The organism is Nocardia sp. NPDC020380, from assembly GCF_044386975.1.
Classification (GTDB): domain Bacteria; phylum Actinomycetota; class Actinomycetes; order Mycobacteriales; family Mycobacteriaceae; genus Nocardia.
On the sequence record NZ_JBIRVQ010000017.1, the window covers coordinates 1 to 56,225 of the forward strand.

The 56,225-nt window shown below is 67.7% G+C and carries 57 protein-coding genes and 4 pseudogenes (1 of these 61 running past the window's edge); 31 read left to right on the forward strand and 30 right to left on the reverse strand.

Annotation, left to right across the window (positions count from 1 at the left end):
• Window positions 1–167 precede the first annotated feature (167 nt).
• Window positions 168–842: a rhomboid-like protein gene (locus ACH438_RS37400; RefSeq protein ID WP_397014292.1), complete on the forward strand. Its 675-nt coding sequence runs from the start codon at window positions 168–170 to the stop codon at window positions 840–842.
• Here the strand turns inward: ACH438_RS37400 and ACH438_RS37405 are convergent.
• Window positions 828–1,529, reverse strand: coding sequence for a hypothetical protein (locus ACH438_RS37405; RefSeq protein WP_397014294.1), 702 nt, complete (start codon window positions 1,527–1,529; stop codon window positions 828–830). The genes ACH438_RS37400 and ACH438_RS37405 overlap by 15 nt on opposite strands.
• Before the next feature lie 200 nt (window positions 1,530–1,729).
• On the opposite strand from ACH438_RS37405, the gene ACH438_RS37410 reads away from it, so the two are divergent.
• From ACH438_RS37410 to ACH438_RS37430, 5 genes are all read left to right on the forward strand, one after another.
• The gene (locus tag ACH438_RS37410) at window positions 1,730–2,068 is read left to right on the forward strand and encodes a DUF2568 domain-containing protein (RefSeq protein ID WP_397014296.1); all 339 of its coding nucleotides are present in this window, start codon (window positions 1,730–1,732) and stop codon (window positions 2,066–2,068) included.
• 13 nt (window positions 2,069–2,081) lie between these two features.
• Window positions 2,082–3,044 (forward strand): NAD(P)H-dependent flavin oxidoreductase, encoded by a 963-nt coding sequence (locus tag ACH438_RS37415; RefSeq protein WP_397014298.1) that lies wholly within the window; start codon window positions 2,082–2,084, stop codon window positions 3,042–3,044.
• A gap of 280 nt (window positions 3,045–3,324) precedes the next feature.
• Entirely contained in the window at window positions 3,325–5,343 is a 2,019-nt protein-coding gene (gene fusA, locus ACH438_RS37420; protein ID WP_397014300.1) for an elongation factor G, read from the forward strand.
• Window positions 5,344–5,498: 155 nt separating this feature from the next.
• Window positions 5,499–5,924 (forward strand): SRPBCC family protein, encoded by a 426-nt coding sequence (locus ACH438_RS37425; RefSeq protein ID WP_397014302.1) that lies wholly within the window; start codon window positions 5,499–5,501, stop codon window positions 5,922–5,924.
• A complete protein-coding gene (locus ACH438_RS37430; RefSeq protein ID WP_397014304.1) occupies window positions 5,917–6,369 on the forward strand; it encodes a MarR family winged helix-turn-helix transcriptional regulator in 453 nt (150 codons plus the stop codon). The genes ACH438_RS37425 and ACH438_RS37430 overlap by 8 nt, the downstream gene beginning before the upstream one ends.
• A 5-nt stretch (window positions 6,370–6,374) precedes the next feature.
• Here the strand turns inward: ACH438_RS37430 and ACH438_RS37435 are convergent.
• Window positions 6,375–6,668, reverse strand: a pseudogene (locus ACH438_RS37435) (GNAT family N-acetyltransferase); the annotation flags it as partial.
• Between the two features lie 56 nt (window positions 6,669–6,724).
• Entirely contained in the window at window positions 6,725–7,363 is a 639-nt protein-coding gene (locus tag ACH438_RS37440) for an HAD family hydrolase (RefSeq protein WP_397014306.1), read from the reverse strand.
• A 176-nt stretch (window positions 7,364–7,539) separates the two neighbouring features.
• Between ACH438_RS37440 and ACH438_RS37445 the strand changes: the two genes are divergently transcribed.
• The 6 genes and pseudogenes from ACH438_RS37445 to ACH438_RS37470 all read left to right on the forward strand — a co-directional run bounded on the left by ACH438_RS37445 (window position 7,540) and on the right by ACH438_RS37470 (window position 12,013).
• Window positions 7,540–9,501 (forward strand): ABC transporter substrate-binding protein, encoded by a 1,962-nt coding sequence (locus tag ACH438_RS37445; protein WP_397014308.1) that lies wholly within the window; start codon window positions 7,540–7,542, stop codon window positions 9,499–9,501.
• Entirely contained in the window at window positions 9,495–9,635 is a 141-nt protein-coding gene (locus ACH438_RS37450) for a hypothetical protein (RefSeq protein WP_397014310.1), read from the forward strand. The genes ACH438_RS37445 and ACH438_RS37450 overlap by 7 nt, the downstream gene beginning before the upstream one ends.
• Window positions 9,616–10,485 carry an ABC transporter ATP-binding protein gene (locus ACH438_RS37455; RefSeq protein ID WP_397014312.1) on the forward strand — a complete coding sequence of 290 codons (870 nt, stop codon included), beginning with the start codon at window positions 9,616–9,618 and terminating at the stop codon, window positions 10,483–10,485. Before ACH438_RS37450 ends, ACH438_RS37455 begins: the two co-directional genes overlap by 20 nt.
• A complete protein-coding gene (locus tag ACH438_RS37460) occupies window positions 10,478–11,236 on the forward strand; it encodes an ABC transporter ATP-binding protein (RefSeq protein ID WP_397014314.1) in 759 nt (252 codons plus the stop codon). Before ACH438_RS37455 ends, ACH438_RS37460 begins: the two co-directional genes overlap by 8 nt.
• Before the next feature lie 175 nt (window positions 11,237–11,411).
• Window positions 11,412–11,711: pseudogene (locus ACH438_RS37465) on the forward strand (LLM class flavin-dependent oxidoreductase); the annotation flags it as partial.
• A gap of 32 nt (window positions 11,712–11,743) precedes the next feature.
• Complete coding sequence (locus ACH438_RS37470; RefSeq protein ID WP_397014709.1) at window positions 11,744–12,013, forward strand: hypothetical protein; 270 nt, start codon at window positions 11,744–11,746, stop codon at window positions 12,011–12,013.
• 7 nt (window positions 12,014–12,020) lie between these two features.
• Here the strand turns inward: ACH438_RS37470 and ACH438_RS37475 are convergent.
• Window positions 12,021–12,989 (reverse strand): annotated as a pseudogene (locus ACH438_RS37475) (sigma-70 family RNA polymerase sigma factor); the annotation flags it as partial.
• A gap of 105 nt (window positions 12,990–13,094) precedes the next feature.
• Between ACH438_RS37475 and ACH438_RS37480 the strand changes: the two are divergent.
• The 3 genes from ACH438_RS37480 to ACH438_RS37490 all read left to right on the forward strand — a co-directional run bounded on the left by ACH438_RS37480 (window position 13,095) and on the right by ACH438_RS37490 (window position 16,840).
• Window positions 13,095–14,495 (forward strand): DHA2 family efflux MFS transporter permease subunit, encoded by a 1,401-nt coding sequence (locus tag ACH438_RS37480; RefSeq protein WP_397014316.1) that lies wholly within the window; start codon window positions 13,095–13,097, stop codon window positions 14,493–14,495.
• Window positions 14,496–15,234: 739 nt separating this feature from the next.
• Entirely contained in the window at window positions 15,235–15,867 is a 633-nt protein-coding gene (locus ACH438_RS37485; protein WP_397014318.1) for a TetR/AcrR family transcriptional regulator, read from the forward strand.
• 112 nt (window positions 15,868–15,979) lie between these two features.
• Window positions 15,980–16,840, forward strand: coding sequence for an alpha/beta fold hydrolase (locus ACH438_RS37490; RefSeq protein WP_397014320.1), 861 nt, complete (start codon window positions 15,980–15,982; stop codon window positions 16,838–16,840).
• 24 nt (window positions 16,841–16,864) lie between these two features.
• Here the strand turns inward: ACH438_RS37490 and aspA are convergent, their stop codons facing one another.
• From aspA to ACH438_RS37505, 3 genes and pseudogenes are all read right to left on the reverse strand, one after another.
• Window positions 16,865–18,271, reverse strand: coding sequence for an aspartate ammonia-lyase (gene aspA, locus ACH438_RS37495; RefSeq protein ID WP_397014676.1), 1,407 nt, complete (start codon window positions 18,269–18,271; stop codon window positions 16,865–16,867).
• A gap of 120 nt (window positions 18,272–18,391) precedes the next feature.
• Window positions 18,392–18,733 (reverse strand): annotated as a pseudogene (locus tag ACH438_RS37500) (cyclic nucleotide-binding domain-containing protein); the annotation flags it as partial.
• Window positions 18,734–18,743: 10 nt separating this feature from the next.
• Window positions 18,744–20,789, reverse strand: a complete 2,046-nt coding sequence (locus ACH438_RS37505) for a prolyl oligopeptidase family protein (protein WP_397014322.1) — start codon at window positions 20,787–20,789, stop codon at window positions 18,744–18,746.
• A gap of 94 nt (window positions 20,790–20,883) precedes the next feature.
• On the opposite strand from ACH438_RS37505, the gene ACH438_RS37510 reads away from it, so the two are divergent.
• The 3 genes from ACH438_RS37510 (at window position 20,884) to lpdA (ending at window position 23,828) form a co-directional block, all read left to right on the forward strand.
• Window positions 20,884–21,888, forward strand: a complete 1,005-nt coding sequence (locus ACH438_RS37510; protein ID WP_397014324.1) for a dipeptidase — start codon at window positions 20,884–20,886, stop codon at window positions 21,886–21,888.
• A 25-nt stretch (window positions 21,889–21,913) separates the two neighbouring features.
• Window positions 21,914–22,219 (forward strand): nuclear transport factor 2 family protein, encoded by a 306-nt coding sequence (locus ACH438_RS37515; protein ID WP_397014326.1) that lies wholly within the window; start codon window positions 21,914–21,916, stop codon window positions 22,217–22,219.
• A 205-nt stretch (window positions 22,220–22,424) separates the two neighbouring features.
• A complete protein-coding gene (gene lpdA, locus ACH438_RS37520) occupies window positions 22,425–23,828 on the forward strand; it encodes a dihydrolipoyl dehydrogenase (protein WP_397014328.1) in 1,404 nt (467 codons plus the stop codon).
• 111 nt (window positions 23,829–23,939) lie between these two features.
• On the opposite strand, the gene ACH438_RS37525 is transcribed toward lpdA, so the two are convergent.
• From ACH438_RS37525 to ACH438_RS37540, 4 genes are all read right to left on the reverse strand, one after another.
• Window positions 23,940–24,110 carry a sigma factor-like helix-turn-helix DNA-binding protein gene (locus tag ACH438_RS37525; RefSeq protein ID WP_397014330.1) on the reverse strand — a complete coding sequence of 57 codons (171 nt, stop codon included), beginning with the start codon at window positions 24,108–24,110 and terminating at the stop codon, window positions 23,940–23,942.
• Window positions 24,111–24,175: 65 nt separating this feature from the next.
• Entirely contained in the window at window positions 24,176–25,405 is a 1,230-nt protein-coding gene (locus ACH438_RS37530; RefSeq protein WP_397014332.1) for an ATP-binding protein, read from the reverse strand.
• A complete protein-coding gene (locus ACH438_RS37535) occupies window positions 25,402–26,094 on the reverse strand; it encodes a response regulator transcription factor (RefSeq protein ID WP_397014334.1) in 693 nt (230 codons plus the stop codon). Before ACH438_RS37535 ends, ACH438_RS37530 begins: the two co-directional genes overlap by 4 nt.
• Window positions 26,095–26,137: 43 nt before the next feature.
• Window positions 26,138–26,452 carry a hypothetical protein gene (locus ACH438_RS37540; RefSeq protein WP_397014336.1) on the reverse strand — a complete coding sequence of 105 codons (315 nt, stop codon included), beginning with the start codon at window positions 26,450–26,452 and terminating at the stop codon, window positions 26,138–26,140.
• Here ACH438_RS37540 and ACH438_RS37545 point away from each other — a divergent pair.
• On the forward strand, window positions 26,442–26,690 hold the full coding sequence (locus ACH438_RS37545; protein ID WP_397014338.1) for a hypothetical protein: 249 nt from the start codon (window positions 26,442–26,444) through the stop codon (window positions 26,688–26,690). The genes ACH438_RS37540 and ACH438_RS37545 overlap by 11 nt on opposite strands.
• 141 nt (window positions 26,691–26,831) lie before the next feature.
• On the opposite strand, the gene ACH438_RS37550 is transcribed toward ACH438_RS37545, so the two are convergent.
• Complete coding sequence (locus ACH438_RS37550; protein WP_397014340.1) at window positions 26,832–27,230, reverse strand: winged helix-turn-helix transcriptional regulator; 399 nt, start codon at window positions 27,228–27,230, stop codon at window positions 26,832–26,834.
• Window positions 27,231–27,339: 109 nt separating this feature from the next.
• Between ACH438_RS37550 and ACH438_RS37555 the strand changes: the two genes are divergently transcribed.
• Window positions 27,340–28,188, forward strand: coding sequence for an SDR family oxidoreductase (locus ACH438_RS37555; RefSeq protein ID WP_397014342.1), 849 nt, complete (start codon window positions 27,340–27,342; stop codon window positions 28,186–28,188).
• Window positions 28,189–28,215: 27 nt separating this feature from the next.
• Here the strand turns inward: ACH438_RS37555 and ACH438_RS37560 are convergent, their stop codons facing one another.
• The 4 genes from ACH438_RS37560 to ACH438_RS37575 all read right to left on the reverse strand — a co-directional run bounded on the left by ACH438_RS37560 (window position 28,216) and on the right by ACH438_RS37575 (window position 31,077).
• Window positions 28,216–28,698: a transglycosylase SLT domain-containing protein gene (locus tag ACH438_RS37560; RefSeq protein WP_397014343.1), complete on the reverse strand. Its 483-nt coding sequence runs from the start codon at window positions 28,696–28,698 to the stop codon at window positions 28,216–28,218.
• Window positions 28,699–28,841: 143 nt separating this feature from the next.
• Window positions 28,842–30,137: an RNA polymerase sigma factor gene (locus ACH438_RS37565; protein ID WP_397014345.1), complete on the reverse strand. Its 1,296-nt coding sequence runs from the start codon at window positions 30,135–30,137 to the stop codon at window positions 28,842–28,844.
• Between the two features lie 4 nt (window positions 30,138–30,141).
• On the reverse strand, window positions 30,142–30,486 hold the full coding sequence (locus ACH438_RS37570) for a YciI family protein (protein ID WP_397014347.1): 345 nt from the start codon (window positions 30,484–30,486) through the stop codon (window positions 30,142–30,144).
• 15 nt (window positions 30,487–30,501) lie between these two features.
• Window positions 30,502–31,077, reverse strand: coding sequence for a dihydrofolate reductase family protein (locus ACH438_RS37575; RefSeq protein ID WP_397014349.1), 576 nt, complete (start codon window positions 31,075–31,077; stop codon window positions 30,502–30,504).
• A 280-nt stretch (window positions 31,078–31,357) separates the two neighbouring features.
• Between ACH438_RS37575 and ACH438_RS37580 the strand changes: the two genes are divergently transcribed.
• Complete coding sequence (locus ACH438_RS37580; RefSeq protein WP_397014351.1) at window positions 31,358–31,996, forward strand: GNAT family N-acetyltransferase; 639 nt, start codon at window positions 31,358–31,360, stop codon at window positions 31,994–31,996.
• Between the two features lie 19 nt (window positions 31,997–32,015).
• Here the strand turns inward: ACH438_RS37580 and ACH438_RS37585 are convergent, their stop codons facing one another.
• The 9 genes from ACH438_RS37585 to ramB form a co-directional block, all read right to left on the reverse strand.
• Complete coding sequence (locus tag ACH438_RS37585) at window positions 32,016–32,558, reverse strand: carboxymuconolactone decarboxylase family protein (RefSeq protein WP_397014353.1); 543 nt, start codon at window positions 32,556–32,558, stop codon at window positions 32,016–32,018.
• 39 nt (window positions 32,559–32,597) lie between these two features.
• Complete coding sequence (locus ACH438_RS37590) at window positions 32,598–33,395, reverse strand: GntR family transcriptional regulator (protein WP_397014355.1); 798 nt, start codon at window positions 33,393–33,395, stop codon at window positions 32,598–32,600.
• A 10-nt stretch (window positions 33,396–33,405) separates the two neighbouring features.
• Window positions 33,406–34,098: an urea ABC transporter ATP-binding subunit UrtE gene (urtE, locus tag ACH438_RS37595; protein ID WP_397014357.1), complete on the reverse strand. Its 693-nt coding sequence runs from the start codon at window positions 34,096–34,098 to the stop codon at window positions 33,406–33,408.
• The gene (gene urtD, locus ACH438_RS37600; RefSeq protein WP_397014359.1) at window positions 34,082–34,870 is read right to left on the reverse strand and encodes an urea ABC transporter ATP-binding protein UrtD; all 789 of its coding nucleotides are present in this window, start codon (window positions 34,868–34,870) and stop codon (window positions 34,082–34,084) included. The genes urtE and urtD overlap by 17 nt, the downstream gene beginning before the upstream one ends.
• Window positions 34,867–35,976 (reverse strand): urea ABC transporter permease subunit UrtC, encoded by a 1,110-nt coding sequence (urtC, locus tag ACH438_RS37605; protein WP_397014361.1) that lies wholly within the window; start codon window positions 35,974–35,976, stop codon window positions 34,867–34,869. Before urtC ends, urtD begins: the two co-directional genes overlap by 4 nt.
• Window positions 35,973–36,857 (reverse strand): urea ABC transporter permease subunit UrtB, encoded by an 885-nt coding sequence (gene urtB, locus ACH438_RS37610; RefSeq protein ID WP_397014363.1) that lies wholly within the window; start codon window positions 36,855–36,857, stop codon window positions 35,973–35,975. The genes urtC and urtB overlap by 4 nt, the downstream gene beginning before the upstream one ends.
• A 126-nt stretch (window positions 36,858–36,983) precedes the next feature.
• Window positions 36,984–38,255, reverse strand: coding sequence for an urea ABC transporter substrate-binding protein (gene urtA / locus ACH438_RS37615; protein WP_397014365.1), 1,272 nt, complete (start codon window positions 38,253–38,255; stop codon window positions 36,984–36,986).
• A gap of 253 nt (window positions 38,256–38,508) precedes the next feature.
• Entirely contained in the window at window positions 38,509–39,132 is a 624-nt protein-coding gene (locus tag ACH438_RS37620) for a hypothetical protein (protein ID WP_397014367.1), read from the reverse strand.
• Window positions 39,133–39,506: 374 nt separating this feature from the next.
• Window positions 39,507–40,916, reverse strand: coding sequence for an acetate metabolism transcriptional regulator RamB (ramB, locus tag ACH438_RS37625; protein WP_397014369.1), 1,410 nt, complete (start codon window positions 40,914–40,916; stop codon window positions 39,507–39,509).
• 106 nt (window positions 40,917–41,022) lie between these two features.
• Here ramB and ACH438_RS37630 point away from each other — a divergent pair, with 106 nt between their 5' ends.
• A complete protein-coding gene (locus ACH438_RS37630; protein ID WP_397014678.1) occupies window positions 41,023–42,561 on the forward strand; it encodes an ATP-dependent DNA ligase in 1,539 nt (512 codons plus the stop codon).
• A gap of 266 nt (window positions 42,562–42,827) precedes the next feature.
• Here ACH438_RS37630 and ACH438_RS37635 read toward each other — a convergent pair whose 3' ends face one another.
• Window positions 42,828–43,280, reverse strand: a complete 453-nt coding sequence (locus ACH438_RS37635) for a DUF4254 domain-containing protein (RefSeq protein ID WP_397014371.1) — start codon at window positions 43,278–43,280, stop codon at window positions 42,828–42,830.
• Between the two features lie 129 nt (window positions 43,281–43,409).
• Here ACH438_RS37635 and ACH438_RS37640 point away from each other — a divergent pair, with 129 nt between their 5' ends.
• From ACH438_RS37640 to ACH438_RS37665, 6 genes are all read left to right on the forward strand, one after another.
• The gene (locus ACH438_RS37640; RefSeq protein WP_397014373.1) at window positions 43,410–44,354 is read left to right on the forward strand and encodes a hexose kinase; all 945 of its coding nucleotides are present in this window, start codon (window positions 43,410–43,412) and stop codon (window positions 44,352–44,354) included.
• Window positions 44,355–44,441: 87 nt separating this feature from the next.
• Window positions 44,442–44,849 (forward strand): hypothetical protein, encoded by a 408-nt coding sequence (locus tag ACH438_RS37645; protein ID WP_397014375.1) that lies wholly within the window; start codon window positions 44,442–44,444, stop codon window positions 44,847–44,849.
• 87 nt (window positions 44,850–44,936) lie between these two features.
• A complete protein-coding gene (locus tag ACH438_RS37650) occupies window positions 44,937–45,740 on the forward strand; it encodes an ABC transporter ATP-binding protein (protein WP_397014377.1) in 804 nt (267 codons plus the stop codon).
• 62 nt (window positions 45,741–45,802) lie between these two features.
• Window positions 45,803–46,549: an ABC transporter permease gene (locus tag ACH438_RS37655; protein WP_397014680.1), complete on the forward strand. Its 747-nt coding sequence runs from the start codon at window positions 45,803–45,805 to the stop codon at window positions 46,547–46,549.
• Between the two features lie 8 nt (window positions 46,550–46,557).
• Window positions 46,558–47,352 (forward strand): ABC transporter permease, encoded by a 795-nt coding sequence (locus ACH438_RS37660; protein WP_397014682.1) that lies wholly within the window; start codon window positions 46,558–46,560, stop codon window positions 47,350–47,352.
• A gap of 78 nt (window positions 47,353–47,430) precedes the next feature.
• Entirely contained in the window at window positions 47,431–48,543 is a 1,113-nt protein-coding gene (locus ACH438_RS37665; RefSeq protein ID WP_397014379.1) for an ABC transporter substrate-binding protein, read from the forward strand.
• 9 nt (window positions 48,544–48,552) lie between these two features.
• Here ACH438_RS37665 and ACH438_RS37670 read toward each other — a convergent pair whose 3' ends face one another.
• From ACH438_RS37670 to ACH438_RS37680, 3 genes are all read right to left on the reverse strand, one after another.
• Complete coding sequence (locus ACH438_RS37670) at window positions 48,553–49,581, reverse strand: XdhC family protein (RefSeq protein ID WP_397014381.1); 1,029 nt, start codon at window positions 49,579–49,581, stop codon at window positions 48,553–48,555.
• A 13-nt stretch (window positions 49,582–49,594) separates the two neighbouring features.
• Window positions 49,595–50,404, reverse strand: a complete 810-nt coding sequence (locus ACH438_RS37675) for an NTP transferase domain-containing protein (RefSeq protein ID WP_397014383.1) — start codon at window positions 50,402–50,404, stop codon at window positions 49,595–49,597.
• A gap of 259 nt (window positions 50,405–50,663) precedes the next feature.
• Window positions 50,664–53,270, reverse strand: coding sequence for a tetratricopeptide repeat protein (locus ACH438_RS37680; protein ID WP_397014385.1), 2,607 nt, complete (start codon window positions 53,268–53,270; stop codon window positions 50,664–50,666).
• Window positions 53,271–53,482: 212 nt separating this feature from the next.
• On the opposite strand from ACH438_RS37680, the gene ACH438_RS37685 reads away from it, so the two are divergent.
• Entirely contained in the window at window positions 53,483–53,842 is a 360-nt protein-coding gene (locus ACH438_RS37685) for a hypothetical protein (protein WP_397014387.1), read from the forward strand.
• Window positions 53,842–54,081, forward strand: a complete 240-nt coding sequence (locus ACH438_RS37690) for a hypothetical protein (RefSeq protein WP_397014389.1) — start codon at window positions 53,842–53,844, stop codon at window positions 54,079–54,081. Before ACH438_RS37685 ends, ACH438_RS37690 begins: the two co-directional genes overlap by 1 nt.
• A gap of 69 nt (window positions 54,082–54,150) precedes the next feature.
• Here the strand turns inward: ACH438_RS37690 and ACH438_RS37695 are convergent, their stop codons facing one another.
• Window positions 54,151–54,627 carry a DUF1772 domain-containing protein gene (locus ACH438_RS37695; RefSeq protein ID WP_397014391.1) on the reverse strand — a complete coding sequence of 159 codons (477 nt, stop codon included), beginning with the start codon at window positions 54,625–54,627 and terminating at the stop codon, window positions 54,151–54,153.
• Between the two features lie 545 nt (window positions 54,628–55,172).
• Here ACH438_RS37695 and aceA point away from each other — a divergent pair.
• A protein-coding gene (gene aceA, locus ACH438_RS37700) for an isocitrate lyase (protein WP_397014392.1) crosses the window boundary here: on the forward strand, window positions 55,173–56,225 show its 5' portion. It continues 234 nt past the right edge of the window; only the first 1,053 of its 1,287 coding nucleotides appear in the window; it begins with the start codon at window positions 55,173–55,175; its stop codon lies off the right edge, out of view.

Consider the following 56,225-nt stretch of genomic DNA (forward strand, 5'->3'; position numbering starts at 1 on the left):
CGGAAGCTAAGGCCACCTGCGCCGATGGTACTGCACTCGACAGGGTGTGGGAGAGTAGGACACCGCCGGAACATCCTTCCCGAAGGCCCCCAGCTGATGCTGGGGGCCTTCGCGGTTTCTCGGGAACATTCCCTTCGGTTCGGACAGTTGATCAATTTGTGGATTCCGTGACCGACTCCGTAGGTCTACGCCGGCTCCGGATAACGCTCGGCTACACGTTTCTGCTGCTCGTCTCCACGACCGTGCTGGCCTTCCTGAGTGATCCGACCGTGGATCAGGTGATGCTGCGGGCGAGCACTAATCTGCACAATCTGCTGCACGGTCACATCGGCACACTGTTGTCGAGCGCCTTCTTCATCGGGACCGGGCTGGAAGCCTGGTTGATACTTGCTGCCCTCGGTGCCCTGCTCGCACTGACCGAGATGCGGTTCGGCGGGCGGCGGCTGGTGGGGATCTTTCTGGCCGGCCACGTCGGCGCGACTCTGATTGTGGCCGTGGGCCTCTGGGTGGGTGTCCGTGCGGGATGGTTGCCGGACAGCATCTTCGATGCCGAGGATGTCGGCATCAGCTACGGCGCCATGGCTCTGATCGGTGCGCTGGTGGCGGTGTTGCCGCCGCGGTTGCGCTGGTTCTGGTACGTCTTCTGGCCGCTGGTGGCGGTGGACGGTGTGCTCGTCGGCCAGACCTTCACGAATGTCGGCCACCTGCTGTCCGTCCTCATCGGATTGTCCCTCGGCTTCTTCATGATTCGCCGTCGGTCGGCCCCGCGTCCCCTGTCGATAGTGGAGTGCGGTTGGCTCGCCGTCTCGGTGATTCTGGGCGGTTCGCTACTGCTGGGATGACAGCCGGCGGTGCCGGAGCAGGGCCGCGGCGGTGCCGGCGAACCAGGCGAAGCCCATGTAGCGGCCGAGCGGGATGCAATAGGTTGCCGGTTCGGAGAGCAGGGAGAGCATCGAGGCCAGCGATACTGCCGCGATGGCGAGGCCGAACCAGTTGAGCCACTTCGGAAGTGAACGTGCGCGCAGGCCGGCGGCGGCGACCGCGCCGACGAGGAGGCCGGTGGTGGCGACCTGAGGGCCGGCGCCGGTGACGAAGACCAGGTCCGATATTGCGCGGTAGACGCGCAGGTCGGTCAGGGTGCTCGGGCGGAGCAGTACCCATTGTGCGGAGGCCGATATCAGGAGTAGCGCTGCGGCTGTCGTGCCGCTCGCTCGGGCCAGTCCTGCGAGTGCGGTTCCGGGGACGCAGCGGCGGATGTAATCGGCCGCGTAGGGGGCGAAGGCGAGTAGGGCCAGGGCGCTCAGGGCTTGGCAGAAGGCGCCGATCGGGAGCAGGTGGTGGTTCACCGCCGACAGGTAGCGGGTTACGTCCGCGTCCGAGGAGTACGGGGTGATGATGTGGGTGTTCTTGTTTTGGCCGAGGGCGCTGGGGAGGGTTTGGGAGAGCAGAAAGAGGACTACGTAGCCGACTGCGGCTGTTGCCGCGATGCGCCGGGAGCGGATGTCGATCGTGGTGCCGGTCAATGTCATGAATGGTCCTCGATTCCGAGCCGAATTGTCTTGTCGCCCTGACTGAATCAGTCTTGCCACGGGTACGGATCGCGGCGTCGGCCGCGGGGCGGTAGTCGGAGTACGTCTGGATACGTATGAATTAGGAGAGCAGTGCTCTTGACTTGGTGCGGTTGTCTGGTGAACACTGAACACAAGAAAGAGCACCGATCTCGGAGTGGATGATGATCTCGACGATCTGGCACGATGCCAACCTCACGCTTGCCTTCCTGCTGGAACTGGTCGCCTACGGCGCTCTCGCCTGGTGGGGGATGCGCAGCGGCCGGAGCCGGATGGGGAAAGTGCTGCGCGCAGCGGGAGCCGTAGCGGCCGCGGCCGTGTTGTGGGCACTGTTCGCGGCGCCGGCGGCGACCTTCCAGGTGGTGGCGCTCGCGGTGATCGCCGAGATCGCGGTGTACGGCGCGGCGGCCATGGCGTTCCTCCGGGTCGGGTATCCCCGTGTGGCGGTGGCGTTTCCGGTGGTCGTCGTCGTGAACATGTTGCTGGTTCATTTCACGTAGCAAGATGGCCGGTATGGCTCTGGTGACTGCGTTCACGGAATTGATGGACCTGCGGCATCCGATTGCGCTGGCGCCCATGGGCGGTTCCGCCGGTGGGGCGCTGGCCGCGGCCGTCTGCGAGGGCGGCGGGCTGGGGCTGCTGGGTTCGGCGCGCGGGGATCAGGAGTGGCTGGAGCGGGAGGCAGGGATCGTGCGGGCCGGCACCGCGCGGCCGTGGGGTATCGGGTTGTGGAGCTGGGCGGTGGACAAGGCGGTGGTACAGCGGGTGCTGGAGTTCCGGCCCGCGGCGGTGTTGCTGTCGTTCGGTGATCCGCTGCCGTTCGCGGAGCTGGTGCGGGCGGCGGGCGCGATTTTGATTCTGCAGGTGGGGGATTCGGAGGAGGCGCGGCGGGCGGTCGACGCGGGGGCGGATGTGATCGTCGCGCAGGGGAACGATGCGGGCGGGCACGGAGTGCAGCGGGGTATCGGCACACTGTCTTTCGTGCCGGCGGTGGTGGATCTCGCCGGTGGTACGCCGGTGCTGGCGGCGGGTGGGATCGCCGATGGGCGGGGACTGGCGGCCGCGCTGGCCTTGGGCGCGGCGGGGGCCTTGGTGGGGACGCGATTCCAGGTGACGCCGGAGGCGCTGGTCTCGGTGGAGATCGGGAAGGCGCTGCTGGAGGCCGGTGGCGCGGATACCGAGCGCAATCGGGTGCTCGATATCGGGCGCGGATCGGATTGGCCGGCCCGGTATCCCGCGCGGACGCTACGGAATTCGTTCCTCGAGACGTGGCGCGGGCGGGAGGACGAATTGCGGTCCGATGCCGCGGCGCTGGCGGCCCATCGTGCGGAACTGGCGAGCGGGGCGCCGATGGCCGGGCCGATCTGGGCGGGGCAGGGCCTCGACCTGATCTCCGGGGTGGAGTCGGCGGAGACGCTGGTGGGGTCGATAGCCGCGGAAGCCGAACGGGCAGTGCGGAATATTCGGATGACCTGAGGCGCTACGGCTGTTACGTTCACTCACGGCGAGGCCGTTGGGGGTGCTCGCCACCATTCGTACCAGGGGAAGGGAGCCGGTCATGCGTGAGATGCGCGCTGTGGTTGCCCGTTCGCGTTATGACGTGATCCTGGTGTCCTCGCCGGCCCGGTGCCGGCTGCGCGGCCGGTACTGAGACCGGACTTTCCTGTGCCATAACGGGTTCGGGGCTGCCTCGATGCGGCTCCGGTCCGGTGATTCGCGCTGTCTTGTCTCGTTTCGGATCGAAGGACCGAAGACTGTGCGTACCACTGTTTCCCAAGCTCTCGCCGCCGTGCGCAATATCGGCATCCTCGCGCACGTGGATGCCGGGAAGACGACCGTCACCGAGCGAATACTGTTCCTGGCTGGCGAGATTCACAAACACGGCGAGGTGCACGACGGCACCACCGTCACCGATTTCGACGCGCAGGAGCGCGAGCGCGGGATCACCATTTTCGCGGCCGCGGTGGCCTGCGAGTGGAACGGGCACCGGCTCACGGTGATCGACACTCCGGGGCACGTGGATTTCTCCGATGAGGTGGAGCGCTCACTGCGCGTGCTCGACGGCGCCGTGGCTGTTTTCGACGCTGTCGCGGGTGTCGAGCCGCAGAGCGAATCGGTGTGGCGGCGGGCCGATCGGTACGGCGTGCCGCGCATCGCGTTCGTGAACAAGATGGACCGCGCCGGAGCCGATTTCGACAAGGCTGTTGACTCCATCAAGAGACGGCTGCATCCGGCGCCGGTAGCGGTACAGCTGCCCATCGGCAGCGAGGGCGGCTTCACCGGCGTGGTGGATCTGGTCCGCATGCGGGCACTGACCTGGACCGCGGGTGGCGTTGCCGTACAACCGATTCCGGATGAATTGCTGGCGACGTCCCGGCAGCGCCGGCGCGCGCTGGAAGAGGAGGTGGCGGAACGACATTCGACCGTGCTGGAGGAGTTCTGCCTCGGACCGGTCTCCGACGAGACCCTCATCGCGGCGCTGCGCGAGCTTACCCTGACCGGTGAGATCGTGCCGGTGCTGTGTGGCGCGGCCTACCGCGATATCGGCGTCGAGCCGTTGCTCGATGCGGTGGTCGGCTACCTGCCCTCGCCGCTGGATCGCCCGCCGATCGAGGCCGGGCGGACGCTGCGGCCGGATCCGGCGGAATCGCTTGTGGCCCTGGTGTTCAAGGTGCAGGCCACCGGAACCGGCAGGTTGACCTTCGTGCGCATGTATTCAGGCACCCTGGCCAAGGGTGATCAGGTACTGGACGCGGGGGCCGGCCGGGTCGAGCGGGTCGGGCGGATCCTGCGGGTGCAGGCGGACCGGCATCGTGAGGTGGAGTCCGCGGTGGCGGGCGATATCGTCGCGCTGGTCGGGCCGAAGGCGGCGCGGGTGGGTGCGACCCTGTGCGCGCCCGGTACGCCGATCCAGCTGGAACCGCCCGTCGCGGCGGAGCCGGTGCTGTCGGTGGCGGTCGAGGCGCGCAACAGCGCTGAGGCGGAACGGCTTTCGGCGGCGCTGGTGCGGCTGGCGGAGGAGGATCCGTCGCTGGTCGTGCGCACCGATCCGGATTCCGGGCAGACGCTGCTCGGCGGCCTGGGCGAGCTGCATCTCGAGGTGGCGGTGGAGAAGATCCGCCGGGATCGCGGGATCGCGGTGACGGTCGGGCGGCCGCAGGTGGCGTACCGGGAGATGCCGGTGCGGGGCGTGCGCGGGCTGCGGTACCGGCACGCCAAGCAGTCCGGTGGGCCGGGGCAGTTCGCGGAGGTCGTGATCGATGTGGAACCCACCGATGCCGCAAGGGATTTCGAGTTCCATTCGACGGTGGGCGGTGGCCGGGTGCCGCCCGAGTATGTGCGGGCGGTCGAGGCCGGCTGCCGGGATGCGCTGGCGGACGGTCCGCTGGCCGGGCATCCGGTGCTCGGGGTGCGGGTGACGCTCACCGATGGCGCGACGCATCCGGTGGACTCGTCCGAGCGGGCGTTCCGCACGGCCGGGCGGCTGGCGCTGCGGGCGGCGCTGCGCCCGGAGGCGATGACCCTGCTGGAACCGCTGGTCGAACTGACGGTCACGGTGCCGGAGGATGCGGTCGGCGTGGTGCTCGGTGATCTCGCCGCGCGCCGCGGCCGGGTGCTCGATTCGGCGGTCCGCGGTGGGTCGTCGGTGGTGACGGCGACCGCCCCGCTCGCCGAGGTGTTCGGCTACGCGACGCGGCTGCGCGGTCGTACGCAGGGGCGGGGCACGTTCACCACCCGCCCGGCCGGTTACGCGCCGGCCCCGGTCCGGTGGTGATGCGGTAGCGCGATGGCCGGTTCGCTTATGCGAACCGGCCATTGTCATTCGCTTTTCGCTATCCCGGTTTCTCTGGGTTGTTTGTTGTCGCGACTACGGTTACTGTTGTCGCAACAACAGAGTTCCGATGAGGGGCGCGGAGAAGGCAGGCAGTCATGATGTACTCGTTCACCGAAGAAGCCGTGATCACGGGCAATGTGGCGAAGATCTGGGCGGTGGCGACCGATGTGGCCCGCTGGTCCGAATGGGACCCGCACGAGGAGGAGTCCCGCTTTGAGGGCGAGTTCGCGGCCGGGGCCGAGGGCTGGGTGAAGCCGAAGGGCGCACCGGCCGGGCCGTTCACCATCGTCGCCGTCGAGCCCGGGCAGTCGTGGACCAGTGAGGCGGGCATCCCGTTCGGGAAACTGCGCGGGCATCGGACCTATGAGCCGCTGGGCGACGGGACGGTTCGGGTGGCCGAGTGGGTGGAGGTGCACGGGCCCATGGGACCGTTGTTCAAACTGATCTGGGAGAAGGGGATGCGACGCGATATGCCGCGCACCTTCGCGGCATTGGAGAAGGAGGCGCGGAGCCGTGACTGACGAACCGCGAGCGGTCCCGCGGGGGCCGCTCATGAGCCCGGGGTTCTGGCTGCATCACGCCGCCCTGGAATGGCGGGCGACGCTGGAACGGAATCTGCGCCCGCTCGGGCTGACGCCCACCCAGTTCAACCTGCTCGCCTCGGCCGGATGGCTGTCGCGGCAGGGGGAACTGCCGACACAACAGCAGGTCGCCGACATGTCCGGCTCCGATCGGATGATGGCGTCGAAGGTGCTGCGCGTGCTCGAGGAACGCGGACTGCTGGCCCGCCGCGCCGATGCCGGCGACGCCCGGGTGCTGCGCATCGAACTCAGTGCCGCCGGACGGGAATTGGTGAGCAAGGGCGTGCAGACCGCCGTGGACACCGATCAGCAGATGTTCGGGGCGGACGCCGAGCTGTTGCGCGAACATCTGAAACCGATTGCTGCCCACCGGATCCCCGGCTGAGCAGGCTATGCGGGGAAGTTCTTGACGAGAACGGCTCGCGTGTAGAGGAAGTCGAAGCCGCTGCGCTGGGCGTTCTGCATGGATTTCGAGCCCGGCTGCGTGGTGATGACGGCGATATCGCAGCCGGCGTCCGCGGCCTCGGTGAGGCGGGCCGCGAGCAGGGCGGACTGAATGCCGTTGCGGCGGTGCGCCGGTAGTGTCGCCGCGCCGGTGAGCTGGGCGATACCGTCCGCTACCCGCACACTGGCGCCGCCCGCGACCTGACCTTCGTGGATCGCGACATAGCGCTGGATGCCGGCGGCGGCGCTGAGCCTAACTTCGGGCAAACCCGCCGTGCGACAGAATTTCCCGCGCGTCAGCCGGCGAGGTGAGTTGTGAGCCAGGCGGGGAAGGCCGTGAGGTCGGGGAGGACGACGTCCGCGCCGGCCGCCGAGAGTTCCGCGGCGGAGTAGGGGCCGGTGGTCACGCCCACCGCGATCGCGTCCGCGAACTTGGCGCCGCGCACATCGCCGAGATGATCGCCGACGTAGATGGACGCGCCGTGCGCGCGCAGCACCTCGCCCTTCTCCTCGGCCCACACGCCGCCGACCAGGTCATCGACCTCGAGGCCGAGGAAATCCAGGTGCAGCTGCGCCTGCGGCTGGTTCTTGGCCGTGATGACCAGGACCTTGCCGCCGGCCGCGTGCACGGCCGCGACCGCGTCGGCCGCGCCCGGCAGGTGCAGGCTCGGTTCGATCGCGAGGCCGGGGTACAGCGACCGGTAGAGCGCCACGATGTCCGGGACCTGATCTTCCGGGAACCACTCCGCGGCCTCGGTGGCCAGCGGCGGGCCCAGCCGGGACACCGCCAGTTCGGAGTCGATCGGCACTCCGGTCTGCGCGGCCACCGCGTCCCAGACCGCGGCGATGCCGGGCCGGGAGTCGATGAGCGTCATATCCAGGTCGAACCCCACCACGAACCCGGCCGGTCGCGCGGGCGAAAGATCGTTGGCCACCCCCTGACCCTACGGTCCGCCGGGACTTCGGACGCCGCTGCCCTCGTCGCGGTCCTCGCCATTGCGGCGCCGCCTTGGGGTCAGGGTGATTTCAAGGGTGTCGGCCGGATTTTCGCGCGGCTACCGTGACGCCACTCGCGTCCGGTGGTGGCAGCCGGCCAGAGCAGAGGAATCGGATGAGTATGCGGTGGGCGGGGTCGCGTGGGCTCCGGACGGTGGTGGGCGCCGCATCGGTGGCCTTGGTGGCCGGGCTGGTGGCGGCGTGTGGCGACGGTTCCTCCGGAAGTGATTCGGACACCGTGTATTTCGGGGTCTCGGGCCCGAAGACGGGCCCGTCGGCCGAGTACGGGCGGCTCTGGCAGCAGGGTTTCGACCTGGCGCTGGAGCAGATCAATGCGGCCGGCGGCATCAATGGCAAGAAGGTCGCGCTGAAATGGGAGGATTCGCAATCGGATCCGAAGCAGACGGTGCCGATCGCCACCAAGTTCGTGGGCGAGGCGGGTGAGGAGAAGTCGCCGATCTTCGGCGTCAGCAATGTCATCAACTTCGCGCACGGCTCGATCTTCGCGTTCGGTTCCGTGCTGGGCTGGTGGCTGATCGCGCAGCACGGTTTTCCGTGGTGGCTGGCGCTGGTGGTGGTGATCGCGGTGACGGCGCTGGTCGGGGTGGCCATCGACGTGTTCGCGGTGCGGCCTTTGCGGAGTGCCCCGGCCATTGCCGCGCTGCTGGCCACGGTCGCCGTCGGATTGATCATCGAGAATGTGGTGGCGCTGGTGTTCGGCCCGGACACCCGGCCGTTCCCGCAGGTGCTGTCCACCAACGACTTCCGGCTGGGCGGGGTGCGGTTCGGCACCTCGGACGTGGTCATGTTCGCGATCACGCTGGTGGTGATGGCCGGACTGTGGGGGTTCCTGCGGTACAGCCGTTACGGGCTGGCGATTCGCGCGACCGCGCAGGATCCGGATGCCGCGGCGCAGATGGGCATCCGGGTGGGCCGCATTCAGTCGCTGGCCTTCGCCATCGCGTCCGGGCTGGGCGGGCTGGCCGGCATCTTCGTGGGGCTCTACAACTCCAATATCTCGCCCACCAGCGGCAGCATCGTGGGCATGACCGGGTTCGTGGCGGCGACCATCGGCGGACTGGGGTCGATTCCCGGTGCGGTGCTGGGCGGTTTCGTGCTCGGGCTGGTGGAGGCGTTCGGGATCTACTGGTTCGGGGACGGTTACCGGGACCTGCTCACCTTCGGGCTGCTGGTGGTGTTCCTGGTGCTGCGGCCGGGCGGGCTGCTGGCGCGGCCGCCGGCCATCGAATCCGAGCCCATGACCGGGACCTTCCTGGGCGCGGGGCGGGACCTGCCGATCCGCTGGTGGCATGCGCTGCTCGCGCTGGTGCTCGCCGGGGTGGCGGTGCCGCTGATCTCCGACGATTACGGGATCTCGGTGGGTACGCAGATTCTGGCGTACGCGATCATCGCGGTCTCCATGACGCTGGTGGCCGGATCGGCCGGGCAGCTGGCCATCGGGCAGGCGGGGCCGATCGCCATCGGCGCGTACACCTCGGCGGTGCTGACGGTGGATCACGGCTGGGCGTTCCTGCCCGCCATCGTGGCGGCGGGAATCGTTGCGGCCGTGGTGTCTTCGATACTGGCGGCGCCATTGTGGCGGCTGGGCGGGCACTATGTCGCCATTGCCACGCTGGGCATCGGCATCGTGACGGTGGCGCTGATCCGCAATTGGGAACCGGTGACGCACGGTAGTTACGGCATCTTCGGGATTCCCGCGCCGAGCCTGTTCGGCTTCGAATTCGATACGCATACCAGGGTTTTCCGGTTGGAGCTGGTGGTGCTGGCCATTGTGCTGGCGGTGATCGTGGGCGTGCAGCGGTCGCGGCTGGGCATCGCCATCCGGGCCATCGGCGCGGACGAGGTGGCGGCGCGATCCGCGGGCGTGCCGGTGCGCGATTACAAGGCGCTGGCCTTCGCATTGGCGGCGTTCTTCTCCGGGATCGGTGGCGCGCTGCTGGCGCACCAGTACTCGTACATCGATCCGAGCGTGTTCAATCTGCCGATGTCGCTGCTGGTGGTGACGATCCTGGTGCTGGGCGGCACCTCCTCGCCGTACGGGGCGCGGTGGTGCTGATCGGGGCGCCCGAGGTGCTGCGGCTGGCGCCCTCGTGGCGAATCGTGTTGTACGGCTTGGTGCTACTGCTGGTCGTGCGGTTCCGGCCGCAGGGCATTCTGGTGAGGAGGGAACGTGTCCGGGTCGACGCATGACGCGGTGCTGACGGTCACCGGACTGCGGCGCTCCTTCGGCGGCGTGCGGGCGGTCGACGGTGTCGATCTGTCCATCGCCCCTGGGGAATTCGTCTCGATCATCGGGCCGAACGGGTCCGGGAAGTCCACCACCGTGAATCTCATATCGGGTGTGCGGAAACCCGATGCCGGAGAAATTCTGGTGCGGGGCAAGCGACTTCGGCCGGGCAGGCCGGAGGCCGCGGCGGCCGCGGGACTCGCCCGGACCTTCCAGAACGGGCGGGTGTTCGGGGGCATGACCGTTCGCGAGAACGTGGATGTGGGGCTGCAGACCACGTTGCACGCCTCGCGGCCGCTGCGCGGGCTCGCGGATATCCCGGTGCTGCGGTGGATTTCGCTGCTGGCCGAGGTCGTCGTCGCGCTGGCGCCGACACCGGCGGCCCGGGCCGAACGCCGGTCCGCCGCGGCGCGGATCGACGCCCAGCTGGCGCGGTTCGAGGAGCGACTCGCACCGCGCGCGGACCAGCCGACCTACACGCTGTCCTATGCGAATCGGAGGCGCACCGAGATCGCCCGTGCGCTGGCGTCGGAGCCGCAACTGCTGCTCCTCGACGAACCCGCGGCCGGGATGAATCAGGCCGAGACCGCCGAAATCGGCAGGCAGCTGGCCGATCTGAAGGCGCAGGGGCAGACGATCCTGCTGGTCGAGCACAAGATGGAACTGATCCACGAGCTCTCCGATCGGGTACTGGTGCTCGACGAGGGTCGGGTCATCGCCGAGGGCACGGCGGACGAGGTGCTCTCGGACCCGCGCGTGATCGAGGCGTACCTGGGGCGCAGCCGGGCCGGCAAGGCGGTCATCGATGCCTGAGCACACCGGGTTCGACGAAAACGCCGAGCCCATACTCGAATTCGACCGTGTCGTGGTGCATTACGGCGCCTCGCGGGCGCTGAACGAAGTGTCGCTGCGGGTCCGGCCGGGCGAGATCGTCTCGCTGCTGGGCGGCAATGCCTCCGGCAAATCGACCACCATGAAGACGGCGCTGGGGTTGATCACACCCACCTCGGGCACGGTGCGGATCGACGGGCGGGACGTGACCCGCACGCCGCCCGCCGCGCGCATCGCGGCCGGGCTCGCCTCGGTGCCGGAGGCCCGGCGGGTGTTCCCGGCCATGACCGTGGCGGAGAATCTCCTCGTGGGCGGCTATATCCGCAAGGAACGCCGGGCGGTGCTGACCGCACGGGCCGCGGAGCTGTTCGAGCACTTCCCGCGGCTCGCCGAGCGGCGCGCGCAGCACGCGGGCACCTTGTCCGGCGGCGAGCAGCAGATGCTGGCCTTCGCCCGGGCGCTGATGAGCAAACCGCGCCTGATCTGCATGGACGAGCCCACCATGGGATTGTCACCGCTGTTCGTGGACCGCGTGCTCGAGGAGATCGCCCGGCTCAACCGCGAACTGGGACTGGCCATCCTGATCGTGGAACAACAGGCCGAGCTGGCCTTGAGCATCGCGCACACCGCGAACGTGCCGCGCACCGGGGAGATCGTGCTGCGCGGCGCCGCCGCGGAACTGGCCGGCAATCCGGCCGTGCGCGACGCTTACCTGGGAAAGGCGGTCGCGTGAGCGGGCCGGATGCGAGGACGGCGGGCCGGGCGACCGCGCGGCGACCGCGCCCCGGCACTGCCTCGCGGCGACCGGGTTCGCACGGGCCCGAGGGCCGCTCGCGGTCGTTCGGCGCCGCACTGCGACCACGCTCGAATGGCGCACCGCGACCACGCTCGAATGGGAAGGAGACGGTATGAGTCCGCAACGTCTGGGGTTCTTCACCCGGCTGGTGCGCACCGATGCGTCGGAGGACGCGGCGACGGTGTACCGGCAGGCGCTCGAGCAGATCGCGCTGGCCGAACGGCTCGGGTACGACACCGCGTGGGTGGCGCAGCATCATCTCGACGCGCAGGAGGGCGGGCTGCCGTCGCCGTTCGTGTTTCTCGCGCACGCGGCGGCGCTGAGTTCGCGGATTCGGCTGGGGACGGCGATCGTGACGCTGGCGCTGGAGGATCCGATCCGGGTCGCCGAGGACGCGGCCGTGCTGGATGTGCTCAGCGGTGGCCTTCACGGTTCACCACCGCCTTGTCCAAACGCGGCGACGATGTGCAGCGGCTGCTGGACGAGGGCAATAGCGTGCGGCTCGACGAAAGATGGGATGCCATCATCGATTTCGTGGATGCCCTCGCCGCCAATCCGCCGCGCGCGAACGACACCCATGTGCGGCGTTTGCGGGAACTCGGTTTCAGTGACGCCGAATTGCACGATCTGGTGTTGTCGACGGCCTCGTTCTCCTGGGCCAACCGGCTCATGCTGACCCTCGGCGAGCCGGAGATCCCCGCCGCCGCGGAGTAATTCGTTCTCACTCCGATTCGAGGGCGGGCGGCAGTCCGAAGGACGGGAACAGCTCCGCCCGGTGGAACAGATCCATCCGGGCGATTCCGTTCTCGCTCAACGTCAGGACGTGCAGATTGTTCGCCCGCCAATCCGGGGTGTCGCGGCGCAGGTAGGAGCCGAGCGCATCGCGGCCATTGGCCTCGGTCGGCAGCATGCGGAATTGGCCGCCGCGCGCGAAGATCGAGGCCAGGAAGGTCGCGATGGCATCGGGCCCGCGGAACCAGGCGGCGAACGGCGGCATCTGCAGCAGCGCGTCCTCGCGCAGTAATTGCCGCAGCGCCTCGATATCGAGGCGCTCGAACGCGGACACATAGCGTTTCAGCAGGTCCTGTTTATCGGCATCGGAGGGTTCCGGCAGGCCGTCGGACGGCCCGGCCGCGGCGAGCTGGGCGCGGGCGCGTTGCAGCGCGCTGTTGACCCCCGCGGTGGAGGTGCCGAGCAGCGCGGCGACCTCGGCGGCGCGCAGGGCGAGCACATCCCGCAGGATGAGCACCGCCCGCTGCATCGGTGAAAGATGTTGCAGCGCGGCGATGAAGGCGAGCCGGACGCTCTCCCGCGCGGTGATCACCGCGGCCGGATCGCCGCCGCCGAGCAGACTGTCCGGGAACGGTTCCAGCCACGGCAGCTCCGGGCTGCTCGGGAGACCGTCGACGACGGTGTGCAGGTTCGGCTGCGACAGATCGGCGGGCAGCGCGCGGCGTTCGGCGCTCTTCAAGGCGGTCAGGCACACATTGGTGGCGATCCGGTAGAGCCAGGTGCGGATCGAAGCCCGCTGCGGGTCATAGGAATCGGCGGCCCGCCAGGCGCGCAGCAGCGTCTCCTGCACCAGGTCCTCGGCATCGTGCAGGGAACCGGTCATGCGGTAGCAGTACGCGAGCAGTTCGCTGCGATGGGTTTCGGCGACGGCCGAAACATCGGCCGTGACAGTCATGTCTTCCTTGGTAGCACGCGGCGGGTACGGCGTCGAGCGATGAGTTCCGGGCGTCTGGTGAGTACGTACCTGAGTAATGAACCGCTCGACCGGAAGGTTCGGCTCGCAATGAATACCGAACAGCGCTGGACACTGGCGCTGACCTCCGTGGCATCACTCATGGTCGGTCTCGACGCACTGGTGGTCACCACGGCGCTCAATACGATTCGCCTGCATCTGGGCGCGTCCATGGCCGATCTGGAATGGACCGTCAACGCTTACACACTCACCTTCGCCATGCTGATGCTGACCGCCGCAGCCGTCGGCGACCGCATCGGCCGCCGCACCCTGCTGCTGGCCGGACTGGGCTTGTTCACCGCGGCCTCGGCCGGCTGTGCGCTGGCCCCGGACATCGCGGTGCTCATTGCCGCGCGGGCCGTGCAGGGGGTGGGCTCGGCCATGGTCATGCCCGCCGCGTTATCGCTGATCGGCGGCGTCTTCGGGCCCGAACAACGGGGCCGGGCCATGGGCATCTTCGCCGGCGTGACCGGGCTGGCCATCCTCGGCGGGCCCGTGCTCGGCGGCGTGGTGGTGCAGGGCATGGCCTGGGAATGGATCTTCTGGCTGAACGTGCCCATCGGCGCGGTGCTGATTCCGCTGGTGTACCGGCGGATCGCCGAAACCCGCGGTCCGGCACAGCCGCTGGACCCGATCGGGCTGGTGCTGTCCGGACTGGGCGTCCTGGGGCTGATCTGGGGCCTGGTGCGCGGCAACGGTTCCGGCTGGGGATCGGCCGAGGTGGTCGGCGCGCTCGCGGGCGGCGCGGTGCTGCTGGCCGTGTTCGCCGGCTGGGAGTTGCGCGCGCCGGCGCCCATGCTGCCCATGCGGCTGTTCGCCGACCGGGTCTTCGGCGCGGCGAATCTGGCCGGATTCGCCATGACGGCCGGGATATTCGGCGCGGCGTTCTTCTTCGCGCAATATCTGCAGGCCGGGCTGCATGAGAGCCCGCTCGCCGCGGGCGTGCGCATGTTGCCATGGACCGCAACGCTTTTCGTGGTCGCGCCGCTGGCGGGCGCGCGGATGAACCGGATCGGCGAGCGGCGGCTGGTGGTCGCCGGGCTGGCCGGTGAGGCGATCGGGTTCGCGTGGATCGCAGCGGTTTCCGGGTCCGGTTATGCGGTCATGGTGGCGCCCATGATGGTGGCGGGGATCGGCATCTCGGCGGCCATGCCCGCGGTGCAGAACGCGGTGCTGAACTCCGTGGAGCCGCGGTCGATCGGGACGGCGTCCGGGGTGTACTCCACCATGCGGCAGCTCGGCGGGGCGTTCGGAATCGCGGTGGCGTCAGCGGTTTTCGTGGCGCACGGCGGCTATTCGTCCGCGGCGGCGGTGGCGTCCGGGTTCCGGGCGGCCATGCTGGTCACGGCGGCGCTCGCGGCGCTGGGTGGTGTTGCGGGGCTGGCGGTTACGCGGCGCCGGGCGGCGGTTTCCCGGCAATCGGATCGGGTGCCGAGCGTGGTGGCCGAGTAGCGCGCCCGGCTCGGGCGGCGATCGGGCCCGGGATGCGACGTATGCCCTGGTCGTGGCCTGTCTAGTGCGCTATCGAAATTTCTCTAGATTTTTCCTGGAAAATCGCCCACGCGGGCCGGGCGGCTGGGTAACGTCCGGGTGGCAAACGGCCAGTGAAGATACCGGCCAACTCTCGGATCGGAGTACCGCCATGACCAATCTCCTCTCGGATGTGCTCGTGCAGACCATCCTGAAGCTCATCTCGACGGGCTCCTCGAGCATTTCCGCGAAGTAGCTACGCGAGTGCCACCTTTCGGCTATTGCGCGGAAGCCGAGAGGGAAGTCGAAGGGCCCGATCCGAGACGAGGGGATCGGGCCCTTCGCATGTCTGCCGACTCCGGTGTGCCTATGGGTGGTCCCGCCGGGTGTGCGAGTGGTGTGCCGGACGCCCCGGAGACGGGTTCAATTAATTCTAAAAATATCCTTGAAAACTATTCCGTCCAGTTCGTCCGCTCTGTATCGTGTTGAACGGCAAACGATCAGTGACTTTCGGGTCAATGCGACATCGGTGCGCGAATCTTCCCCCGGATTCACGTGCCGAACCCGGGGCGGTTCCCCTGCCTACTACCGCCGCCCCGGGTGCGCCGCGTTGGCCCGAGTCACTGAGCCAACTTTCGGCTATCGCGCGGTATGTCGAAGGTGCAAACGAAGGGCCCGATCCATGACGAGGGGATCGGGCCCTTCGGTATTGTCTGGCGCAATGTCACAGGAAACGAACGCGGGAAGAATGTACGCCGGGCAGCCCGTAGAAGACCGGCAACGGCAGCGTCGTGCGCGTTTTCTGGAGTCCGGGCTGACGGTGTTCGCGCGAGACGGCTACGCCAACAGCTCTGTCGGGGCGATCTGCAAGGACGCCGGGCTCTCCTCGCGACAGTTCTACGAGGAGTTCACCGGCCGCGAATCGCTACTGCTGGAGCTGTACGAGACGATCGATCGCGAATCACGGGAAGCCGTGGCGGCCACCATCGCCGAGCACTCCGACGCCAGCGCCATCGATATCATCGACGCCGCGGTACGCGCCTACATCGAGTCGATCGGACGGGATCCCCGCAAGGCGAGAGTCGCACTCGTCGAAGTCGTCGGTGCGGGGCCCAAGGTGGAGAAGTTCCGCCTGGAGCTGCGCCGCGCCTGGGGCGCCCTACTCGCCAGTGCCGCAGAGGATGCCGCCATGCACGGCGAAATCCCGCCCGGCGACTACGAGATGCGCGTGCTCGCCATCATCGGCGCGGTCAACTACGTGGTCGACGCCTGGAGCGGCTCCGAACCGCGCCAGCCGCTCGACGACGTCATCCGTGTCCTGCGCCGCGTCATCATGGGCGCCGTCAGCGCCTGACGGCACGGTCATCACCTGAAAAACCCCTTCCTGTCGGCCAACTCACGCCCGGGTGCGGATCGCACCCGGGCGTGCTCTATGAAAGGGGTTCCGGGCAGGTAGCGTTCGGCAAATGGAGACTGTGCCCATTCAGATGCCAGACGGGACGACGGTGCCGGTGCGGTTGATTCCGGCGAAAGGCGCACATCGGCATCCGATCACCGCCGACACGCCGAGACCGGTAATCGTTATAGTCCCGGGACTCGGCGTCCCGGGCGAGTACTACTCCCTGTTCGGGAATCCCTTGGCGGCGCGCGGCTTCGATGTCGCGCTGCTCGAATTGCGAGGCAACGGCGCCAGTAAGCCCGAACCGAGCTCCCGCAGCACTTACGGATACCAGGAATTGGTGTCGGTGGATTTCCCCGCCATGTTCGAAGTGGTGCGGGAACGGTTTCCGGACAGCACGCCATATCTGCTCGGGCACAGCATGGGCGGGCAATTGGGCGTCATGTACGCCGCGCGGATCCGCGGGCGGCTGGGCGGGTTGATACTCATCGCCTCCGGGACGCCGAATCACCGCGGATATCGCGGACTCGCCGCGCCCGGATTCCTGCTCGGCAGCGCGGCAATCTCGTTGACCGCCAACCTCGCCGGATTCTGGCCGGGCGACACCATTACCGCCGGCGGATTCGGACGACAGTCCAAAGTACTCATCACCGACTGGGCGCGGCTGGCGCGCAGCGGGAAATTCCAGCCGGCCGGCGCGGATATCGATTACGAGGAGCGGATCTCGCGGCTCAAACTGCCGGTGCTGTCGATCACCCTGCGGGGAGACGAACTCGCGCCGCAGAGTTCGGCGAAGCAGTTGCTCGCCAAGCTGCCCAATGCCGACATCACCACCTGGCACAATCCGGCGTCCCTCGGGCACAACGGCTGGATCAGCGAGCCCGAATCCACCCTCGACTATGTCGAAAAGTGGCTGCGAGACCGCTGAACTGCAGAGCCTTTCGGCAACGATTCACAGCGTGCGTGAGCGCGGCGCGGTCATCTTCTCCGGGCTGAGCAGATCGTCCAGTTCCGCGCGGGTCAGCGAACCACGCTGCAGCACAAGGTCGTACACGCTGCCGCCGGTGTGCAGCGCCTCCTTGGCGATGGCCGCCGCCTCCTCGTAGCCCAGCTTCGGCACCAGCGCGGTGACCAGGCCGATGCTGTTGTTGACCAGATCCCGGCAGTGCTCGCGATTGGCGGTGATGCCGGTGACGCAGCGGCTGGTCAGCGTGACCGCCGCATTGCGCAGCATCATCAGGCCCTGCAGCAGGTCGTAGGCCATGATCGGCTCGGCCATATTGAGTTCCAGCTGACTGGCCTCGGCCGCCATGGTCACCGTCATGTCGTAGCCGATGAGCTGGAAGCAGACCTGGCTCACCACCTCCGGGATCACCGGATTCACCTTGCCCGGCATGATAGACGAACCCGGTTGCATGGCAGGCAGATTGATCTCGCCCAGCCCGGCCCGCGGACCCGAGGACAGCAGCCGCAGATCATTGCAGATCTTCGACAACTGGACGGCCGCCCGCTTCATGGTCGCCGAAATGGCCACGAACGCACCGGAATCCTGGGTCGCCTCCACCAGATTCTCGGCCTCGTAGAAGGCCAGCCCCGTCACCTCGCCGAGTTTGCGGGTGACCAGCTCCGCATAACCGGGCGGACTGGTGATACCGGTGCCGATGGCGGTGCCGCCCATATTGATCGCCAGCAGATCCGCCGCCGCGCCACGCAGATGCCGGACCGCCTCCGCGACCATGACCGCGTACGCGCCGAACTCCTGACCCAGCGTCATGGGCACGGCGTCCTGCAACTGGGTGCGGCCCATCTTGATCACGTCCGCGAATTCGGCCGCCTTGTCGCGCAAAGCCGTCCGCAGTTCGTCCAGGGCGTCGGCGGCATCCTGCAAGGAGAGATGGACACCGAGTTTCACCGAGGTGGGATAGACGTCATTGGTCGACTGCGAGCAGTTCACATCGTCATTGGGGTGCAGGAAATGGTATTCGCCCTTGCGGTGGCCCATGAGTTCCAGACCGCGGTTGGCGATCACCTCGTTCGCGTTCATATTGGTCGAGGTGCCCGCACCGCCCTGCACCATGTCCACCACGAAATCCGAGCGCAGCGCACCGGCCAGGATCTCGTCGCAGGCCGCCGTGATGGCATCGGCCTTGGGCTGCGCGATCGAGCCGAGCTCCGCATTGGCCAGCGCCGCCGCCTTTTTCACATAGGCCAGCGCGCACACCAGATGATCGAACCGGTGCAGCTCGATGCCGGAGATCCGGAAGTTCTCCACGGCCCGCAGCGTCTGCACGCCGTAATAGACGACATCGGGCAGTTCCCGCTCACCCAGTGAATCGTGTTCGCGCCGAATGCCGCCCATCACCCGCTGCGCCGCCACCTGCTGGGCCAGCTGCCCGGAGACGAAACGCAGCCGCTGACTGATCAGATCGGCGACCCGGGCCACGATGCGGTAATACCGCTCCGGCTGCCGCTTCGCCATCTCGTCGAGGGTGGCGAGCGGCACCGTCAGCACCACCGCGCCCTGCGGCGTGCGCGCGGTGTAGGTGTGCGGGCCCGCGTCCAGCAGCGAGATCTCCGAGAGCAGGCCGCCCGGGCCGATCCGGCCCAGCATCGTCTGCTGCCCGGCCAGGCCGGCCACCAGCTCGACCTCACCGGACACCACGATGCCGACCCACTGATGCGGCGTCGACTCGTGGAACAGCGTGGCGCCGGCCGGATATTCGCGGCGCTCGGCATCGGCCGTGAGGACCCGCAGGTCCCCCGGATCGATACCGGTCGCGGTCGCGGCGGTCGCGAGCAGGCTCTCGAAAGGCGCGGTCACGACCGCAAACCTACATGAGCATGTCGGTGAAGAACTCGTAGATCAGGGCCGCCTGGAACGCCGACTGCTTGTTGTCCGCGGCGCCGCCGTGCCCACCCTCGATGTTCTCGTAGTACCAGTAGCGGTGACCCTCGGACTCCAGTAGCGCGGCCATCTTCCGGGCATGCCCCGGATGCACCCGATCGTCCTTGGTGGACGTGGTGAGCAGCAGCGGCGGGTACTTCACGTCGGTGCGGGTGTTCTGGTACGGCGAATACTTCGAGAGGAACTCCCACTCCTCCGGCTTCTCCGGATCGCCGTACTCGGCCACCCACGACGCGCCCGCCAGCAGCAGGTGATAGCGCTTCATGTCCAGCAGCGGCACCTGACACACGATGGCGCCGAACAACTCCGGATAGCGGGTCAGCATGACGCCCATGAGCAGACCGCCATTGCTGCCGCCCACCGCGCCCAGCCGATCATGGGTGGTGATGCCGCGCGCCACCAGATCCTTCGCGATCGAGGAGAAATCCTCGTACACCTTGTGCCGGTTGGCCTTCAGCACCGACGTGTGCCACTGCGGGCCGTACTCGCCGCCGCCGCGCAGATTCGTCATCACCCAGGTGCCGCCGCGCTCCAGCCAGCCCATACCGAACGCGCCGCTGTAGGCGGGCGTGCGGGACACCTCGAAACCGCCGTAACCGGACATGATGGCCGGGCCCGGCTTGCCCACCTGATCGCGGTGCCGGATGACGAAATACGGGATCATGGTGCCGTCATCGGACTCGGCGAAGAACTGCTCGGTCACCACGCCGTCCGCGTCGAAGAACTCCGGCTCCGTCTTCAGCACCTCGGTGGGACCGCCCACCGAGCCGGTCAGGAGCGTGGCCGGACGGGTGAAACCGCTTGTGGAGAGCATGAATTCGTCGCCGCCCTCCAGCGGATCCAGATTCATGACACTGGTGGTCGCCATGGGCGGGGCATCGGCGAGCGGCTCGCGGGTCCAGCCGTCCGGGCCGGGCGTCAGCACGTACAGCTTGGTCTGCACGTCTTCCAGGGTCACCAGCAGCAGGTGGTTCTCGGTCCAGCCGCGGCCGTGCAGCGCGGTGTGCGCGTCGGGGGTGAAGAGCAGATCGAAATCCCTTGCGCCCGACATGAATTCGCCGAAATTCGCGCCGAGCAGCGCACCCGCCGGATAGGTGGTGCCGTTCACCTCCCACGGCGACTTGAGGCGCACCGTCATCCAGTCCTTGTAGATCGACACCGAGGCGTCGGTGGGCGTCTCGATGCGGCGCAGGGCGCCGTCGTCCGCGAGCAGATACTCCTCCGAATTGAAGAAGTCGGTGGAGCGGCCCACGAAATGCCGTTCGTAGCCGGGGGTGTGGTCGTAGGCGGCCGACACCGCCACATCGGTGGTCTCGCCCTCGAACACCGTCTCCGCCTCGGTCAGCGGGGTGCCGCGGCGCCAGCGCTTGGTGATGCGCGGATAACCGGAATCGGTGAGCGAACCCGGGCCGAAATCCGTTCCCACGTACAGGGTGTCGATATCGATCCAGTGCATATCGGATTTGGCTTCCGGCAGGAAGAAACCGCCGTCCTCCGGGGCGACGAAGGTCTTCGACTCGATATCGAATTCGCGCACCACCTTCGCGTCCGAACCGCCGCGCGAGAGGCTCAGCAGCGCCCGCGACTGCTCCGGGCGCAGCACGCTCGCACCGCCCCACACCCAGTTCTCGTCCTCGCTGGCGGCCAGCTCGTCCAGATCGATCAGTACTTCCCAGGCCGGGTCGTCCTTGGCGTACTCGGCGAAGGAGGTGCGCCGCCACAGGCCCTTCGGGTGGGCGCCGTCGCGCCAGAAGTTGTACAGCCGGCTGCCGCGCCGGCCCGGGTAGGCGATGCGGGTGTCGGTGTCCAGCATGGCGAGAATGCGGGATTCCAGGTCGCGGAAGCGATCGGAGGCGGCGAAACGCCCTATCGCCACCTCATTGTGTTCCCGCGCCCAGTCCAGGGCCGCGTCACTGGTGACTTCTTCGAGCCACAGGTAGGGATCCGTCACGCTCTCTCCGACACCGGTCATGTCCCCATTCTTACCGGGCCGGGGAAACGGTGTCAGCGCTCCCGGTCGGTAGGATTGCTGCTTCGATGCCCATCCGCACCAGGAGGTCCGGGGAGTGCCGCACCAGCCCGAGGGGAACACCCGGCCGCGACTATGGGAACAGCACTGCTGCCTGCCGCTGCTGCCGACCGCGGACATCGGTGAACTCGGCCGGTATCCGCTCGGCTCGTATCTGTCGGTGAATGTGGGCTTCACGCCGCAGTCCGCCCGCGACGTGCTCGAGCTGCTGGACGTCTTCCGCCGGGATGCCCTGGCGGACGGTCGATTCCGGCTGGTGAAGAGCATCGCCGACGCCTGGCCCGAACCCGGCACGGAAGCGGCCGACGAGGAACTCATCGCACTCGCCTTCGACCTGGAGGACTCCGGTCCGCTCGAAGGGGATCTCGACAATGTCGAGGTCTTCCACGACCTCGGGCTGCGTTCGCTGCTGCCTGCCTACAACCGCGCCAATGCCGCCGGCTGCGGCTGCCTCGACACCGAGGACACCGGGCTGACCGGGTACGGGCGCGATCTGATCCGCAAACTCAACGAGACCGGCGTATTCGCCGACGGCTCACACTGTTCCGTGCGCACCGGGCTCGACATCGCCGAGATCACCGCCGTACCCATGATCTACAGCCACTCGAATTTCCGTGCGCTGTGGGAACACCCGCGCAATATCACCGACGATCAAGCGCGCGCCTGCGCCGCCACGGGCGGCGTGATCGGGATCAACGGCGTCGGAATCTTCCTGGGCCACAACGGGATCGACGAGAATCCGCAGCGCGTCGAGGCCATTGCCGACCATATCGCCTACGGTGCGGAACTCGTCGGCATCGACCACATCGGCATCGGCTCCGACTACTCCTTCGACGCCGACGACTTCAACGACATGCTGGCCGCCAACCCCGAGAACTACTCCGAGGAATACACCCGCTACGGTCAATTGCAGTGGACACCGCCGGAGGACCTGCTCGGTCTGGACGCGGTTCTCGCCCGCCGCGGCTTTTCGGAAACGGAGCGCGAGGCCGTCTTCGGTGGCAACTTCGCGCGAGTGGCCCGGCAGGTGTGGAGAGACTGAGTCCGCCGATCGAGAGGGAACCACGATGCCCGAGCTCGACCCGACCGTCCAGCAGTTCGTCGACGCCGTCAACACCGGCGACCGCACCACCTTCTACCAACTGCTCACCGACGACGCCACCATGTCCGACGACGGCAACGATCGCGATCTGCAGGAGTGGGTGCAGAGCGAGATCTTCGGCAGCAACGGCCGCATGCGGGTCGAATCGGTGAGCGGACCGACCGCTCTGGTCGCCGACTACGCCAACGACCGCTGGGGCTCCATGCGGACTGCCTGGCGTTTCACCGTCGGTGACGGCCGCATCAGTCGGTTCGAAACCGGTCAGGCCTAAAGGTGACGACTGATTTCGTGAGGATCCGGGTAACTCCCGGGGTACCCCCAAAATTGGAGTCGAGCCCAACCGCTGGTCCGCAATGCCGGCGTGGTGCGGCTCTTTGCCGGGCGCAGAAGGCTCGGGGAGGCGGGATTGCCAGCGTGCTACGGCTCTCAGCCGGGCGCAGAGGCTCGGGGAGGCGGGACAGGCTAATCTCGAAGCCGTGACTTCCCACTACGATGTCGTCGTTCTCGGCGCTGGTCCCGGCGGTTACGTCGCCGCGATCCGTGCCGCTCAACTCGGCCTGCGAACAGCGATCGTCGAGCAGAAATACTGGGGTGGCGTGTGCCTGAACGTGGGCTGCATCCCCTCCAAGGCACTGCTGCGTAACGCGGAACTGGCCCATATCTTCACCAAGGAAGCCAAGACCTTCGGGATCTCGGGGCAGGCGACCTTCGACTTCGGTGTGGCATTCGACCGCAGCCGCAAGGTCGCGGACGGCCGCGTCAAGGGCGTCCACTTCCTGATGAAGAAGAACAAGATCGACGAGTTCGACGGCAAGGGCACGTTCACGGACGCCAACACGCTGTCCGTCGAGCTGTCCAAGGGCGGCACCGAGACCATCACGTTCGACAACGTGATCATCGCGACCGGCACCGTCACCAAGCTGCTGCCGGGCACCTCGCTGTCCGCCAACGTGGTCACCTACGAGGAGCAGATCCTCACCCGTGACCTGCCGGGCTCGATTCTCATCGTGGGTGCGGGCGCCATCGGCATGGAGTTCGGCTACGTCCTCAAGAACTACGGCGTGGACGTCCGCATCGTCGAATTCCTCGACCGCGCACTGCCGAACGAGGACGCCGACGTCTCCAAGGAGATCACCAAGGCGTACAAGAAGCTCGGCATCACCATCACCACCGGTGCCGCCGTCCAGTCCATCGACGACGACGGATCCAAGGTCACCGTCGCCATCAAGGACAACAAGTCCGGGGCCGTCGAGACCGTCACCGTCGACAAGGTGCTGCAGGCCGTCGGTTTCGCGCCGCGCGTGGAGGGCTACGGCCTGGAGAACACCGGCGTGCAGCTGACCGACCGCGGCGCCATCGCCATCGACGACTACATGCGCACCAATGTGCCGCACATCTACTCCATCGGTGACGTCACCGCCAAGCTGCAGCTCGCGCACGTCGCCGAGGCGCAGGGCGTGGTGGCGGCCGAGACCATCGCCGGCGCCGAGACCCTCGCGCTCGGCGACTACCGCATGATGCCGCGGGCCACCTTCTGCCAGCCGCAGGTCGCCTCCTTCGGTCTCACCGAGGAGCAGGCGCGCGCCGAGGGCTACGACGTGAAGGTCGCGACCTTCCCGTTCACCGCCAACGGCAAGGCGCACGGGCTCGGCGACCCGACCGGCTTCGTGAAGCTGATCTCCGACAACAAGTACGGGGAACTCATCGGCGGGCACCTCATCGGCCCCGACGTCTCCGAGCTGCTGCCGGAACTGACCCTGGCCCAGAAGTGGGACCTCACGGTCAACGAACTGGCCCGCAACGTGCACACCCACCCGACCCTGTCGGAGGCGTTGCAGGAGGCCATCCACGGCCTCGCGGGCCACATGATCAACTTCTGAGTTGAGAACGAAAAAGGCCCGGTGTCAGCGTTTTTCGCTGACACCGGGCCTTTTCGTATCTTCACCGTGCGGGCACGGCGCCGGACCTCCCCCGACGTTGCGGTCCGATCTTCACGAGGCAGTAGGGAGCTGCTCGCGAAGACTTTGCAGCGCCCGGTGCTGCAGCAGGCGGACCTGCTCCGGGCTCGCGCCGATCTCTTCGGCGGTGCGTTCCACGCTCCAGCCCAGCCCGAGTCGCAGGTACAGCACGGCCTGCTGGGCGGGACTGGCGAAAACCTTCATGACGGCTCCTTCTGGATCTGCTTCCAGCCTAGGAGCGGGGGTGTTCAGGTTCGGATAGCCGATTGCTAGGGAATGGATAGAGAACGCGCCAGCGTGACTTCGAGGCGGGCGCCGCCCAGCGGGCTGTCGGTGAAACGGACGCTGCCGTGATGGATCCGCGCCTGCTGGGCCACCAGGGCCAGGCCCAGACCACTGCCGGGGGCCTCGGTGGCGCCGCGGGTGAAGCGGGTGAAGACGCGCTCGCGGTCGGCGAGCGGCACGCCGGTGCCGTTGTCGTCCACGGTGAGAACGAGGTGGTCGCCCGGGAGCGGGCGGGCGTCGATCTCGATGCGGGTGGCCGCGCCGTGCCGCACCGAGTTGGTGACCGCGTTCTCCAGGATGAGGCGGATACCGGCCTCCAAGCCGCGCAGATGAATCGGCGCGGTGACCAGTGAGGTGACGGTGACGTCCGGATGGGTGCGGCGGGCATCGTGGCCGACCTGATCGATCAGCTCGTCGAGATCGACCTCGGCCCAATCGGATTCGGTGCTCAGCGAGCCCTGCGCCAGCCGCTCCAGCGCGAACAGGGTGGACTCCACGGCGCGCTGGGCATTGAGGATCTCGCCGATGATCTCGGCGCGCTCCGCCTCGGGGAGCCGCATGGATTGCAGCACTTCCAGATCCATCCGCATGGAGGTCAGCGGGGTGCGCAGTTCGTGGGCGGAGGTGGCGGCGAAGTCGCGGGCGGCGGCCAGGGCGTCGGCCGTGTGGCGGCGTTCCTCCGCGATATGGTCCAGCATCTCGTTCATGGCGGTGGCCAGTTCATTGGTTTCCGTGGTGGCGTACTGCGGTGAAACATGCAGGTGCAGTGCGGATTCCACATCGCGGGTGGCATCGGTCAGCTCGCGCAGCGGCAGCACCGCGCGGCGGGCCACGAACCAGCCCAGCCAGGCGGCCAGCAGGGTGGACACCACCGCGACCGCCAGTACGCGCTGGGTGCGCTGCGTGATCATCTGCTCCACAGTCGATTTCGGGATGGAGGTGGTGACGGTGACCTCCTTGCCCGCGGCCGGCAGCTCCCACACGTAACCGGCGCCGTCCTCCAGCAGGACCGTGCGCTGCGGGCCGGTCGGCGCGGGCTGTTCCTTTCCGTCCGACGAGGACACGTGCAGTGACCGCACCACGGTGTCGAGCTGGCGGGCGGTATCGGTGTGCACCACGGACAGGAACACCGTCGAGATCACCCCGACCACCAGGATGGTGACCGCCGCGCAGGCCACCGCGACCCGGGTGCGCAGCGAGATGGGCCGGCTCACGGTTCGGTCCGTAGCACGTAGCCCACGCCGCGCACGGTGTGCAGCACCCGCGGGCAGCCGGTCGCCTCGATCTTGGCGCGCAGGTAGGAGACGAACACGTCGACCACCTTGGTCTGCGTCTCGAAGGTGTATCCCCATACGTCGGTGAGCAATTCGGCGCGTGAGAACACCTGCCCGGGCGCCGCGGCGAGGGCCGCCAGCAGATCGAATTCGCGTTTGGTGAGATCGAGCAGCACCCCGTTGGCATAGGCGCGCCGCGACCCGGTGTGCACGGTCAGCTCCCCGACCGTGGTCTCCGCCGGATCGCCCGCCACCGTGGCCCCGGCCCGCCGCAGCAGCGCGTGCAATCGCGCCACCAGCTCGCCGAGCGCGAACGGCTTGGTGAGGTAGTCATCCGCGCCCGCGGTGAGCGCCCCGATCCGGTCGTTGACCTCGGACCGCGCACTGAGCACGCAGATCGGCACATCATTGCCCAGCGACCGCAACGCGGTCACCACCTGCACCCCGTCCAGCCCGGGCATATTGAGGTCCAGCACCACGGCCGCGGGCGGATTCACCGCGATGCGCTGCAAGGCGGAAGCCCCGTCCGTCGCGGTGTCGACCGTGAATCCGGACAGCCGCAAGCCGCGGGCCACCGAGGTCAGGACCCGCGCGTCGTCGTCGACGACGAGCACGACATTGTTCGCCATACAGGGCCCTCATTTCGCCGGCGAGCTGGTTCGGGACGCCGATTCAGGAACTCAGGCGCACTTTCTCCGCGGGATTCTGCTGGTTGACGCATTCCTGATAGGGATTCGGATCGCCCAGCTGCTCCTGGCAGGTCCAGACCGAGCCGTCGTCGGCGGTGACGGCCACCGAGAATCCCGGACCCCAATCGGCCGAATGCGCCGCGTATTCGTTGGTGACGGAGGTGGCGGTGCTGCAGGCGGCGCTGCCCTGCGTGGTGATGGCGACGATGGCCAGGCCGTTGAAGCCGGCGCCGCAATACACCGGCTGCGGTCCCGTCACCGGCTGGGTGGTGGGTACGACGGGCTGTGTGGTGGGCACGACCGGGGGTTTCGTCGGCTGGACCGGCGGGTTCGTGGTGGTGACCGGCGGTGGGACCGGCCGGGTGACCGGCGGGACGGGTGGCTGGACCGGCTTGCTCGGCGGGGCCGCGGTCGTCGTGCTCGGTGCGGCCGTGGTGCTCGACGCCGTGGTGGTGCCGTCCTTCGAATTCCCGGAGCAGCCGGCCAGGCTGCCGACCAGTGCGGCCGCCACGGCCGCGACAGCAAATTCGGTGTAGCGCATATTGCCTCCTGAGTTTGCGAACTGGCGGTCGGCCAAACCTTAGGAGTGCGTGTGCTCAGGGACGGCTAGGAAATGGTTAGGAAATGGATAGGGCCGCCCAGTGTGATGAAGGCCATGGTCAGCCTATAACGGCTGGTCAGTCCCGGCGGTAGGCGTCCTGGGCGGCTTTGATCGTGTCGATATTGGATTCGAGGACGTGGATCAGGCCCAGGAGTTGGTCGGCGATCTGCGCGCCCAGGTCGGTGAGGGTGTACTCGACGTGGGGCGGGATGGACTGCTGGACTTCGCGATTGATCATGCCGTCGCGTTCCAGGGTCTGCAGGGTCTGGGAGAGCATGCGCTCGCTGATGCCTTCGACGTGGCGGCGCAGGGCGCTGAACCGGTGCGGGCCCTCGCGCAGGGCGGCCAGGGCGAGCACGCCCCAGCGGCCGGTGACGTCCTGCAGCACCGGGCGGGAGGGGCAGTTGCGGGCGAAGACGTCGGCTTCCAGGGTGGGGTCGGTCGCGTAGACCTCGTCGGAATGCCGGGTGTTCATGGCTTCGAGATTACCTAACCTTCGGGGTAGCGGTTCCGGAATGGATTGTGCTTACTATTAGTTAGTACATGCCGAGACAGTAGTTAATTCCCGTTCCTGGAGGTAAGTCATGACCGTCGCAGTCACCGGAGCCAGTGGTCAGCTGGGTCGTCTCGTCGTCGAGGCGCTGCTGCGCGAGGGCGTCACGCCCGTCGCCGTCGTCCGCGATCCCGCCAAGGTGGCCGATCTGGCCGGCCGCGGCGTCGAGGTACGCCAGGCGACCTTCGACGACCCGGAGTCGCTGGACCGCGCCTTCGCCGGCGTCGACCGCGTCCTGTTGATCTCCGGCAACGAATTCGGCAAGCGGGTCGAGCAGCACACCAATGTGATCCGCGCGGCCGAGCGGGCGGGCGTGGAACTGCTGGCCTACACCAGCATTCCGCAGGCCGACAGCAACCCGCTGATCCTCGCCCAGGAGCACACCGGCACCGAGGCCGCGCTGGCCGATTCGACGGTGCCCTACGTGCTGCTGCGCAACGGCTGGTACTGGGAGAACTACACCCGCGGCCTGGCGCACGCCGTCGAGACCGGCGTGCTGTACGGCGCGGCCGGGCAGGGCCGGGTGTCCGGCGCGGCCCGCGCCGACTACGCCGACGCGGCCGCGCACGTGCTGACCACCGAGGGGCACGCGGGCCAGGTCTACGAGCTCGGCGGCGACGCGGGCCTGACCTATGTCGAGCTGGCGCAGTCGATTTCGGAGGCGGCAGGCAAGCCGGTGCGTTACGAGGATCTGCCGCAGGCGGATTACGCCGCCGCGCTCGAAAAGGGCGGTGTGCCCGCCGGTTTCGCGCAGGTGCTCGCCGATGCCGACAACGGCATCAGCAATGGCATCCTCGAGGTCGGCAGCGGCCACCTGCGGAAGCTGCTGGGCCGTCCGGCGGCGCCGGCCGTCGAGGTGTTCCGCGCGGCGCTCGCCTGAGTCTTCGCGACGACTTCGGCGGGCCCGTCAGTACCAGTTGTGGGCCTGCCAGAAATCCCAGGCCGCGTTGGGGCTGCCGTACCGCTGGTTCATGTAGTGGTAGGCCCAGCGCAACTGGGTGAGCGGATTGAACATCCAGTCCGGGCCCTCGCTGAACATCTTGATCGCGGGCAGTGCCTGCGCGAGACCGTAGGCGCCCGAGGTCGGGTTGATGGCGAAGATCTGCCAGCCGCTCTCGTGCGTGATGATCTCGTTGAAGGCCGCGAACTGGTCGAGCGGCACGATGACGTGGGCCAGGGTCTGCAGCGCGGGTTTCTGGAACGCCTGAGCCGCGCCGAAGAGTTTGCCGAGTTCGGCGAAGCTCGTCGGCAGGGTGTAGGAGGCGATCTCGCTCGCGGTGCCGGCGCGGGCCTCGGCGTGCGCGGCCGGGCCCGCCGCCAGCGTCGCCGTGGTGAGCGCGCCGAGCAGGAGCCCGAGGGTCAGGGTCCGGAGTGGCCGGTTCGATGTCAACGCCTGGTCCTTCCGTGTGGGTGAAGCACGAAAACAGACCGATCTGTCGCTACGCGAAAAAGGTGAGTATGCCCGCCTCGAACCCGGGTCGGGCATAGCGACACGCTATGAGTACTTAATTGCCGATTTAGTCTTTGCGCTGATCAGGACTGGTCGTCGGCGCGTCCCAAGAGCAGCTTTCGCTCATGGTCGTTGGCCGTCAGCTCGGCCGCCCGCAGGAATTCGGCACGCGCCTCCGCGCCGCGGCCCAGGCTGGACAGGAAGTCACCGCGCACGGCATGCAGCAGGTGATAGCCGTCCAGGGGCGTGGCGACCCGGTCCGCGAGCTCCAGCCCGGCGGCCGGGCCGTGCACCATCGACACCGCCACCGCGCGGTTCAACTCCACGATCGGCGACGGAAACCGTTCCGCCAGCATGGCGTACAGCCCGGCGATGCGCCGCCAGTCGGTGTCCGCGGGCGCCGGAGCCATGGCGTGCACGGCGGCGATGGCCGCCTGCAGGTCGTACTTCCCCGGTGCGCGGCCGAGCTGCTGGTTCAGCGTGTGCGCCCGGGCCAGCGCGGCGAAACCGCGGCGGATGAGCAGCCCGTTCCAGCGGGACCGGTCCTGATCGTCCAGCAGTACCGGGCCGCCGCCGGCATCGGTGCGCGCCACCGTCCGCGACGCCTGCAACTCCAGCAGTGCGGCCAGGCCGTGCGCCTCCGGCTCCGCGGGCAGCAGTTCGGCGAGGATGCGCGCCAATCGCAGGGCGTCCTCGCACAATTCGTCGCGCACCCAGCGGTCGCCGGAGGTGGCGGCATACCCCTCGTTGAAGATCAGGTAGATGACCTCGAGCACCGAATCCAGCCGGGCGGCGAGTTCGGGACCCGCGGGCACCTCGTACGGCACCCGCTTCTCGGCGATGGTGCGTTTCGCGCGGACGATGCGTTGCGCGACAGTCGATTCCGGGACCAGGTAGGCGCGCGCGATCTCGGTGGTGGTGAGGCCGCCGACCATGCGCAGGGTGAGCGCCGCGCGGGCGGGCGGGGTGAGCGCCGGATGACAGGCGGTGAAGATCATGCGGAGCAGGTCGTCGTCGATCGCGGGGGTCGCGGCCGCGACGGCGAGGGTCGCGGGATCGGTTGCGGGCGTGGACCGTTCGTCGATCAGCAGCTGATGGCCGAGCAGCGTCAGTTTGCGGGCGAAGGCGGCGTCCCGCCGGAAACGGTCCACCGCACGGTGTTTCGCGGTGAGCATGAGCCAGCCGCCCGGATTGGGCGGGATGCCGTCCCGCGGCCATTGCTCGAGGGCCGCGACCAGGGCGTCCTGCGCCAGTTCCTCGGCGGTGGCGATATCGCCGGCCACCCGGGTGAGACCGGCGACAAGCCGCGGCCACTCGACGCGCCAGGCCGCCTCGACGGCCTCGCGCGCCTGCTGTGCGGGTGACCGCGGCGGCGTCATCCGGTCAGGGATGGTCGATCGCCCGCACTTCGAGCTCGATATCCCATTCGGGGCCGTGCACGTTCAGGAATCGGCGCGCCCATTCCAGCGCCTCCTCCCGGGTGCGGGTCTGCAGCAGGCAGTAGCCGCCGATGATCTCCTTCGACTCGGTGAACGGGCCGTCGGTGACGGTCTGCACGCCGCCGGTCTGCCGGATGCGGGTGGTCTCCTGCGAGAGACCGGCGGTGTCCAGGAGGACGCCGGCCTTGGTCATGTCCTCGATGAGCGCGGTCATGTCCGCGACCAGGCGCTCGTCCGGGCCGTCGGGGGCCTGGTTCGGGTCGAGGCGGATGAGCATCAGGTGTCGCATGATTCGATCCTCTCGCTAAGCAACCTGGTAGCGGACATAAACGGCGCCCGAGTCGAAGGTCTTCGACTCCAGCAGGTTCAGGTCCAGTGCGGTCTTGTCCTGGAACAGCGGGGTGCCCGCGCCGATCGTAATCGGATGAATGAACACGCGGAGCTCGTCCACCAGCCCCTGCTCGGTGAACCAGTGCGTCAGCGTCGGGCTGCCGTAAATGGCAAGCACTCCACCGTCTTCCGCCTTCAGCGCCTCGACCTGCGCCAGCGCGTCGGTGGCGATGATCCGCGTATTGGCCCAGCCGGCCGATTTCAGCGTGGTCGAGAAAACCAGCTTGTCCACTCCGGTCACCCAGGCCGCATGTTCGAGGTCGTGCTCGGATGCGTCCGGACTGCCCGGTACCGAGGTCCAGTGGTCGCGCATCCCGATGAAGGTCTTGCGCCCGTAGACCGCGGTCCCGATATCGGGGCGAATGCGCGTGTCGTGAAAATCCGTCAGCTCATCGCTGTAGGCGCGACCCGTGAACTCCAATCCCATCCCGGTGGCCCCGGCCGCGTAGCCATCCAGGCTCATATGCGCGAACGCCGCAACTTTCCTCATGGCGAACCCTTTCGTCCGTGATTCAGGGCCGCCTTCCGGCCCCTCACCTACACCTCGAACGGGGTGGGCCGGAATCGACACCGGCCGCGAAACTTTTTTCGCGGCCGGTGTCGAAGAGGGATCAGACCCACTGCACCAGCTGGATGACCAGGTCGTTCGGGCCGGCGCGGGTGCTGGAGGGGCTGGCCGTGCTCATCGAAAGTTATGACGACTGAGCCGATTTCGGGACGGATGTCTCATTCTGCTGTGTAGCCGGGCGCGGGCGGGCAGAATCCGAACCATGCCGAGAGCAGCCCCGGCACTCGTGGCCGCCGAGATGTTCACGCGGGCGCAGCCGGTGATTCCCCTGGGAGACGGGCTGGTCCTGCGGGCCTGGCTGCGGCGTGACGCACCCGAGGTGTTCGCCGCCGCGCAGGATCCCGCCATCCGGCGCTGGCACACGCTCGGCGCCGATACCGAGGACGAGGCCGAGGACCGGGTCGACGCCTGGGCGCGCGCCTGGAGTTCCGGCACCGACGCCAACTGGGCCATTGCCGACAGCCACACCGGCCGGATCGCCGGGCGGGCCGCACTGCGCAGCATCCACCCGGTCCACGGCCTCGCCGAAGTGGCCTACTGGGTGGTGCCCGCCGTCCGCGGGCGGGGCATCGCCCCGCGGGCCGTGCAGGCGCTCATCGGCTGGGCCTTCGATATCGCCGGCTTCCACCGGCTGGACCTGCGCCATTCCGTGTACAACACCCAATCCTGCCGTGTCGCAACCAAATGCGACTTCGCCCTCGAGGGCGTGAATCGCAGCGCCTGGCTGCACGACGACGGCTGGCACGATATGCACATGCACGCCCGCATCAACGACGGCGGGCCCGCCGCCACCACCGCGCCGATCGTCCGCGCGCGACCGCGGCATCGAGCCGGCGACTAGCGCTCACGGACCGTCCGGATCAGTGATCGGTTTGGATGCGCAGGGCGGTGATGGTGCTGGCCAGGCCCTCGTATTGGTTTGTGAGCATGATTATTTCGATGAGGCGGCGCTCGTCGTAGTAGGCGGCGAGGGACTGCCAGGTGGCGTCGTCCAGATCGCGGGTGGTGACCAGCTGGTCGACGGCGGTCAGCAGGGCACGCTCCTTGGGGGACCAGCCGGCGGCCGCGGGGCCGTCGCCGCGGAGGCGGTCGAGGATCTCCTGGGTGATGCCGGCGCGCTTGCCGAGCCGGATGTGATGGTCCATCTCGTAATCGCATGCGCGCAGGTGCGCGACGCGGATGATGACCAGTTCGGTCTCGTAGCGGGGCAGTTTGCCGCCGGGCATGAGCCGGCCGGAGAAGTGCAGCCAGCCGCGGAACAGGCCGCCGGTGCGGCCGATCGTGCTGAACAGGTGGGCGTCATCGGTGCCGGCGGCGCGGGACAGCGCCTGCCAGACAACCCAATTGAACGGGCCCAGCTCCTTGAAGCGACCCGGAGCGATACGTGGCTGCGTCGACACCATCCGCCCAACTTAACCCGTGTCCCAGTCAGTCGCCAGCGTTCATTCCCGGACCGCCTGGCCGAGTTTGGTCAGTTCCAGGGCGCGGCGGGCCCGGGTGAGGACATGCGCCCGCGAACTCGTCAGATGCGCGAGCAGGGTGCGCAGGGCGGTGTCGAGGTCGTCCGCGAGCAGGTGCTCGGCAATGGCGATGTGGTCCTCGGCCATGGCCGCGATGCGCTCCGGCGTGGGGACATCCAGGGCGCGCACGGGCCGGACCCGGGTGTACACGGCCGAGAGGGCATCGGCCAGCGCCGCATTGCCGCCCGCGGCCAGCACCGTCAGATGGAACTGCTCGTCCGCCGCGATCAGCGCCGGACCCGGCACCGGCGGTTCGTCCCGCATCGCGCGCCAGCTCTCGAGCTCGCGCCGGATGAGATCGGTGTCGTGGTGACGGAAGAGCGAATTCGCGCCGGGTGATGCGGAACCGATGGAATCCGGTGCGGCGGCGCCGGAACTGTGGAAGGCGGTATCGCCTGTCGCGGCCGCCCTGCCCCGGGAGGCCGGATGCCGGCGTTGAATTCCCCTGGCCTCCAGGATGATCCGGAGCTCGTAGAGGTCGCCGAGTTCGTCCACCCGGGGGCGGTACGGGTAGAGGCCGTCCGGATTGCGTTCCAGCAGGCCGTCGGCGTAGAGGCGGGCCAGGGCCTCGCGGACCGGGGTGCGGGAGACGCCGTAGGTTTCCGCGAGGCGTTCCTCGCGCAGCCGTTCGGTGGGCACCAGCACACCGGCCGCGAGATCCCGCTGCAGGGATCGATACACCCGCTCGGACAACGGAATACGCCCCCTGCGCGTAGTCACCGTGGTCCGTTCAGATGGCCATGGCCGTGCGGACCGCGGGCGCGGAATCCGCGCCACCCGCCCCGGAGGAGGTGATCCGGCCCGAACGCAGCACGTAATACTGCTGCGCCGCCTGCAGCGCGAATCCGATGTGCTGCTCCACCAGCAGCACGCTCAGTCCGCCGCGGCCGGAGAGATCGATGATGGTGCGTTCGATCTCGGCCACCACCGACGGCTGGATGCCCTCGGTCGGCTCGTCCAGGATGAGCAGTTTCGGCTCGGTGATCAGGGCGCGCGCGATGGCGAGCTGCTGGCGCTGGCCGCCGGAGAGCAGACCGGCCTTGCGGGACAGCAGTTCCCGCAGCGCGGGGAACAGGTCGAGGGATTCCTCGATCAACTCCTTACCGCGTTTGCGGCCGTCCGCGATCACCTGCAGGTTCTCCAGGGCCGACAGCTGCGGGAAGGACTGCTGGCCCTGCGGGACGTAGGCGATGCCGCGCTTCACCCGGCGGGACGGGGACAGTTTGGTGATGTCCTCGCCGTCGAAGCGGATGCGACCGCCCTTGGCGGGCAGCAGGCCGACCGCCGCGCGCAGCAGCGACGTCTTACCGGCGCCGTTGTGGCCCATGACCGCGGCCACGCCATTGTCCGGAACCGTCAGGGAGACACCGTGGATCACCTGGGTGCGACCGTAACCGGTCCGTAGGTCAACGAGTTCCAGCATCGGCAGTCTCCTCTTCCTCGATCGGCGGCAGTTCGCCCGCGGCGGCGGTGCCCAGATAGACCTGTTGGACCTGGGGATCGGCCTGCACCTGTTCGACCGTGCCCTCGCTGAGGACCCGGCCGCCGGCCAGTACCGTGACCGACTGCGCGAAGGCGCGCATGAAGTCCATATCGTGTTCGACCACGATGACCACCCGGTCGCCGCCGATGCGGCGCAACAGGTTTCCGGTCTCCTCGCGTTCCTCGGCGCTCATGCCCGCGACCGGTTCGTCGAGCAGCAGCACGGATGCGTTCTGCACCAGCAGCATGCCGATTTCGAGCCACTGCTTCTGACCGTGCGCGAGCACACCGGCGGGCTTGTCGCGGAGTTCGGTGAGGCCGGTCGTCTCCAGGGCCTCCTCGATGGCGGGCAGCACCGACCTGCGCTTACGCAGCAGGGTGAGCGCGGAACGGCCCGCGCCCGCGGCGATATCGAGGTTCTGCAGCACGGTGAGCTGCTCGAAGACGCTGGCCGTCTGGAAGGTCCGGCCCACGCCCAGGCGGGCGATCTGATGCACCTTGCGGCCGATCAGCTCGGTGCCGGACTTGCGGGCCGAACCGGTGGCCGGCACCAGCCCGGTGATGGCGTCGATCAAGGTGGTCTTGCCGGCGCCGTTGGGGCCGATCAGGAATCGCAGATCGCCTTGGAGAACAGTCAGATTCACCTCCGAGACCGCACGGAATCCGTCGAAACTGACCGAGAGATCCCGGATCTCGAGATATTCACTGCTCATGGCGTCGCCACCTGCACTTCGGGAGCCGGAGCTGGACGGCGGTGTACGCGCTCCAGCAATTGCCGTGCCAGCGGGCCGATTCCGGCCAGTCCGGCGGGAATGAATCCGACCACCACGATGAACAGGGCGCCCTGGAAGTACGTCCATTGCGACGGGAAATGCTCGGAGAAGGTGGTCTGCGCCCAGGCCACGCCGATCGCGCCGATGGCCGGGCCCCACAGCGTGGTGCGGCCGCCGATCGCGACGCCGATCAGGAACACGATGGACGGCACCACATCGATATCGGCGGGAGAGATGATGCCGACGATCGGAGTGAAGAGCGCGCCGGCGATGCCCGCGAAGCAGGCCGCCACCACATAGGCGACGATCTTGATATTGGCGGGGTCGTAACCGAGGAAACGCACCCGCTCCTCCTGATCACGCACCGCCACCAGCAATTCGCCGTAACGGCTGTTGCGGAGCTGCCGCGCGATCGCGATCACCGCCAGCAGCACCCCGGCCGCGATGAAGAACAACATCCGGCGATTGACCGGATCGCTGAGCCGGAAACCGAAGAAGGCGTTGAAATCCGACAGCCCGGTGAAACCGCCGAGCGACTGCTGCCCGATCAGCAGGATCGCCAGCGCCGCCGTGAGCGCCTGCGACAGGATCGCGAAATACGCGCCCTTCACCCGGCGCTTGAACGTGCCGAATCCGAGCAGCGCCGCGACCAGGCCCGGCAGGATCAGGATCGCCAGCAGGGTCACCGGCGCCGACTGCAGCGGCTTCCAGAACGCGGGCAGCGTATTGATCCCGGCGATCTGCATGAAGTCCGGCACGTCCTGATGCGCCGCGGCGGCATCGGCCAGCTGCATGTGCATCGCCATCAGATAGGCGCCGATACCGAAGAACACGCCCTGCCCGAGCGTGAGCATTCCGCCACGGCCCCAGGCCAATCCGATACCGACCGCGATGACGGCGTAGCACAGGAACTTCGCCAGCAGGCCCAGCCGGAAATCACTGAGCAGTGCGGGCGCCCCCGCGAACAGCACCACGGCGGCCAGGGCGAAACCGCCCAGCACCCGCAGCGACGAGACATCGAACAATGCGGAAGGTCGCTCGCTCACGCCAGACTCCTTGTGCGAACGGTGAACAGGCCCTGCGGACGGACCTGCAGGAACACCACGATCAGCACGAAGACGATGACCTTCGCGACCGCGGCCGTGGTCGAATACTCGATCACCGAATTCACCAGGCCCAGGCCGAACGCCGCCAGCACGGTGCCCTTGATCTGACCCAGCCCGCCGATGACCACCACCAGGAACGCGTCGACCAGATAGCTCTGCCCGATGGTCGGACTGGTGGAACCGATCAGCGTCAGCGCCACACCCGCCACCGCGGCCAATCCGGAGCCGATGAAGAAAGTGCTGATATCGATGACGCGGCTGGACACGCCGCTCGTCTCGGCGAGGCTGCGGTTCTGCACCACCGCGCGGATGCGGCGGCCGAGCGGAGTCAGTTTCAGCACCGCGGACAGCACCAGCACCGCGACCACGGCCAGCACCAGAATGAAGATGCGGGTCTTGGGCACCACCGTGCCGAGAATGCTGATACCGCCGGTCAGCCAGTGCGGGGCCAGCACATTCTTGGCGGGCGCCCCGAAGATGTCGCGGGCCGCCTGCTGCAGGATCAGGCCCACGCCGAAGGTGACCAGCAGGGTGTCCAGCGGCCGGTCGTACAACCAGCGGATCAAGCCCATTTCCAGTGCGGCGCCCAGCAATCCGCCGACCAGGAAACCGACGAACAGCGAGACGATCAGCGCTACGCCGGTCGAGTGGATGACCTGCTCCACCACATAGGTGGTGTAGCAGCCGGCCATGATGAATTCGCCGTGCGCCATATTGATCACGCCCATCTGACCGAAGGTCAGGGACAGGCCCAGCGCGGCCAGCAGCAGGATGGAACCCAGACTGAGTCCGGTGAACAACTGCCCGACTGCGACTTCCATGTGAGTCTCCTATGCCGGCTCGTGCACCAGCTGTATTGACTACGGGCTTTCACCCGCTATTGATCGCGGCCGGGTTCGAGACGATGTCCCGCACCCGGCCGCCCCTCATCGATTACGGACGTCGGATCAGAGGCCCTTGGCCCACGGGTACGACGTCAGGAACGGGTCCGGAGCGATCGGCTTGCCGGAATCCCAGACCGTGTAGATCAGGCCGTCCGAATGGATCTCACCGATCCGGGCGGTCTTCGTGATGTGGTGGTTGTCGCCGTCCACGGTCACCAGGCCCTCGGGCGCGTCGTAACTGACACCGCCGCAGTTCTTCTGGATATCGGCCACCGCGAACGACTTCGCCTTCTCGACCATGTTCTTCCACAGGAAGACCGAGGTGTAGGCGGCCTCCATCGGGTCGGAGGTGGGCTTGTTCTGGCCGTAGGCGGCCTTGTAGGCGGTGACGAACGCCTTGTTCTCCGGGCTGTCCACCGTCTGGTAGTAGTTCCACGCGGTCAGCTGCCCGGTGACGTTCTGCGGGCCGATGCCCGCGACCTCTTCCTCGGCGATCGACACCGAGACCACCGGCATGGTCTGGGCGGTCAATCCCGCATTGTGGTACTCGCGGAAGAAGGCGACATTCGAGTCACCGTTGAGCGTGTTGAAGATGGCGTCGGCCTTGGCATTCCGCACCTTGTTGACGATGGTGGAGAAGTCCGTGGAACCCAGCGGGGCGTAATCCTCGCCCTTGATCTCGATGCCGTTGGCGGCGGCGTACGCCTTGATCTCGCGATTCGCGGTCTGCGGGAAGACGTAGTCGGAGCCGACCAGGTAGAGGGACTTGACGCCCTTCTGCTTCAGGTAGTCCAGCGCGGGCACGATCTGCTGGTTGGTGGTGGCGCCGGTGTAGAAGATGTTCTTGCTGGCTTCCAGACCCTCGTACTGGACGGGGTAGAAGAGCAGCGAATTCAATTGCTCGAACTTGGGTTTCATCGCCTTGCGGCTGGCCGAGGTCCAGCCGCCGAACACCGCGGCCACACAATCGGAGCTGATCAGCTTCTCGGACTTCTCCGCGAACGTCTTCGGATCCGAGGCACCGTCCTCGGCGACGATCTCGATCTTCTTGCCCAGCACACCGCCCGCCGCATTGATCTGATCGACCGCGAGCTTCGTCGAATTCGCGACGGTGACCTCACTGATGGCCATGGTGCCGGTCAGCGAGTGCAGCGAACCGATCTTGATGGTGTCCTTCGAAGTGTCCACGCAGGACTTGGCATTCGAGCCCGACGCACCGCTGTCGTCGCGCGAGCCGCACCCGGCGACCATGACCGCGGACAACGCCAGTGCGGTGGGAATGACTAGCGCCTTGGTCAACAGGCGCGTTCGGGCTCGGCGGGGAGAATCTTGCATGGGCGGACCCTTCTAGCTCACGGTCATCGGCGACATCTCGTGCGCCGCTTCGGAATACCGGCCCGTATACAGCGGCTGTATCCGTGTGCAGAAAGGTAGGCGGGAGTTGTTGCGCTGGAATGACTCTCGATGAATGTCCGATTTCCCATGTTTCGCGGACATGAATTTCTGCTCACCGCAACACAAAAGGGCCGGTCCCAGCGTTGCGCTGGAACCGGCCCCTACCGGCGGGTAATACGAGCGAGCGGAGAATTCAGCTGCAGACCTGGCTGTTGGTGAAGGAGTCCGTGTAGCAGTCCTCCTGGTACGTCCAGCCGTCCTGACGGTTGTCCGGCGCCGCTGCCGAGCCGGTGCCGCCACCGACCGCCACGCCGATGAGCGCGCCGATCATCGTGGTGAACGGCACGGCGATCACGCCGAGGCCGCCGGTCGCGATGGCGATGATCACGCCGACGATCAGACCACCCACCACGCCGAGCGCCGCACCGATGGCCATGCCGATACCGGCGCTGCGCGACTGCGGCGAGGTGGGCGCCCAATGGCCGATCGGTGTCGCCACCGGATGCGAAACCAATTGCGTGCCATTGTTCTCGATGCTCGGCTGCACGGAGATCACCTGATCGGTGCCGTCGACCTGCATGTTCAACGGCACACTCGTCAGCACCTTGCCGGCGCCGTCGAGAATGTTCAGCGAATCACCGGCCAGCGCGAACGTCCCGCCGCTCAGATTCACGGTCACCGCCTTGTCGGGACCCGAAGCGGCAATGTCGTACTTCACCAGCGCCTGCTGATCGACACCGGCCCGCAGAATCTGCTGCACGGCCGGCGAATTCGGCTCCGCCGGATCGGCGTAAGCGGTGCCCCCCGTAATCGCCATGGCGCCAATGGCAAGCATTGCCGTCGCAGCGAACTTCCTGATCTTCATTTGTAAATTCCTCGGTTCTCCCCGGGCGCTTATCGGCGCCGCGGAGAGACACTAACACCGCGCCCCGACACCCCATTACCGAAAGATGTTGCGGCTGAATCGGTCACCGAATCCGTCATCGGCCTCACGGTTGCGGAGTCAGTGACTTGTTGGAGCTCGGCTTCGTCGCAGGCTTGGCGGTGGAGGGTGGCGATGACCATGGCCAGGCGGGTGGGGTCGCTGCTCATGCCCCGGATCCTCCCCGTGTTGTTGCGAACTCCACCCTGTCTGAATTGTCTGGATGTTACTGGGTGGGTGCTGGGGAGTGCAATGTTGGGGCGGGTGGGCTATTGGATTACGTAGGGGGAGATGGAGCTGCGGTGTTCGCTGATGTCGAGGGATTTGCCGAGTGGGGGGAAGGCGCGCTGGGGGCAGCTGGCGCGTTCGCAGACTCGGCAGCCGGCGCCGATGGGGGTGGGTTTGGGGTCGGTGAGGTCGAGGCCGTCGGCGTAGACGACGCGGCCGGCGTGGCGCAGTTCGCAGCCGAGGCCGATGGCGAAGATTTTGCTGGGGTCGTTGTAGCGGGTGGCGCGGCGTTCCACCGTGCGGGCGACCCAGAGGTATTTGCGGCCGTCGGGCATCTGGGCGATCTGGGTCATGATCTTCGCGGGGTACGCGAAGGTTTCGTAGACGTTCCAGAGCGGGCAGGTGCCGCCGCTGGAGGAGAAGTGGAAACCGGTGGCGGACTGGCGTTTCGACATATTGCCGGCGCGATCCACGCGGACGAAGGAGAAGGGGACGCCGCGGAGTTTCGGGCGTTGCAGGGTGGAGAGGCGGTGGCAGATCGTCTCGTACGACTGGGTGAAGAAGGCGGAGAGACGCTCGATGTCGTAGCGGAAATCCTCGGACACCTCGTGGAAGTGGGTGTAGGGCAGGACCGTCGCGGCCGCGAAGTAGTTGGCCAGACCCAGTTTTGCCAGCACCCGCGATTCGGGACTGGAGAAATTGCCTTCCTCCACCAGCTTTTCGATGAGGTCGCCGCATTCCAGATAGGCGAGTTCGGCCGCCAGTTTGAATACCCGCTGACCACCGGAGAGATGCGGGGCGATTTCCAGGCGGCGCAACTCCGGATCGAAGCGGTGCAGCACGCCGTCACCCAGATCGATGCGTTCCACGATCTGCACGCCGTGCGCGTCGGCCAGCCGGCGCGGGATCTCCCGCTTCAGGTCACCGCCGTGGAAACGCATTCGATTCGCGAGTTCCTCTGCGGCGGTATCCAATTCGTGAATGTAGTTCTGCCGCTGATAGAAGTAGTCGCGCACTTCCTCGTGCGGTTTGGAGATGGCCCCGGACCCGCTGCCGTCCGAGAATCGATCCTCGGTGGCGGCCGCCAGCTGCGCGGTGGTGTTGCGATACCGGCGGTGCATGTTCACCATGGCGCGCGCCAAACCCGGATGCGCGGAAACCATTTCGGCGATCTCCTGCGCGTCGGCCTCGATACCGAGTTCCTGATCCATCACGACTTCCTGGAGTTCGGCGATCAGCCGGGTGTCGTCCTGGGAGGAGAAGAAGCCGGCGTCGACCCCGAAGACTTCGCTGATGCGCAGCAGTACGGGTACGGTGAGCGGGCGGACGTCGTGTTCGATCTGATTCAGGTAGCTGGCCGAAATCTCCAGCTTCTTGGCCAGCGAGACCTGGCTCAGCCCGCGTTCGGTCCGCAGCTGACGCAGCCGCGCACCGACGAAAGTCTTGGCCATGTGACCGAGTCTATGAGTCCTTTCGCAACCATGCCAACGGGAGAATTAGCAACTCTGCTGAGCGATCCGTCACAGGGCTGTCGGGGGTCGGGGTTACCGTCGGATGGTGCTCTTGTCGGAAGTGGTGGAAGCGTCGCTCGCGGTGCGGGCCACCTCCTCGCGGAAAACCAAGATCAATACCTGCGCCGAGCTGCTGCGGCAGGCCGCGCCGGGGGAGTTGGCGCAGGTGGTGGCCTGGCTCTCCGGCGAGCTGTCGCAGGGCCGGATCGGCACCGGGTGGCGCACGCTGACCACCATGGCGGTCACGCCCGCCGCGACCGCGACGCTCACGGTCGAGCAGGTCGACGCCGTGTTCACCGATCTGGCCGAGGTCGGCGGCAGCGGTTCGACGGCCAAGCGGAAGGCGCTGCTGGCCGGGCTCTTCACCGCCGCGACCGCCGCGGAACACGATTTCCTGGTCCGCCTGCTGACCGGTGAGATGCGGCAGGGCGCCCTCACCGCCCTCGTCGCCGAGGCCGTCGCGGTGGCCTTCGACGTCCCTGCCGACGCCGTCCGCCGCGCGCACATGCTGTCCGGCCGACTACCCGTGACCGCGCTGGCCGCGCAGTCGGGCGGCGTCGAGGCGCTGCGCGAATTCCGGCTCGAAGTGGGCCGTCCCATCCAGCCCATGCTGGCCTCGCCCGGAGCGACGCTGGACGAGACCATGGCCGAATTCGGCGGCGAGGTGAGCGTCGAACAGAAAATGGACGGCGCGCGAATCCAAGTGCACCGCGACGGCGACACCGTCCGCGTATTCACCCGCACCCTGCGCGAAATCACCGGCAGCGTGCCCGAATTGGTGGATCTGGTGCGCGGCTTGGATTGCACCAGCGTCGTTCTCGACGGCGAGACCCTCGCCCTGACCGATGCCGGCCGGCCGCGCCCGTTCCAGGAGACCATGAGTCGTTTCGGCGCGGCCACCGCCCAGGAACTGCTGTTGCACCCGTACTTCTTCGACTGCCTGCACCTGGACGGCGTGGACCTGCTGGACGCCCCGCTGCGGGACCGCCGCAAGGCGCTCGCGAAAGTGGCTCCGGGCCTCAGCATTCCGGCCCTGGTCACCCCGGACCCGGAGGCCGCCGCCGAATACTTCGACGGTGCGCTGGCCGCCGGTCACGAGGGCATCATGATCAAATCCCTGGACGCGCCCTATGCGGCGGGCCGGCGCGGGCGGGCCTGGCAGAAGATCAAACCCACGCACACCCTGGACCTGATCGTGCTGGGCGCGGAATGGGGTTACGGCCGCCGCACCGGTTACCTGTCGAATCTGCATCTGGGAGCACGGGATCCGGCGGGCGGCGAGCCGATCATGGTCGGCAAGACGTTCAAGGGCCTCACCGATGCCCTGTTGCAGTGGCAGACCGCCGAATTCCCGCGCCACGAACGCGGGCGCGACGGCAATACCGTCTACCTGTGGCCGGAACTGGTGGTGGAGATCGCCCTCGACGGTGTGCAGACCAGTCCGCGGTACCCCGGCGGGGTAGCGCTGCGCTTCGCCCGGGTTGTCCGGTACCGGCCCGACAAGGAGCCCGCCGACGCCGACACGATTGACACGATTCGTCACCTGCTTCCGCAAAACCCGAGCTCACAGTCAATTCACAGCTGAGTCGTGGGCGCCTCCGAGGTTGACGGAGCACGATCAGAAGCGTCGAAAGTTCCAGCCGGAGCGGTTGTCAGGTGACGGGACGCAGGCACTGCCACCGCATCTCCCACGCGGATCCCTGCGCGCCCGTACCGCTTCAGCCGGTCTTCGACGGTGGATTGCGCATGGTCCACCTTGTGGTCGGCGGCGCCCCGCCCCCTCGCCGGGCGCCGCCGACCGCGGTCTTTGTTCGTACAGTGCAAAACCTCAGGTGAACCGCGTTCGAGCGGTCAGTATTCGTATTCCTGGGTCTCCTGGGTCCCGGTCAGATTCGGCAATCGCCGTCGCCCCGCCGCCAGATCACCGGCGAGATGCTCGTAGGCGATGGCCAGTTCGGTGAGCCGCTGCCCCGCATCCCGCACCGCACCGTCCGGTGAGGTCGCCAGCGTCAGATAGGCCAGCGCCGAGAACTGGGCCAGCCGGTCCACCACCGTGCCCACCGTCTCGGTGTGCAGGTGGGCATCGCGCGCGGCCCGCGGCAGCTCGGCGGCCACCCAGCGGTCGATATCGTGCACCAATCGGGCGCGATCGTGATCGATGGGGTCGGTCGCCCCCGCTGTCGCCGTGAGGCGCCGCTCGTGCAGGTCCGCTAACAACCCGGCGCAGTACAACACCGGATGATCGTCGGGGGGCAGGCCACGGCAGGCCTGCAGCAGCAGGTGTTTCGGCGGGAGCGGGTGCACGGCGACATCCTGCTACGCGAATATCTCCGATTGGCAACGACATTCGATTCCGCGAATCCGCAGCGACATTCGGTGCCATCCTGAGGCTCGGGTCTTGCATCCGGTGCCGCGACGTGCAGAGTGGTACTGGTGATCCTCACCGTGACCATGAACCCCGCCTACGACATGACCTATCGGGTGGAGCATTTCGAACGGGGACGGGCACACCGGGTCCGATCGGTCGACCAGCGCCTCGGCGGGCGCGGTATCAATGTCACCCGGGTCCTCAACCAGCTGGGCAAATACGCGCGCGCCACCGGATTCGCCGACCACTCCTTCGCGGCCGCCGCCGAACTCGAGATGCCCGTGGACTTCGTGCACGCGCTGCCCTGGGTGCGGCGCACCGTCGTGATCAGCGAATCCGACGACGGCACCGCCACCGCGCTGTGGGAACCCGGGCCGCGGATCTCCGAACCGCACGCCATCGATCAATTGCGGGTGCGGGTGGCGGGCATGCTCTCCGATATGAACGGCATGGTGATCGCCGGTTCGCTGCCCGGTGGGGTCGGGCCGGGCTTCCCCGCCGAACTGGCCCGCACCGCGCTCGCGGCCGGCGTGCCCACCATCTGCGATTTCGACGGTGCGGCGCTGGAACTCGCGGCCAAGGTGCCGGGCATCGTGCTGACCCCCAATACCGAGGAGCTGGAACGGCTCACGGGGCTGCCCGCCACCACCATCCCGGAGATCCTGACCGCGGTGGAACCGCTCATCACCGACGGCGTGGCCGCGGTGATCGTGACGCGCGGGGGTGCGGGGATGGTCGCCGTGACGCCCACCCGCGCCTGGTCGGCGGCGTTGCCGCAACCGCTGGCCGGCAATCCGACCGGTGCGGGGGACGCCGCGGTGGCGGCCATCATCGCCGCGCTGGCGACCGGGCCCGCCACCGACTGGCCGGACATGCTGGCCGACGCCGTGGCCACTTCGGCTGCCGCCGTGGTCATTCCGGTGGCCGGGGAGATCGACCGCGTGCTGCGTGAGCGACTGCTGCCGACGGTGCGGGTGCGCGAACTCGAATTCGTCACGCTCAGACACTGATCCGCAGGTCACGGGTCGGTCTAATCCGGGTATCGACCGGCGTGGGCGGCGCGACCGCGGACCGACCGCGCGGTAGTGTCGAACCCGATGTCTGAGCTACGGATTCCGCCCGATCAAGGGTCGGGCGTGGACGACAGGTATCGGATGCCGCGAGTCGTGCGCGCGGCACAGCTCGTCGCTGTCCTGCTCGCGCTCATGGGAATCCTGTGCACCGCCTCCTCCGGCTGGCTGCTCGGCGCGAAACCGGCCCTGCTGACCGCCATTCCGTTCGTGCCCGCATGGTTGCTGGGACTCGTCGCGCTGACCTTCAACTCGGAGGGGCAGGCCGTGCGCATCGGGGCGATTCTGATCGCCGTCCTGAACATGTTGTGGACGATCCCCGCCATCACCGACGGGCGGCCACCGGGACCGCTGGCGCCGATCGCCTCGCTGGTGATCATCGTGCTGCTGTTCCGGCGCGAGGCGCGGGACTGGTTCGAGCCGTCCTACTGGTAACAACACGGGCGACCGGAAGTAACATCCGCGAAATCTCGTCTCCCGATTCGCAATATCCGCGCAATTCCCGGCTCCTACTGTTAGCCCATGAGTTCGGAAGTCGCGGCGGGCACGGGTATTCACATCAGCGGATTGAGCAAGACCTTCCGGTCCGGGCGGCGCACCGTGCAAGCGCTGGACGAGGTGGAACTGCATACGGAACAAGGCGCGTTCCTGTCCCTGCTGGGACCGTCCGGCTGCGGGAAGTCCACCATCCTGCGCATCCTCGCCGACCTGGACACCCCCACCGCGGGCACCGCCCGCATCAATGGCGAGACACCCGCCGAGCTGCGGCGCCGCCACGAATTCGGGATCGCCTTCCAGGATTCGGCGCTACTGCCCTGGCGCAGTGTGGAATCCAATATCAAACTGCCGCTGCAGGTCGCGGGCCTGCCCGCGGATCCGGAACTGATCGCCGACCTGATCGCGCTGGTCGGCCTCGAAGGCTTCGAGAAGGCCAAACCGGCGCAGCTGTCCGGCGGTATGCGGCAACGGGTTTCGATCGCCCGCGCCCTCGTCGTGAAACCCAGTGTGCTGCTGCTGGACGAACCCTTCGGCGCCCTCGACGACATGACGCGGCAGCGGCTCAACCTCGAACTGCTGCGCATCTGGACCGAGAAACCCGCCACCACACTCATGGTCACGCACGGCATCGCCGAAGCGGTGTTCCTGTCCGACGTGGTCGCCGTCATGAGCCCGCGCCCCGGACGCGTGGTCGAAATGGTGGACATCGACCTACCCCGGCCGCGCACCCCGGAGATGATGCGCAGTCCCGAATTCCACAAGCTGCACGACTACCTGTCGGAGCTGCTGTTCGGGCGCAGCGGACGCGGCGGGGTGGCGGCGGAATGATCACGGACACAAGCGGAACGCACCGGGACAGCGTGAACTGGAGTGCCATCCGGCAGCGGCTGATGCCGAGCCGGCTCGGCGGGCTCGCGGGCATCGCGGCCCTGCTCGTGCTGTGGGAGATCCTCGCCGTCATGCGCGTCGCGGGAGGCACCATCCCGAGCCCCTGGCAGGTCCTCGACACCATGTACCACGACGGCTGGGCGCTCTACGGCCCCAACTTCGAGATCACGGCCTGGGGTGCGCTGCAAGGCTTCCTGTGGGGGAACGTGCTGGCCATCGCGCTCGCCGTGCTGGTGGTGCTGATCCCGCCCATCGAAATGCTGGTCACCCAGCTGGCCATCCTCAGCTACTGCACGCCGCTGCTGGCGCTCGGGCCGATCATCCTGGTGGTGTTCGGCGGGCGCACGCCCACGGTGTTCCTGGCCGCCATGTACTGCTTCTTCACCACCATGGTCGGCACCGTGTCCGGACTGCGGTCGGCCGACGCCACCAGCCTGGACCTGATCCGCGCCTACGGCGGCGGACGCTGGCAGCGGCTGCGGCGCGTGCAGCTGATCGCCGCCCTGCCGAATACGCTGGCCGCCTTGAAGATCGCCGCACCCTCCGCGGTGCTGGGCGCCATCATCGGCGAATACCTGGGCGGTATCGACAGCGGGATCGGCGTCGCGCTGACCGCCGCGCAGACCTCCTACAACGTGCCGCGCACCTGGGGCATGGCGCTGGCCGCGGCCGCGCTGGCCGGGCTCGGCTACGCCATCGTGGCGATCATCGCCCGGCTGGCCCTGCCCTGGACCCGAGCGGAGGCGTGATGAAATCCCTGAACCTGCTGCGGCCGATCGCCAGATTCCTGTTGCCACTGGTGGTTTCGCTGATCCTGCTGGTGGCGCTCTGGTACGGATTCCTGAAGCTGTATCCGCAAGTGGGGCTGGTCGGCAAGAGCCCAGGTGATGTCTGGACCTACCTGGTCACCGGGCCCACCTCGGATACCGCGCGCTCGGTCATCTTCGCCGAAATGCGGATCACGCTGCGGGACGCGCTGATCGGATTCGGGTCCGGGCTCGGCGCGGCGCTGGTGGTCGCCGCGCTGTTCGTCGGGATTCCGGCGGTGGCGCAGGCGTTCATGCCGGTGGCCATGCTGTTGCGGTCGGTGCCGCTGGTCGCGCTCACGCCGATCATCGTGCTGATCTTCGGGCGCGGACTGCTCGGGGTGACCGCCATGGCGGCCATCGTGGTGTTCTTCCCGGCCCTCGTCATGATCATGACGGGACTGCGCAGCGCACCCCGGCAGGCCCTCGAACTCGTTGCCGCGTACGGCGGTTCCCGCTGGACCGGACTGCGCATGGTGGCGGTGCCCGCCGCCCTGCCGTCGGTCTTCGCGGCGGCCCGCATCTCCGTGCCGGGTGCGCTCATCGGGGCACTGCTCGGCGAATGGCTGGGCAGCGGAACCGGATTGGGGGCCGGATTGATCCGCGCCATCCCCACCTTCCAGTACAACCAGTTGTGGGCGTCGATCGCGCTGGTGACGGTGGTGTCGGTGTTCGCGTACGCGGTAGTCGGCGTGCTGGAGAACCTGGTGCTGGCGCGATTCGCGCCGGAACGCGTGCGGGATTGAGACATTAGTTAACACAGCGCATACACGGACCTTCGCGAAAGTAAAACGGGCGAAATCGAAACGCCCTAGATTCACCGCATGAGTGGTTTGTTCGGGCCGGTTCCGGCCTCGCAGTTGTCGCAGTCCGCCCTGGGCCGGCGCTCCTTCCTCCGCTACGCCGGACTGGCCGCCGGGGCCGCCGGAGCGGCCGGAGTGCTCGCCGCCTGCGGTAAGAGCTCGTCCGGTTCCGGCGGCAACGGCACTGTCGCGGACGGGTCCAAATACGGGACGGTCGCCGTGCAGTTGTCCTGGTTGAAGAACATCGAATTCGCCGGCGAATACTTCGCAGACTCGAAGGGCTATTACAAGGCCGCGGGATTCGGGTCGGTCAATCTGGTCGCGGGCGGCGCGGCCAGCACCTCCGTCGAAGCCGGACTCGGCACCGGCAAGATCTGGATCGGCATGTCCGCGCCGCAGACCACCGCGCCCGCCGTGCTGGAGGGACTGGCCGCCAAGATCGTCGGCACCACCTATCAGAAGAACCCGTTCTGCATCGTCAGCTCCGCCGCCAAACCGATCAAGACGCCGCAGGACATGAAGGGCCGCAAGATCGGTGTGCAGGACACCAATCAGCTCATCTTCAACGCCCTGCTGACCGCCAACGGGCTCACGCCGAACGACGTCAAGATCGTGCCCGCCCAGTTCGATCCGACACCGCTCGCCAACGGCGAGGTCGACGGGTGGGTCAGTTACGTGACCAACGAGCCGATCACCTTGAGCGCCAAGGGATTCAACAACACCAACTTCCTGTTCGCCGACTACGGGCTGCCGCTGGTCGCCGAAACCCTGACCGTCTCGCAGAACACCATCGACAAGGAACGCGACAAGCTGAAGGCGTTCCTCACGGCCGAGATCAAGGGCTGGAAGGACGCCGTCGCCGACCCGGCCGAATCCGCGCGGCTCGCCGTCGACGTGTACGGCAAGGACCAGCGGCTCGACAAGGACGAACAGACCAAGGAAGCGACCGCGCAGAACGGGATCGTGGTGTCACCGGACACCAAGGCCAACGGGCTGCTCACCATGACCGACGCGCTGATCGCGGACAATATCGCCGCCCTCGCCAAGGCCAAGATCACCATCAAGGCCGAGCAGCTCTTCGACCTGTCCGTGCTGCGCGAGGTGTACACGGAACACCCCGAACTGAAGGGGTGAGCAGCCGGCTCAGATCACCAGACTGGGATGCCGGTGCACCGGAGCCGTCCGGCTCGACATCGGCTCGGCGGAAGTGCCATTGCGGGCGGCCAGCAGTTCGGCCGCAATGGCGACCGCGGTCTCGGCGGGCGTCCGCGCACCCAGATCCAGACCGGCGGGGGAGCAGAGGCGGGCCAGGGTGTCATCGTCGAAACCGCCCGCCTGCAAGGCCTCCAGGCGATGCACGTGCGCATTGCGGGAACCGAGTGCGGCGAGATACCCCAGCTCGGGTAGTCGCAATGCGACAGTGAGCAAAGGGATCTCGAACTTCGCATCGTGCGACAGCACCACAACCGCTGTGCTGCCGTCGATTTCACCCGCGGCCGACTGCGTGTTCAGGTATCGGTGCGGCCAATCCACCACCACCTCGCAGCCCGGATACGCATCCGCGCTGGCGAAGGTCGGCCGGGCATCACAGATGGTCACGCGGTAGCCGAGCAGTTTGACCTGGGTGGCCAGCGCACCCGCGAAAGCATTGGCGCCCACGATGATCAGGTGTGGCGGGCGCGCGAACGAATTCACGAAGATATCCGAATCCGGCAGCGCCACCAGCTCGGTGCCGTGCCGGCGATCGGTGATCAGATGCTGGCCGATCACATCCGGATCCTTGTGCCACACCACCGTGAACACGGTGACCTGACGCTGCGCCGCGATATCGGCCGCCACATCCGGGAATTCGGGAAAATGCCTGCGCGAGAACGGTTCCGTGAACACATCCAGGGTGCCGGTGCAATCCATGCTGGTGTTGTCCATGCCATTACCCGGGCCGAAACGATGCAGGCCGCGCTGACCGGTGCGCACCGACTCCGTCACGGCCTCGTAGACGGCCGCCTCGGCACAGCCCGCCGACACCGAACCGAACACCCGGCCCTCCGCGTCGACCATCATGGCCGAACCCGCCGGCATGGGCGAGGAGCCTTGCGCGCGAACCAGAGTCGCCAGTCCGCCGGTCCGCCCGCTGTGCCATACCCGTAGTAGGTCGTCGACGATTTCGCGCATCACATGCTCCCGATCACCGTGCGCCGCCCGTCGGGTAGTCCTGATCCATCCCCGTGGCCAGGTCGTCGCACGTGACGCACACCATATCCGCTCGTTGCCGTAAATAAGTGCCCGCCCCCGAATTTCCCGCGGCCGCCGCCGAAACCCCCGCCCAATGCGCTCGGCCCAACACCACCGGATGCCCGGGCATCCGCCCGAACACCGCCCGCGCCAACCCACTCGGACTGTCCCGCGCCCCCGCGATCACCCGCGCCACCACCTCCGGGCCCACATCCGGCGTATCCACCGGCATGATCGCCACGAACCCCGCCGGCCCGCCGTTCCCCTCGCGGGAATTCCCCGCAGAAGTTATCCCCACTGTGGAAGTCCCTGTGGAGGAATTCCCCACGGCAAACACTAAGCTTTCACCGGACCGCCCGCTCGGAGCGGCATCGGTGGCGGAGCCGGCATCGGTGGCGGGCAATAGCGGATCGGCATCACCGCCGACTCGCCTCGACTCCAGCGCGGGGACGGCAGCAGCCGCGGCGAGTCCCGCCCGCATGGAGGCACTGACCCCCACCGCCCAATCCCGCGCCCACACCGGACGAGTCCCCGCCGGCAGCGCGATACCGGACTCCTCCGAAACCACCCACGAGCCATTCGAAAGCCGATGAGCAGGCCCCGTCGCACCCAGCACCACGAACACCCGCGCACACCCACCGGCCCGCAGCGCATGCACCGCCGACCCCAGCCAAGCCCCACCCTCGGCCAGCACCTTCGGCATCCCGTACCGGGTACCGGCGCCGGCCGCCAGCACAATGCCGTCGCAGCGATCGGGGGTCATGCGAGGCAGGGTAACTCCGCCGCGCAACCTTCGCCGTGCAAGCTACGCCCGCCCCGGTCAGGGCCTGCTCCAACCGCTCGGCCGGGACGACGATCAGGAAGCCGGCCCCCACGCCACATCGGGTCCACGCCGCCCGCCCGGCACACCGGGCTCGCTCCGGCAGCCGGACGTGGCAGTCGCAGCCGGTCGTCGTGGCAACCGGCGTGCGGGCCGATCCGCCTGACGTTCCGGCCGCGCCACTCGTGCGGCAATCGGTGATTCACCGGCGGTCGAGGGCCGCGAGTTCTGCCTCAACCTGCGCGGCAGCCAATTTCACGCCCATCGAGTGGTAGAGGGCGAGAGATTTGCGGAGGAATTCGCCCGCGCGATGGCGCTTGCCGAGGGCGGCGGCGATGCCGCCGAGCGCACGCCAGGCGTCGGCTTCACCGTGCGGGTCACCCGAGCGGCGGGCTACGTGCAGGGAATCGGAGTAGAGGCCCTGTGCGCGGTCCAGGTCACCCAGGTCGCGGTGGATGTGGCCGATGCCGCGCATCGCGTCGGCATGCAGCAACGGGTCTTCGATCTCCAGGCCGATCTCATCGGCTTCGGCCAATTCCGCTCGCGCGGTATCGAAGTGGCCGAGCACCCGACTGATATTGCCGATACCCCACAGCGACCAGCCGCGGCTGTACCGGTTGTTGATGCGTACCGCGATCGCCAGCGCCTCGTCGTACAGCACTCGCGCCTGGCCGGGATCGCCGCTCATGCGCTCGATATGGCCGAGGCCGCGCAGGGCGTCGCCCTCGAACTTCGGATTCCGCAGGTCACGCGCGATGGCGAGCACCTCGCCGTAGGCCTCGCGGGAGGAGTCGTAATCGCCGATCAAGCGGGTCACCTCGGCATAGCCCCAGCGGGCCGACACTCGGCGCAGATCATCGCGCTCGGCATAGGCGATCTCGTGGGCCTCCTTGAAACACATCATCGCCGTCTCGTAGTCGAAGGCCAGCCGATGCACGGTGCCCAGCCCGAACAGCACATCGCACTCCACGATTCGATCGCCGTCGGTACGCGCGATGCCCAGCGCGCGGCGGTACAGCCAGCGGGCATCGCCCCAATGGCCCACGCCCGACAGATGGGAGGCCAGGAGACGGGCCAGCTCACCCGTCTGCGTACCCGACGCCGTGGCCCGCACACAGCCGAGCAGCATCTCGCGTTCCCTGGTCAGCCATTCCCGCGCCCGCGTCGCCTCCTCGCTCGGATCCGGCCACGGTGGGCTCGGGAAACTGCCGGCCACCTCGAAAGGCCTAGGGGCACTCAGGGATTTGGCCACCCGCAGGCTGTATCGGACCAGCCGGGCAATGGCCGTCGCGTGCTCGCCCGGCAGATCCTCGATCGACGCCTGCACCCGCGTGAACAGTCGCGTCACATCGTGAATGCGATACCGCTGCCCGGCCGGGCCGCCACCCACGGCCGGCTCCAGCAGGCCCACCTCGAAGATGCGGCGGATCAGCGCATACGAGGCCTCGGGCGATAGATCCGCCATGGCCGCAAGGGTTTCCGCCGTGATCTCCGCGCCCGGGAACCAGCCCAGCAGCCGCACCGCGCGCCGCAATTCCGGATCCGGCAGCCGCTGATACGACAATTCGAAAGCGGCACGCAAGGTTTCACCCTCGGCGGAGAAGCGGGCGAGGATATCCGCCGCGGGTGACTCCTCCGCCGTCGGCGCGTTCTTCAACCGCTCGGTCAGCTGCTGGAAGTCGCGGTCCGCGGCGGCGAGCATATCGGGACCGCCGTGTGCGAGCTGACCTGCGATGAGCCGCAAGGCCAGTGGCAATCGCCCGGCCGTCTCCAGGATCCGGCGCACCGCGTCGACGTCATACCCCGGCGGCAGATGACTCAGCTTGACCAGGAGCTCTTCCGCCTCGGCGCGCGCCATCGCATTCAATTGCAGTGGTGCCGCGCCCGCCAGCCCGGTCAGGTTGCGCCGGCTCGTGATCAGCACGAAGGACCCGGGGGAATGCGGCAGCAGATCCCGGACCTGCCGGGATTCCAGCACATTGTCGAACACGATGAGCATGCGCCGTTCCCGCATCTCGGCCCGCCAGCGTTCCGCGCGCCGCGGCTGATCCGGTTCGATCGTCTCCGGCGGCACGCCGATCCGCAGCAGCAACTGCTCGAGCACTCCATTGGTGGTGCGTGGCGTGCGGCCCTCGGAATGACCGCGCAGGTCCTCCCAGATCCACCCGTCCGGATACCGCTGCGCGTGTTCGCTCACGAGGTTCCGCGCCAGCGCCGTCTTCCCCATCCCGGCCAGCCCGTTGATCACATGCACCGCAGGCCGATTCGCGGTGAGATGCTCCTCGACGCGCCGCCGCAGTTCCGCCCGCTGCTCCTGCCGCCCGACGAAAGGCATTGTCTCCTCGGGCATTCCGCGTCCCGCCGGTCGCGCGGTACTGCGCCGCACCACGGCTTCCCGGTACGCGGTCACATCCGTGCGCGGCATGGCGACCAGGTCGGCGGTGTCCACCAGTTGATCCCAGCTGGTCCGGTAGATGATCGCGAGCCGTTGCAACACCTCCACCGTCGGCCGCGGCCGATTCCGCCCCCGCCCGCGCGGCCCCGGCCACGATTCGAATTCCGAGATCCGGCTGGCCTGCATCGGCGCGTTCGCCTTCCCGCTCAACCGGTTGTACTCGGCCGCCACCGCTTCCTGGGTGAGCTCGTTCGCCAGCCGCCACGCCTTCCGCGGCCGGCACCCCCGCTGCCGCAACTCCGCCGCCATCGGCTCCAGTAACTCGTTCTCCCGCAACCCGATTCCGAGTAGAATCCTCCGCAACTCGTGACGCGTCTGCGCGTCATGAGGTTCGGAGTCGGCACTCTGCGCCACGATCGGCCTCCCCCCGATGCGACGGCCCCCCGCTCGGCCGCCTCGGTTGTGAATATTTCCTTGGTACCGCGTGGATTTCGGCTGGTCAAGAACCTGTGACATGCCAAGAAACGCTGTGATCGAACCTCGGGCCCGCGCTCGCGACCATTGACCTACCGAAATTGATCGGACCGGAACGGGGATCGGTCCCGGGGGTTAGTAAAGGAAGATCGATGGCAATCAAGGACGCGGGCTGGATGATTTCCAGCGATGTGGCTCACGAGGTCGCTTTCCGCATCGATGTGCCCGAACCGGAGCGTGGGCGGTGGGTGCTGTCGTACCTGCCCACGGCGCGGCGGGTGACGCGGGAACAGGCGCTGGCGGGGATCGCGCTGGCCGAGATGATCGTGCTCGAATTCGAAAGGCTCGGAGCGGGATTCGATGACGAGGTGGCTGCGCTGCACGCGGAGCTGCTCGGGCTCACCCTCACCGAGGTGGTCTGCCTGCTGGTGCTGCGCGGACTCGTGGTGGAGGGGGAGGAGTCGTCCGTGACCTGGAGGGGCGGTCACGGGCGGCGGGAAGTGAGCCGGTGATGTTCGATCTCGGGCCGTTCGTGTTCGTGTTGCCGCTGCGGCGGATCAACGCGGCCTGGTGCGCAATCCTTTTCGGGGTGGTGCTGGCGCTCGCGGTGGGGGTCATGCTGGTCGTGGCCACCAGTTGCGGGGGTGACATCAGCACCGATCCGGCGCCGGGCGGGGTCGCGCCGACCTCCGTGGGGGCGTGCGCACCGTTCTGTTCGATGGCCACGCCGGAGGCGCCGGCACAGGCGTGACCGGTGAGGCGGCGATGCCCCCGATGGTGTGCACCATCGGGGGCATTTCGCTGTCGGCATGCGCAGCGGTCAGAAGAGGGCCACGGCGGCGCAGAGGGCGGCGAGGGCGGTGACCTGCAGGGGGATGCGGGCCGCGAGGAGGGTGTCCCACTTGTCCTGCAGGGCACGGGCATTCGCGGGGATGACGCCCGATTGGGCGGCGGCGGTCTGGGCGGTGTTGATGGGCTTGGCGATGAGGGCGTAGCAGGCCAGCCAGGTCAGCAGGGCGGCCAGAGCGACGGCGGCGGCCACGGCGGCGCCGATATGGCCGCCGGCGGCGGCGAGGATCAGGGTGAGGACGACGGCGATCACGCCGCCGGCGCCGAAGGGCGGCATGCGCTTGTCGCCGTAGTAGTGGCCCCAGCCGGCGAACTTGGTGACCGAGGCATCGTCCAGGTGGCGAAGGGCCGAGCGGGTGATGACGGCGGCGGAGATGTCGGTGCCGTAGACGACGGCATTGGCGAGGATGGCGAGGGCGGCAATCGTCTGGCCGATGGCGATGAGCATGTCAGGAGGCCTTTCCGGGCTGGAATCTAGCGGCGCTAGGAACTGAAGCAAAGATAGCATCGGTATGGCTAGATTGTCTAGCGTCGCTAGAAAATGAATCCCGATGGGGCCCGCCGGATTTCGGATTTCGCCTGCGCAATAGACCCCCGGTGGTTCGGGTCACAAGCTTCAAGATCACAATGTGTTGTGAAGGTGCTCACATCTGGACGGCCATCGGCGCGTCATGCACCCGTGGTCGCGGTCACTCAAACAGTACGAGCGTTATGCAAAACTGCAGGTCAGGGTTACCGGCAAGTAGATCCCACCGCTGCTATTCGCAGGCTAATTTCGCAGGATTAGCAAAGGCCTGCTCAAAGCTAGCGGGGATTCACACTTGCAACAGGTAGACGCATATTTTTTCGTGTGCCATCGTGTGGAAGTACACCTCGCGGGCCTAGCAAGTCTGCAAATTGCCGCTCCAGCAGAGATCGAACACTGCGACGCTTCCCCGGCGCGTTGTTCGGCGAGCGGGGCAACCGAGACCGAACGAAGAAGTGGAGTCAGAGATGTCGAACGTCGGCACCCCGAAGACCGCTGCGGAGCTCCAGAAGGACTGGGACACCAACCCGCGCTGGAAGGGCATCACCCGTAACTACACCCCGGAGCAGGTCGTCAAGCTCCAGGGCAGCGTTGTCGAAGAGGCCACCCTCGCCCGCCGTGGCGCCGAGATCCTCTGGGAGGGTGTCAACGGCGACGGCTACATCCACGCGCTGGGCGCGCTGACCGGCAACATGGCCGTGCAGCAGGTCCGTGCCGGCCTGAAGGCCATCTACCTGTCCGGCTGGCAGGTCGCCGGCGACGCGAACCTCGCGGGCCAGACCTACCCGGACCAGTCGCTGTACCCGGCCAACTCGGTTCCGGCCGTGGTCCGCCGCATCAACAACGCGCTGCTGCGCGCCGACGAGATCGCCAAGACCGAGGGCGACACCGCCGTCGACAACTGGCTGGTCCCGATCGTCGCCGACGGCGAAGCCGGCTTCGGTGGCGCGCTGAACGTCTACGAGCTGCAGCGGGCCATGATCGCCGCGGGCGCCGCCGGCACCCACTGGGAAGACCAGCTGGCCTCCGAGAAGAAGTGCGGCCACCTGGGCGGCAAGGTCCTCATCCCGACCTCGCAGCACATCCGCACCCTGACCTCGGCCCGCCTGGCCGCCGACGTCGCCGATGCCCCCACCGTGGTCATCGCCCGCACCGACGCCGAGGCCGCCACCCTCATCACCACCGATGTGGACGAGCGCGACCAGCCGTTCATCACCGGTGAGCGCACCGCCGAGGGCTTCTTCCACGTGAAGAAGGGCATCGAGCCCTGCATCGCGCGTGCCAAGGCCTACGCCCCCTACTCCGACCTGATCTGGATGGAGACCGGCGTTCCGGACCTCGAGGTCGCCCGCAAGTTCGCCGAGGCCGTCAAGTCCGAGTTCCCGGACCAGCTGCTGGCCTACAACTGCTCGCCTTCCTTCAACTGGAAGCAGCACCTGGACGACGCCACCATCGCGAAGTTCCAGCGTGAGCTGGGCGCCATGGGCTTCAAGTTCCAGTTCATCACCCTGGCCGGCTTC

Coding starts and splice junctions, on each gene's coding strand:
- ACH438_RS37405 (WP_397014294.1), bottom strand. CDS start 1,529: ATGACATTGACCGGCACCACGATCGACATCCGCTCCCGGCGCATCGCG.
- ACH438_RS37410 (WP_397014296.1), top strand. CDS start 1,730: ATGATGATCTCGACGATCTGGCACGATGCCAACCTCACGCTTGCCTTC.
- ACH438_RS37415 (WP_397014298.1), top strand. CDS start 2,082: ATGGCTCTGGTGACTGCGTTCACGGAATTGATGGACCTGCGGCATCCG.
- ACH438_RS37425 (WP_397014302.1), top strand. CDS start 5,499: ATGATGTACTCGTTCACCGAAGAAGCCGTGATCACGGGCAATGTGGCG.
- ACH438_RS37445 (WP_397014308.1), top strand. CDS start 7,540: ATGAGTATGCGGTGGGCGGGGTCGCGTGGGCTCCGGACGGTGGTGGGC.
- ACH438_RS37460 (WP_397014314.1), top strand. CDS start 10,478: ATGCCTGAGCACACCGGGTTCGACGAAAACGCCGAGCCCATACTCGAA.
- ACH438_RS37480 (WP_397014316.1), top strand. CDS start 13,095: ATGAATACCGAACAGCGCTGGACACTGGCGCTGACCTCCGTGGCATCA.
- ACH438_RS37485 (WP_397014318.1), top strand. CDS start 15,235: ATGTCACAGGAAACGAACGCGGGAAGAATGTACGCCGGGCAGCCCGTA.
- ACH438_RS37490 (WP_397014320.1), top strand. CDS start 15,980: ATGGAGACTGTGCCCATTCAGATGCCAGACGGGACGACGGTGCCGGTG.
- aspA (WP_397014676.1), bottom strand. CDS start 18,271: ATGGGCGGCATTCGGCGCGAACACGATTCACTGGGTGAGCGGGAACTG.
- ACH438_RS37505 (WP_397014322.1), bottom strand. CDS start 20,789: ATGACCGGTGTCGGAGAGAGCGTGACGGATCCCTACCTGTGGCTCGAA.
- ACH438_RS37515 (WP_397014326.1), top strand. CDS start 21,914: ATGCCCGAGCTCGACCCGACCGTCCAGCAGTTCGTCGACGCCGTCAAC.
- ACH438_RS37525 (WP_397014330.1), bottom strand. CDS start 24,110: ATGAAGGTTTTCGCCAGTCCCGCCCAGCAGGCCGTGCTGTACCTGCGA.
- ACH438_RS37535 (WP_397014334.1), bottom strand. CDS start 26,094: ATGGCGAACAATGTCGTGCTCGTCGTCGACGACGACGCGCGGGTCCTG.
- ACH438_RS37550 (WP_397014340.1), bottom strand. CDS start 27,230: ATGAACACCCGGCATTCCGACGAGGTCTACGCGACCGACCCCACCCTG.
- ACH438_RS37555 (WP_397014342.1), top strand. CDS start 27,340: ATGACCGTCGCAGTCACCGGAGCCAGTGGTCAGCTGGGTCGTCTCGTC.
- ACH438_RS37565 (WP_397014345.1), bottom strand. CDS start 30,137: ATGACGCCGCCGCGGTCACCCGCACAGCAGGCGCGCGAGGCCGTCGAG.
- ACH438_RS37570 (WP_397014347.1), bottom strand. CDS start 30,486: ATGCGACACCTGATGCTCATCCGCCTCGACCCGAACCAGGCCCCCGAC.
- ACH438_RS37575 (WP_397014349.1), bottom strand. CDS start 31,077: ATGAGGAAAGTTGCGGCGTTCGCGCATATGAGCCTGGATGGCTACGCG.
- ACH438_RS37580 (WP_397014351.1), top strand. CDS start 31,358: ATGCCGAGAGCAGCCCCGGCACTCGTGGCCGCCGAGATGTTCACGCGG.
- ACH438_RS37585 (WP_397014353.1), bottom strand. CDS start 32,558: ATGGTGTCGACGCAGCCACGTATCGCTCCGGGTCGCTTCAAGGAGCTG.
- urtE (WP_397014357.1), bottom strand. CDS start 34,098: ATGCTGGAACTCGTTGACCTACGGACCGGTTACGGTCGCACCCAGGTG.
- urtD (WP_397014359.1), bottom strand. CDS start 34,870: ATGAGCAGTGAATATCTCGAGATCCGGGATCTCTCGGTCAGTTTCGAC.
- urtB (WP_397014363.1), bottom strand. CDS start 36,857: ATGGAAGTCGCAGTCGGGCAGTTGTTCACCGGACTCAGTCTGGGTTCC.
- urtA (WP_397014365.1), bottom strand. CDS start 38,255: ATGCAAGATTCTCCCCGCCGAGCCCGAACGCGCCTGTTGACCAAGGCG.
- ACH438_RS37620 (WP_397014367.1), bottom strand. CDS start 39,132: ATGGCGATTACGGGGGGCACCGCTTACGCCGATCCGGCGGAGCCGAAT.
- ramB (WP_397014369.1), bottom strand. CDS start 40,916: ATGGCCAAGACTTTCGTCGGTGCGCGGCTGCGTCAGCTGCGGACCGAA.
- ACH438_RS37645 (WP_397014375.1), top strand. CDS start 44,442: ATGTCTGAGCTACGGATTCCGCCCGATCAAGGGTCGGGCGTGGACGAC.
- ACH438_RS37650 (WP_397014377.1), top strand. CDS start 44,937: ATGAGTTCGGAAGTCGCGGCGGGCACGGGTATTCACATCAGCGGATTG.
- ACH438_RS37655 (WP_397014680.1), top strand. CDS start 45,803: ATGCCGAGCCGGCTCGGCGGGCTCGCGGGCATCGCGGCCCTGCTCGTG.
- ACH438_RS37665 (WP_397014379.1), top strand. CDS start 47,431: ATGAGTGGTTTGTTCGGGCCGGTTCCGGCCTCGCAGTTGTCGCAGTCC.
- ACH438_RS37670 (WP_397014381.1), bottom strand. CDS start 49,581: ATGCGCGAAATCGTCGACGACCTACTACGGGTATGGCACAGCGGGCGG.
- ACH438_RS37675 (WP_397014383.1), bottom strand. CDS start 50,404: ATGACCCCCGATCGCTGCGACGGCATTGTGCTGGCGGCCGGCGCCGGT.
- ACH438_RS37685 (WP_397014387.1), top strand. CDS start 53,483: ATGGCAATCAAGGACGCGGGCTGGATGATTTCCAGCGATGTGGCTCAC.
- ACH438_RS37690 (WP_397014389.1), top strand. CDS start 53,842: ATGTTCGATCTCGGGCCGTTCGTGTTCGTGTTGCCGCTGCGGCGGATC.
- ACH438_RS37695 (WP_397014391.1), bottom strand. CDS start 54,627: ATGCTCATCGCCATCGGCCAGACGATTGCCGCCCTCGCCATCCTCGCC.